48 protein-coding genes and 1 other RNA gene (2 of these 49 only partly in view) are annotated in these 57,671 nt (G+C 47.6%); 45 read left to right on the top strand and 4 right to left on the bottom strand.

Annotated features, from left to right (window positions below; all coding sequences use genetic code 11):
* The 3 genes from KAI37_RS17465 to KAI37_RS17455 form a co-directional block, all read left to right on the top strand.
* Positions 1 to 653 carry the 3' portion of a 16S rRNA (uracil(1498)-N(3))-methyltransferase gene (locus KAI37_RS17465; protein ID WP_103049600.1) on the top strand. Its footprint begins 112 nt before the window's first position, so only the last 653 of its 765 coding nucleotides appear in the window; its start codon lies beyond the left edge, outside the window; the stop codon is at positions 651 to 653.
* A 1-nt stretch (position 654) separates the two neighbouring features.
* Entirely contained in the window at positions 655 to 1,998 is a 1,344-nt protein-coding gene (gene mtaB / locus KAI37_RS17460) for a tRNA (N(6)-L-threonylcarbamoyladenosine(37)-C(2))-methylthiotransferase MtaB (RefSeq protein ID WP_053325795.1), read from the top strand.
* Between the two features lie 105 nt (positions 1,999 to 2,103).
* A complete protein-coding gene (locus KAI37_RS17455) occupies positions 2,104 to 2,538 on the top strand; it encodes an NUDIX hydrolase (protein ID WP_013311157.1) in 435 nt (144 codons plus the stop codon).
* Here the strand turns inward: KAI37_RS17455 and KAI37_RS17450 are convergent.
* Complete coding sequence (locus KAI37_RS17450) at positions 2,528 to 3,550, bottom strand: Na/Pi cotransporter family protein (RefSeq protein WP_220031497.1); 1,023 nt, start codon at positions 3,548 to 3,550, stop codon at positions 2,528 to 2,530. The genes KAI37_RS17455 and KAI37_RS17450 overlap by 11 nt on opposite strands.
* 288 nt (positions 3,551 to 3,838) lie before the next feature.
* On the opposite strand from KAI37_RS17450, the gene KAI37_RS17445 reads away from it, so the two are divergent.
* The 33 genes from KAI37_RS17445 to rnpB all read left to right on the top strand — a co-directional run bounded on the left by KAI37_RS17445 (position 3,839) and on the right by rnpB (position 45,718).
* Positions 3,839 to 5,218, top strand: coding sequence for a class I SAM-dependent rRNA methyltransferase (locus KAI37_RS17445; RefSeq protein WP_071641840.1), 1,380 nt, complete (start codon positions 3,839 to 3,841; stop codon positions 5,216 to 5,218).
* A 237-nt stretch (positions 5,219 to 5,455) separates the two neighbouring features.
* On the top strand, positions 5,456 to 9,022 hold the full coding sequence (gene addB, locus KAI37_RS17440; RefSeq protein ID WP_220029896.1) for a helicase-exonuclease AddAB subunit AddB: 3,567 nt from the start codon (positions 5,456 to 5,458) through the stop codon (positions 9,020 to 9,022).
* Positions 9,019 to 13,038 carry a helicase-exonuclease AddAB subunit AddA gene (addA, locus tag KAI37_RS17435; RefSeq protein ID WP_220029895.1) on the top strand — a complete coding sequence of 1,340 codons (4,020 nt, stop codon included), beginning with the start codon at positions 9,019 to 9,021 and terminating at the stop codon, positions 13,036 to 13,038. The genes addB and addA overlap by 4 nt, the downstream gene beginning before the upstream one ends.
* 28 nt (positions 13,039 to 13,066) lie before the next feature.
* Positions 13,067 to 14,251, top strand: a complete 1,185-nt coding sequence (locus tag KAI37_RS17430) for an exonuclease SbcCD subunit D (RefSeq protein WP_071641834.1) — start codon at positions 13,067 to 13,069, stop codon at positions 14,249 to 14,251.
* Entirely contained in the window at positions 14,248 to 17,643 is a 3,396-nt protein-coding gene (locus KAI37_RS17425; protein WP_220029894.1) for an AAA family ATPase, read from the top strand. The genes KAI37_RS17430 and KAI37_RS17425 overlap by 4 nt, the downstream gene beginning before the upstream one ends.
* Positions 17,644 to 17,904: 261 nt before the next feature.
* A complete protein-coding gene (locus KAI37_RS17420) occupies positions 17,905 to 18,315 on the top strand; it encodes a hypothetical protein (protein WP_025722133.1) in 411 nt (136 codons plus the stop codon).
* Positions 18,316 to 18,626: 311 nt separating this feature from the next.
* Positions 18,627 to 19,970 (top strand): aminotransferase-like domain-containing protein, encoded by a 1,344-nt coding sequence (locus KAI37_RS17415; RefSeq protein ID WP_220029893.1) that lies wholly within the window; start codon positions 18,627 to 18,629, stop codon positions 19,968 to 19,970.
* 162 nt (positions 19,971 to 20,132) lie between these two features.
* The gene (locus KAI37_RS17410; protein ID WP_025719801.1) at positions 20,133 to 20,492 is read left to right on the top strand and encodes a histidine triad nucleotide-binding protein; all 360 of its coding nucleotides are present in this window, start codon (positions 20,133 to 20,135) and stop codon (positions 20,490 to 20,492) included.
* 171 nt (positions 20,493 to 20,663) lie between these two features.
* Positions 20,664 to 20,837 (top strand): 30S ribosomal protein S21, encoded by a 174-nt coding sequence (gene rpsU, locus KAI37_RS17405; protein ID WP_005547957.1) that lies wholly within the window; start codon positions 20,664 to 20,666, stop codon positions 20,835 to 20,837.
* A gap of 16 nt (positions 20,838 to 20,853) precedes the next feature.
* Positions 20,854 to 21,297, top strand: a complete 444-nt coding sequence (locus KAI37_RS17400) for a GatB/YqeY domain-containing protein (RefSeq protein ID WP_013311146.1) — start codon at positions 20,854 to 20,856, stop codon at positions 21,295 to 21,297.
* A 279-nt stretch (positions 21,298 to 21,576) separates the two neighbouring features.
* Complete coding sequence (locus KAI37_RS17395) at positions 21,577 to 22,944, top strand: NfeD family protein (RefSeq protein WP_071641829.1); 1,368 nt, start codon at positions 21,577 to 21,579, stop codon at positions 22,942 to 22,944.
* A 43-nt stretch (positions 22,945 to 22,987) separates the two neighbouring features.
* Positions 22,988 to 23,989, top strand: a complete 1,002-nt coding sequence (gene floA / locus KAI37_RS17390; RefSeq protein ID WP_269467284.1) for a flotillin-like protein FloA — start codon at positions 22,988 to 22,990, stop codon at positions 23,987 to 23,989.
* Positions 23,990 to 24,033: 44 nt separating this feature from the next.
* Positions 24,034 to 24,612 (top strand): hypothetical protein, encoded by a 579-nt coding sequence (locus KAI37_RS17385; RefSeq protein ID WP_071641825.1) that lies wholly within the window; start codon positions 24,034 to 24,036, stop codon positions 24,610 to 24,612.
* A gap of 424 nt (positions 24,613 to 25,036) precedes the next feature.
* A complete protein-coding gene (gene bcaP, locus KAI37_RS17380) occupies positions 25,037 to 26,446 on the top strand; it encodes a branched-chain amino acid transporter BcaP (RefSeq protein WP_220029892.1) in 1,410 nt (469 codons plus the stop codon).
* A 379-nt stretch (positions 26,447 to 26,825) separates the two neighbouring features.
* Complete coding sequence (gene yqfC / locus KAI37_RS17375) at positions 26,826 to 27,119, top strand: sporulation protein YqfC (RefSeq protein WP_023989488.1); 294 nt, start codon at positions 26,826 to 26,828, stop codon at positions 27,117 to 27,119.
* Positions 27,116 to 28,309, top strand: coding sequence for a sporulation protein YqfD (gene yqfD, locus KAI37_RS17370; RefSeq protein WP_220029891.1), 1,194 nt, complete (start codon positions 27,116 to 27,118; stop codon positions 28,307 to 28,309). Before yqfC ends, yqfD begins: the two co-directional genes overlap by 4 nt.
* A gap of 6 nt (positions 28,310 to 28,315) precedes the next feature.
* Positions 28,316 to 29,287: a PhoH family protein gene (locus tag KAI37_RS17365; RefSeq protein WP_013311138.1), complete on the top strand. Its 972-nt coding sequence runs from the start codon at positions 28,316 to 28,318 to the stop codon at positions 29,285 to 29,287.
* 95 nt (positions 29,288 to 29,382) lie between these two features.
* Positions 29,383 to 31,629 carry an HD family phosphohydrolase gene (locus tag KAI37_RS17360; protein WP_220029890.1) on the top strand — a complete coding sequence of 749 codons (2,247 nt, stop codon included), beginning with the start codon at positions 29,383 to 29,385 and terminating at the stop codon, positions 31,627 to 31,629.
* 55 nt (positions 31,630 to 31,684) lie between these two features.
* The gene (ybeY, locus tag KAI37_RS17355; RefSeq protein WP_220029889.1) at positions 31,685 to 32,182 is read left to right on the top strand and encodes an rRNA maturation RNase YbeY; all 498 of its coding nucleotides are present in this window, start codon (positions 31,685 to 31,687) and stop codon (positions 32,180 to 32,182) included.
* Entirely contained in the window at positions 32,182 to 32,556 is a 375-nt protein-coding gene (locus tag KAI37_RS17350; protein WP_220029888.1) for a diacylglycerol kinase family protein, read from the top strand. Before ybeY ends, KAI37_RS17350 begins: the two co-directional genes overlap by 1 nt.
* Before the next feature lie 49 nt (positions 32,557 to 32,605).
* A complete protein-coding gene (era, locus tag KAI37_RS17345) occupies positions 32,606 to 33,508 on the top strand; it encodes a GTPase Era (RefSeq protein ID WP_071641807.1) in 903 nt (300 codons plus the stop codon).
* Positions 33,509 to 33,901: 393 nt separating this feature from the next.
* Positions 33,902 to 34,039 (top strand): YqzL family protein, encoded by a 138-nt coding sequence (locus tag KAI37_RS17340; protein ID WP_013372137.1) that lies wholly within the window; start codon positions 33,902 to 33,904, stop codon positions 34,037 to 34,039.
* A gap of 42 nt (positions 34,040 to 34,081) precedes the next feature.
* On the top strand, positions 34,082 to 34,834 hold the full coding sequence (gene recO / locus KAI37_RS17335; protein WP_025722121.1) for a DNA repair protein RecO: 753 nt from the start codon (positions 34,082 to 34,084) through the stop codon (positions 34,832 to 34,834).
* 403 nt (positions 34,835 to 35,237) lie between these two features.
* The gene (glyQ, locus tag KAI37_RS17330) at positions 35,238 to 36,125 is read left to right on the top strand and encodes a glycine--tRNA ligase subunit alpha (protein ID WP_023989480.1); all 888 of its coding nucleotides are present in this window, start codon (positions 35,238 to 35,240) and stop codon (positions 36,123 to 36,125) included.
* A complete protein-coding gene (gene glyS, locus KAI37_RS17325; protein ID WP_220029887.1) occupies positions 36,118 to 38,193 on the top strand; it encodes a glycine--tRNA ligase subunit beta in 2,076 nt (691 codons plus the stop codon). The genes glyQ and glyS overlap by 8 nt, the downstream gene beginning before the upstream one ends.
* 121 nt (positions 38,194 to 38,314) lie before the next feature.
* Positions 38,315 to 38,791, top strand: coding sequence for a YaiI/YqxD family protein (locus tag KAI37_RS17320; RefSeq protein WP_025722119.1), 477 nt, complete (start codon positions 38,315 to 38,317; stop codon positions 38,789 to 38,791).
* A complete protein-coding gene (dnaG, locus tag KAI37_RS17315; RefSeq protein WP_025722118.1) occupies positions 38,784 to 40,658 on the top strand; it encodes a DNA primase in 1,875 nt (624 codons plus the stop codon). The genes KAI37_RS17320 and dnaG overlap by 8 nt, the downstream gene beginning before the upstream one ends.
* A 43-nt stretch (positions 40,659 to 40,701) precedes the next feature.
* The gene (gene rpoD, locus KAI37_RS17310; RefSeq protein ID WP_007431230.1) at positions 40,702 to 41,835 is read left to right on the top strand and encodes an RNA polymerase sigma factor RpoD; all 1,134 of its coding nucleotides are present in this window, start codon (positions 40,702 to 40,704) and stop codon (positions 41,833 to 41,835) included.
* Positions 41,836 to 41,922: 87 nt separating this feature from the next.
* Positions 41,923 to 42,762, top strand: coding sequence for a hypothetical protein (locus KAI37_RS17305; protein WP_220029886.1), 840 nt, complete (start codon positions 41,923 to 41,925; stop codon positions 42,760 to 42,762).
* Positions 42,759 to 43,520, top strand: coding sequence for a tRNA (adenine(22)-N(1))-methyltransferase (locus KAI37_RS17300; RefSeq protein ID WP_071641801.1), 762 nt, complete (start codon positions 42,759 to 42,761; stop codon positions 43,518 to 43,520). Before KAI37_RS17305 ends, KAI37_RS17300 begins: the two co-directional genes overlap by 4 nt.
* Positions 43,496 to 44,611, top strand: a complete 1,116-nt coding sequence (locus KAI37_RS17295; RefSeq protein ID WP_076293506.1) for a Nif3-like dinuclear metal center hexameric protein — start codon at positions 43,496 to 43,498, stop codon at positions 44,609 to 44,611. The genes KAI37_RS17300 and KAI37_RS17295 overlap by 25 nt, the downstream gene beginning before the upstream one ends.
* A 62-nt stretch (positions 44,612 to 44,673) precedes the next feature.
* Positions 44,674 to 45,240, top strand: a complete 567-nt coding sequence (locus KAI37_RS17290; protein WP_220029885.1) for a flavin reductase family protein — start codon at positions 44,674 to 44,676, stop codon at positions 45,238 to 45,240.
* Positions 45,241 to 45,319: 79 nt separating this feature from the next.
* An RNA gene (gene rnpB / locus KAI37_RS17285) (RNase P RNA component class A) lies at positions 45,320 to 45,718 on the top strand.
* Between the two features lie 415 nt (positions 45,719 to 46,133).
* On the opposite strand, the gene KAI37_RS17280 is transcribed toward rnpB, so the two are convergent.
* Complete coding sequence (locus KAI37_RS17280) at positions 46,134 to 47,354, bottom strand: aminotransferase-like domain-containing protein (RefSeq protein ID WP_076293504.1); 1,221 nt, start codon at positions 47,352 to 47,354, stop codon at positions 46,134 to 46,136.
* 116 nt (positions 47,355 to 47,470) lie between these two features.
* On the opposite strand from KAI37_RS17280, the gene pdxR reads away from it, so the two are divergent.
* Positions 47,471 to 48,946, top strand: a complete 1,476-nt coding sequence (pdxR, locus tag KAI37_RS17275; protein ID WP_076293503.1) for a MocR-like pyridoxine biosynthesis transcription factor PdxR — start codon at positions 47,471 to 47,473, stop codon at positions 48,944 to 48,946.
* Between the two features lie 88 nt (positions 48,947 to 49,034).
* Entirely contained in the window at positions 49,035 to 49,265 is a 231-nt protein-coding gene (locus KAI37_RS17270; RefSeq protein WP_071558470.1) for a hypothetical protein, read from the top strand.
* Positions 49,266 to 49,322: 57 nt separating this feature from the next.
* On the opposite strand, the gene KAI37_RS17265 is transcribed toward KAI37_RS17270, so the two are convergent.
* Positions 49,323 to 51,203, bottom strand: a complete 1,881-nt coding sequence (locus KAI37_RS17265; protein WP_220029884.1) for a S8 family peptidase — start codon at positions 51,201 to 51,203, stop codon at positions 49,323 to 49,325.
* A gap of 186 nt (positions 51,204 to 51,389) precedes the next feature.
* On the opposite strand from KAI37_RS17265, the gene KAI37_RS17260 reads away from it, so the two are divergent.
* From KAI37_RS17260 to thiI, 6 genes are all read left to right on the top strand, one after another.
* Positions 51,390 to 51,896, top strand: a complete 507-nt coding sequence (locus KAI37_RS17260; protein ID WP_029517778.1) for a YpuI family protein — start codon at positions 51,390 to 51,392, stop codon at positions 51,894 to 51,896.
* A gap of 188 nt (positions 51,897 to 52,084) precedes the next feature.
* The gene (locus KAI37_RS17255) at positions 52,085 to 52,312 is read left to right on the top strand and encodes a DUF1540 domain-containing protein (protein ID WP_013311120.1); all 228 of its coding nucleotides are present in this window, start codon (positions 52,085 to 52,087) and stop codon (positions 52,310 to 52,312) included.
* Between the two features lie 44 nt (positions 52,313 to 52,356).
* Entirely contained in the window at positions 52,357 to 52,749 is a 393-nt protein-coding gene (locus KAI37_RS17250) for a hypothetical protein (protein ID WP_076293501.1), read from the top strand.
* Positions 52,750 to 52,971: 222 nt separating this feature from the next.
* Positions 52,972 to 53,664, top strand: a complete 693-nt coding sequence (locus tag KAI37_RS17245; protein WP_076293500.1) for a lytic transglycosylase domain-containing protein — start codon at positions 52,972 to 52,974, stop codon at positions 53,662 to 53,664.
* Positions 53,665 to 53,821: 157 nt separating this feature from the next.
* Entirely contained in the window at positions 53,822 to 54,970 is a 1,149-nt protein-coding gene (locus KAI37_RS17240) for a cysteine desulfurase family protein (RefSeq protein WP_071641788.1), read from the top strand.
* A gap of 1 nt (position 54,971) precedes the next feature.
* Positions 54,972 to 56,198 (top strand): tRNA uracil 4-sulfurtransferase ThiI, encoded by a 1,227-nt coding sequence (thiI, locus tag KAI37_RS17235; RefSeq protein ID WP_071641786.1) that lies wholly within the window; start codon positions 54,972 to 54,974, stop codon positions 56,196 to 56,198.
* A gap of 71 nt (positions 56,199 to 56,269) precedes the next feature.
* On the opposite strand, the gene KAI37_RS17230 is transcribed toward thiI, so the two are convergent.
* Positions 56,270 to 56,965, bottom strand: a complete 696-nt coding sequence (locus KAI37_RS17230; RefSeq protein WP_220029883.1) for a TerC family protein — start codon at positions 56,963 to 56,965, stop codon at positions 56,270 to 56,272.
* 217 nt (positions 56,966 to 57,182) lie between these two features.
* Here KAI37_RS17230 and KAI37_RS17225 point away from each other — a divergent pair, with 217 nt between their 5' ends.
* Positions 57,183 to 57,671: the 5' portion of a TerC family protein gene (locus KAI37_RS17225; protein WP_071641784.1), read on the top strand. 171 nt of this gene lie beyond the right edge of the window; the window shows 489 of its 660 coding nt (coding positions 1-489); the start codon lies at positions 57,183 to 57,185; its stop codon lies beyond the right edge, outside the window.

The raw sequence follows: 57,671 nt of genomic DNA, 5'->3' as shown, positions 1-57,671 counted from the left end.
TTATAGTTAGTGACGGGGTATCTAGGGAAGCGCTGGCTGCATTGGATACGATTGAGCAGGATCATGTTACGGCGACGATTATTGAGCCGCTGAAGATGACCTCTGAACCGCATGTGCAGGTCACCATCGCTCAGAGTCTTCCTAAAGGAGACAAGATGGAGACGGTGATGCAAAAATGTACAGAAATCGGAGCAACCGGTTTTGTACCGTTTTTGTCCGAGCGTACGGTCGTGCAGTATGATGCCAAAAAAGAAGGCAAGCGACTGGAGCGTTGGCGCAAGATTGTGAAGGAAGCGGCTGAACAAAGCCACCGTAACCGGATTCCAGAAATTAGCGCGCCCATGACGTGGAAAGAACTTCTGGCTTCTTTTGCTGGGTATGATTTGATATGTTATTGTTATGAAAAAGAGCAGGGTAAACAGCTACGGGATGTAATCCAGCCTTTGGCAGGACAATGGGCGTCGACGGACATGCCGCGTGTTCTGCTGGTGGTAGGCCCGGAAGGCGGCTTTACTGAAGCGGAAAGCCTGGAGGCCGAGCAGGCTGGGGCCCAGTCTACAGGACTGGGAAGACGTATTTTGCGTGCTGAGACCGCAGGAATGGCTGCATTGGCATGCATTTTATATGAGACAGGAGAAATGGGAGGGGTTTAATATGCCGTCAGTGGCATTTTACACATTGGGCTGTAAGGTAAACTTTTATGATACAGAAGCGATCTGGCAGCTGTTTAAAAATGAAGGTTATGAACAGGTGGACTTTGATGAGCAGACTGCTGATGTCTATCTTATTAATACATGTACCGTTACGAATACTGGTGATAAAAAGAGTCGTCAGATTATTCGCCGCGCGATTCGACGGAATCCAGATGCCATTGTGGCAGTGACGGGCTGCTACGCCCAAACTTCTCCTGCCGAAATTATGGATATTCCTGGCGTTGATCTCGTTATCGGGACTCAGGATCGGGACAAAATCATTCCGTTCGTACAGGAAATTCAAGAAACGCGTCAACCGGTGAACGCCGTGCGCAATATTATGAAGACGCGTGTATTTGAGGAAATGGATGTACCTGATTTTGCTAATCATACTCGGGCCTTTTTGAAAATTCAGGATGGTTGCAATAACTTCTGTACCTTCTGCATCATTCCGTGGTCGCGGGGTCTATCCCGTAGTCGTGATGCTGCGAGTATTATTGCACAGGCGCGTCAACTGGTTCACGCAGGCTACAAGGAAATTGTACTCACAGGCATCCACACTGGCGGTTATGGTGACGACATGGATAATTATGACCTATCTGATCTGTTGTGGGATCTGGAGAAGGTGGAAGGGCTGGAGCGTATCCGTATCAGTTCGATTGAAGCCAGCCAGATTGATGAAAAAATGCTTGATGTACTGAACCGTTCCACCAAGCTGGTTCGTCATTTTCATATACCGCTTCAGGCGGGGGACGACACCGTGTTGAAACGGATGCGTCGCAAGTACACCACAGAAGAGTTTTATAACAAAATGCTTATGATTCGCAAAGCAATGCCAGATGTAGCGATTACAACGGATGTGATTGTCGGCTTCCCTGGGGAGACGGATGAAATGTTCCGCAATGGCTATGAGCTGATGAAAAAAATCGGTTTTTCGGAAATGCACGTGTTCCCGTACTCCAAGCGCAGTGGAACTCCTGCGGCGCGTATGGAGGATCAGGTGGATGAGGACGTGAAAAATGCACGAGTGCATGAGCTGATACAACTGTCAGAGCAAATGCAACTGGCGTATGCTGAGAAGTTTGTAGGTCAGGTGCTGGAGGTCATTCCGGAAGTTGCCCCGAAAGGGACCGAAGATAGCGGCATACTTCATGGATATAGTGACAATTATATTCAACTGGCGTTTGAAGGTACTGAGGATCTGGTTGGCAAGGTATGCCGCGTGAAGCTGACGAAGGCAGGCATTAATGAAAGTGAGGGCCAATTGGTCCGCGTACTTGAGAATGGGCTGCAAACAGCTCTGTAAGAACAAAAAAAAGCCTGAACAGGCAATAGAGATGGCAAACAAGGATTTCGCCTTTCCTTACAGAGAGGACGGAATCCTTGTTGCGCAAGGAAGGGAGATTACAGGATGGCGGCAAAAAAGGAAATTTCCGCAGGCGGCGTTGTGTTTCGCAAACAGGGGGAGCAGCTTGAAATTCAGCTCATTACAGACCGATATGGCAAGGTATCCTTGGCTAAAGGGAAAATGGAGTTGGGAGAAACAATCGAACAGACGGCTTTACGTGAAATTCGTGAGGAAACAGGGTTGAACGGGCGAATTATCCAACATGTAGATATGATTGCCTATACGTATCAGCATCCGGAATTTGGGGAAGTGGATAAAGAAGTACACTATTATCTTGTAGAGGCACTGGATGGGGATTTACAGGCGCAGATCGAAGAAATTAAAGGAGTTGCGTGGCATACACCTGAGGAAGCATGGCGTCTTCAGCGCCAGGGTGGATATGACAATAATGATGTCATTTTAAGCAAGGCGCTGTCCATGCTAGGAATTAACGTTTGATTCTGTGTGGAGATATACGATCCTCTAAACGCGTCCACACAGGTAGATAGCAGAGAGGCAAGACCAGCAGAGAGCTAATAACGTTAAACAGGGTTTGGGCATGGGCTACCTTGGCTCCGGGCTCGGTAGATATCCAGGCGGCGGTCATTTCCAGCCCAGGGATCAACGGCATAAAGAGCAATGCTCCGCCTACGTTCAGCAGCACGTGGGACCAGGCCACAAATTTGCCGGACATGCTGCCGCCAACAGCGGCAATCAGAGCGGTTACGCAGGTGCCTACATTGGAGCCGATGACGATGGCGATCCCCACATCGGCTGGCAAGGCACCCGCAGCGGCAAGGCTGATCGCCATGCCAATGACGGCTGCACTACTGTGAACCAGTGCGGTCAGGCAGGCTCCAGCAGCGAAGGCCCACCACATGTTGGCCGCAGCGTGGTCAAGAAACCAGCGGAATAGTCCGGCCTGCTCAATCCAGGGGCCGACCGTTTGCATTACGCGGATACCTGCCAGAATTAGCGAAAATCCAGCAAAGACGAGGCTGATATATTGTACAGCCTGCGGACGGCTAAGCCCATTGGAGCCGGATGAAGCTCCGGCGGACGCATACTGGCGACCGGGGATAGCTTCACCCCACAGGACGGCAGTGCTCCAGCATAGCAGTGAGCCGCAGAGCAGCGGAACAGCCAGCATGCCAAGCTGGAGCCCCATCAGCTCGGTGGTCAGGCAGGTGCCGATATTGGTGCCGAGAATGATGCCGAGCGTGCGGCCGTAGGTCAACAGCCCAGCGTTGACCAGTCCGATCGTCAGCACCGTTACGGCGGTGCTGCTTTGCAGCAAGGCGGTAATGCCTGAGCTGAACAGCATGCCCCGCCAAGGGGAAACTGTGGCGCGGTTCAGCCAGCGGGTGAGGAAGGGACCGGCCAAATGCCGGAGAGCTGCTTCCATCAGCTTCATCCCGCCCAAAAAAATAAACAGCCCGCCGCACAGTGGGAGTATAACATGTATAAACACGGGCATAGCCCCCTTTTCTAGGTGAAAATACTTATGTAACAGCCTATGATCTGTCGGGGACAGCCATGACAAGCATGGCTGAGCTCTTTTTTACGGAACGATAATTTTGTAGTATCTTCACAAGCTTTAAAATTGTGACGTCGATATACAGGCGGGCAGTAGCGAAGCGGAGCATTTGAAATTGGAGAAGCAACAGCGATCGTAAGATTAAATGAATCGCGGAGCCGCGCCCCTATCGAACAAAACGTTTTAACACTTTGAGTAATCCAAGAATGGGAGTGAAGGATTTTGCCTTCAGTAATATTAGAACGCAGCCGTAAAAAAAGGTTGGAGCACGCACACCCTTGGGTGTTTAAAAACGAAATAGCCAAGATCGAAGGGGACCCAGAGGCAGGCGATTTGGTCAGTATCGTTAACCATCAGGGGCGTTATTTGGCGACAGGTTACTATAATCCAGCTTCACAAATTACAGTGCGTGTAATGTCCTACGAGCCGCTGGAAGCAATGGATCAAAACTTTTTTGCCCAACGCTTTCGCAAATGTCTGGAGCACCGCGAACGTTTTGTGACCGGGGGAGACGCTTATCGGTTGGTGTACGGCGAGGCTGATTTTTTGCCTGGACTGATAGTAGATCGATTTGGTGATGTGTTAGTCGTGCAGTTGTTAACGCTTGGCATGGATCGGCGCAGGGAAGAAATCAGGGATGCGCTCGTTGAAGTAGTGGGTCCTGTTGGTATATATGAGCGCAGTGATGTATCCATCCGTGAGCTGGAAGGATTGGAACAAACGAAGGGTCCTTTGTACGGTGATTGCCCGCGTCATGTGGTGGTGACGGAAAATGGCCTGCAAATCAAGGTTGATATCGTAGAGGGCCAGAAGACGGGGTATTTCTTTGACCAGCGTGAAAATCGTGCGGCTATAGCACCGTTGATGACAGGTTGGGGAGCACGTAGTGGAATTACGCTACAAGAAGTAGCTGCAGACTCAGGGGATGCGGGCACTACAGTCATGAAGCCAGTGAATAAAAGTGGTAAGGTTGTTGAATTTCCATTCTGGGACGGCGCAACCGTATTGGAATGTTTTTCACATACGGGAAGCTTTACGCTCAATGCCTGTAAACATGGTGCTAAAAAAGTAACTTGTCTTGATATTTCTGAGCATGCGATTGAAAGTGCGCGGGATAATGTCAAGCTGAACGGTTTTGAGGAACGCGTTGAGTTTGTCGTCGACGATGCTTTTCAATATTTGCGCAATCAAGTGAAGGGTGTAGAGGAACGCAATGCACGAGCTGGGGGCAAAGGAGATACATCCAAGCCGCTGACAGCAGGTGGCGGACGCACCTTTGACGTGGTCATTCTTGATCCGCCAGCCTTTGCCAAAACGAAGAACGCTGTCAAAGGAGCTACACGTGGATATAAAGATATCAACCTGCACGGGATGAAGCTGGTCAATGAGGGCGGCTATCTGGTGACAGCGAGCTGCTCGTTCCATATGCGGCCAGAGTTGTTTTTAGATACCATTAAGGAAGCGGCGGCAGATGCCGGCAAAATCCTTCGTCTGGTAGACTGGAGAGCGGCTGGTAAAGACCATCCTCAAATTTTGGGTGTGGAGGAAGGCCATTACTTGAAATTCGCCATCTTTGAGGTGCGCAGCCGGACACAGCTGTAGGTTTCATACAAGGTCAAAGTCAATCGCCTTTTTGGTGATTAAATAGGTAAAATAGACTCGTTTAGGTATAAATCAGTCCTGTAGAGAAGGCGTGCACCAAGCCAATCTGCGGGACTGATTTGTTTTTTTAGAGGGAGGAAGAATTGCTACAACATGGCAAACGTACGTTCTTTTCTCCCTTGCCTGATATGCTATACTGTTTAATAGAATGTTGTTCGTTGGAAAGGAGGCCGCATCATGTCGGTCCGCTTGTTGATTGGCCGCTCTGGGAGTGGTAAAAGTACGTTAATCCGCAATGAAATGACGTCTATGTTACGCGAGGAGCCGCTAGGTAAGCCTATGCTGTTACTTGTACCGGAGCAATCGTCATTTGCTTCTGAGCATGCGTTACTTACAGAAGCCGGAAACGGTATTCAGGGGTCGGTGCGCGCCCAAGTGATGGGATTTCATCGTCTTGCCTATTTAGTTATGCAGGAAACCGGGGGTTCAGCACTGGTGCCTGTAACGGAAGAAGGCAAGAAGATGCTTTTATATAAAATTATTCGTCGTCGCAAGGATGAACTGAGTTTGTTTAAGGATTCGGGAGACCAGCTCGGCTTTGTGGATCGGTTGAATACATTGTTTACGGAGCTAAAGCAGTATGGAAATGATACTCGGTCTGTACCGGAGCAACTGGAGCGAATGAACGCTGCTGGAGAGTCAACTCCGATTTTGCGCGGCAAGCTCAAAGATATCAGTCTAATCTATGAGGATTTTGAACGAGAGCTGACGCTTAAATATATTGACGGTGAAGATACGCTGCGCATGCTGGCAGAACAGATTGCTCAGTCTTCCCTTGTGCGTGGGGCAGATATTTGGATGGATGGCTACCGCAGGTTTACACCACATGAATACAAGGTGGTGGAGCAGCTTATGCTGCACGCTTCTTCGTTGACGGTGGCGCTGACTTGCAGCCGCAGCTACGAGAGCGGGCAGCTTCCGCATGAGCTGGATTTGTTTCATCCTTCAGCGGCTACGTATGTAAAGCTCAAAGGAATGACAGACGAGCTGATGATAGAGACGCAGACACAATTACTAAGCCCTGATCCGCTGCCGAGATTTAAGGAGCGTCCGGCGTTGGCATATTTGGAGGCTAACTTTGAACATCGTACAGGGCTACGGAATCAGGAACAACGGATGCGGCTGCAGCAGCTACGAGAGCAGTGGACAGAAGAACAGCCGGAGGGCATAAAACTGTACACTGCGGCTAATCGCCGTGCAGAGCTGGAAGGGGCTGTACGCGAAATGCGCCGTCTGGCCCGAGATGAAGGCGCGCGTTATCGGGAGATGGCTCTGTTTGTGCGTCATATTGAAGATTATGAGCCATGGGTGGAACCGATATTCAAACAATATGAGGTTCCAGTATTTCTGGATCAGCGGAGAAGTGTATTGCATCATCCCTTAGTGGAATTGATTCGGGCTTCACTGGATATCGTGCAGCGTCGTTGGCGATATGAGGATGTATTCCGTGCGGTCAAAACAGACCTTCTCCTGCCGCTGGATGGTCGGGTGAGCCGTGAGGAGATGGACCGTTTAGAAAACTATGTACTAGCCTGCGGAATACAAGGCAGCCGTTGGACAGACGGTCGCCCGTGGCAGGCTGTGCCCAGCTTGTCACTGGAGCTGGAGGAGCAGGAACGGAACCGTAGGCGGGATGAAACGTTGGATTTGATGGAACTGTGCCGGGATGTGATCGTGACGCCTTTACGTGCGTTTGAGAAACGTGTGGGCAAGGCACGAACTGCACTTGAGAAGTGTGAAGCGGTATATCTGTTACTGGAGGATGCAGAAATCGGCCACAAGCTGGACGCCTTCATTCATCAGGCAGAGGAATCAGGAAAACCTGAGCAGGCGAAAGAGCATCGTCAAGTATGGAATGCAGTGCTTGAACTACTGGATCAAATCGTCGAAATGATGGGTGACGAGAGGCTGGATACCTCTTTGTTTGCGGGTGTGCTGGAAACGGGATTGGCTGAGTTCCGTATGGGACTTGTTCCGCCAGCTCTGGATCAGGTTCTAGTCGGAAACACGGACCGTACACGTGTGTCCGGTATTCAACATGCTTTTGTGCTAGGTATGAACGAAGGTGTGATGCCGGCTGTGTTCCATGAGGACGGTGTGCTGAATGAGCAGGAGCGTACGGCATTAAACGAACGAGGCGTAGAGCTGGCGCCGGATATGACAAGACGTCTATTGGACGAACGTTTTCTCGCTTATACGGCCCTTACCTCAGCCGGTAAAAGCCTGTGGATGAGCTATGCAGTGACCGATGAAGAAGGGAAGTCGTTGTTGCCGTCTGAGTTAGTACGACATGTGCGGCACCTGTTTCCTAGTCTGGACGAACGTCTACTGGCTGGATACCCTTTGCCAGGGGATGCTTGGACGACGCAATGGGAGTATGCTTCTCATCCGTCCGAGGCTTTGCCGCAGCTCATTGCGCAATTACGACATTGGCGACGTGGCGGTGACATTTTATCTCCTTGGTGGGAGGTATATAACTGGTATGCAAGCCAGCAAGGGCGTGAGAAGGACAAGCTGCGTCAGCTGTTGACCTCACTTTTTTACGAGAACCATGCCGAAATGCAGAAGGAAACGAGCCGCCGTCTGTACGGCAGCAAGCTGCGTACCAGCGTATCTCGTATGGAACGTTTTGTGGCATGTCCATTTTCGCACTTTGCCTCTCACGGTCTTCGTTTGAAGGAACGTCAAATGTATCGCCTGAAAGCCCCGGATATCGGACAATTATTCCATGCCGCGCTTGGAGAGATGGCGATCAATTTGCGTAAACGCAATGTTAGCTGGGGCAGTCTCAGCACGGAGGAATGCCGCCAAGAAGCGGAAAGTACAGTGGAGCGTTTGGCACCTCGTCTGCAAGGCGAGATTTTAATGAGCTCCAAGCGGTATGGCTACATTTTGCGCAAATTGAAAGACATCGTGAGCCGTGCTTCGTTGATTTTAGGTGAACATGCGCGAAGAGGTAGTTTTGAGCCGATTGGGCTGGAGTTAGACTTTGGACCGGGTCAGCAGCTTCCTCCGTTAAGCTTCCGGTTAGATAACGGCGTTGTGATGGAAATTGTCGGACGGATTGACCGTGTAGATGTGGCAGAGGGAGAAAAGGGGTTACTTTTGCGTGTCATCGATTACAAATCTAGCCAAAAGGATCTCAAGCTGCATGAAGTGTACTATGGCCTGTCCTTGCAAATGCTCACCTACCTGGATGTGCTGCTGAATGCGGCGGAGGAATGGTTGGGCGAGACAGCTTATCCAGCGGGTACACTGTATTTTCACGTCCACAATCCGATGCTGCAGTCGCCTAACGGTCTTAGTGCAGAACAGGCCCGTCAGGAGCTTTTAAAACGTTTTAAGATGAAGGGATTATTGCTTGCGGATCGGGATGTAGTTGGGCAAATGGATACAGCATTGGACAAGGGATATTCCTCTATTTTACCTGTTGCGGTGAAAGCAGACGGCAGTTTTTATAGCAGTGCTTCGGTTGCTTCGCCGGAACAGTGGGACAGCCTGCTAGCTTCGGTACGTCATAATATTCGGACGATTGGTACACGGATGACAGAGGGCGATGTGGCCATTGAACCTTATCGTATCCAGCAAGAGACGGCATGTACCTTCTGCTCTTTTAAGCCTGTTTGTCAATTTGACGACAGTCTGGAGGGCAGTGGCTACAATCAATGGGGTAAACCAGGGAAAGATCAGATCTGGAATCTGCTGGGTCATACACAGGAAGGGAAAGGAGGAATGGACCAATGATAGGCACGTCAAATACTAAAGGCATGCCGAAGCCGGAAGGCAGTATGTGGAGCGATGACCAGTGGCGTGCCATTTCGGAATCTGGTAACAACATGCTGGTCGCGGCAGCGGCAGGGTCTGGTAAAACTGCGGTACTCGTAGAGCGTATTATTCGTAAAATCGTCGATCCCCAGCTCGGCTTCAGTGTGGATCGGTTACTGGTAGCGACCTTTACGAAGGCTGCAGCCGCCGAAATGCGTCAACGGATACGCGAAGCGTTGGAACGTGTACTGGAACAGGAACCGGAAAGTGAGCATGTACGCCGCCAGCTATCGTTGCTGAATAGGGCCTCGATTACGACGCTTCACTCATTTTGTATGGAGGTCATCCGCAGGCATTATCAGGCCATTCCCCTTGATCCCGGTTTTCGGATTATGAATGAGCATGAGACAGAATTGCTGCGTCAGGAGCTCCTAGAAGAACTGTTTGAGGAGAAATACGAGGCTCATGATGAAGGCAGTACATTCCGCAGACTGGTCGACTGGTTTAGTGGAGAACGCACCGATGATGCAATGTACGTGCTTGTTCAACGGCTGTATGATTTTTCTCAAAGTCATCCTTGGCCAGAACATTGGCTGTGGGAGACAGCGGCAGCATTTCGTGTACAGGATGTAGCCGCTTTGGGAGAGACTCCCTGGGTTCGCAGCATTTTGGCGGATGCTGCACTTTCATTGCGCGGCGCAGCGAGCTTGCTGGAACAGGCGCATGAAACAGCTATGCAGCCCGGCGGTCCTGCTCCTTATGCCGTGACGTTGCAAGAGGATGCGGCGATGGTGAAGGGATTGCTACAAGAGCTGGAGACACAGCCGTGGGCATCTCTATATGATCATTTTCAGACAGCTTCCTTCGGTAAGCTCAAGCCCGTCAAAAAAGATCAGACCGAGCCTGCATTGCAGGAACGGGTTAAAACGCTGCGCGAAGCAGCCAAAAAAATGATTACAGATATGAAGGCTTCCCTGTTTGGCAGGAGAGCAGAAGCCTATTGGGAGGAGCTGCACGCCGCGGCTCCGCTGATGGACGAATTGGTAGAAACCGTGATTGTATTCGGGGAACGATTTCAACAGCACAAGCAGTCAAAAGGGCTGGTGGACTTCGGGGATTTGGAACATTATTGTCTGAAAATATTACGACATCCCGATTCTACTCCGTACAAGCTACTACCTTCCGACGCTGCGCTTGAATACAAGGCGCAATTCGACGAGGTGCTGCTGGATGAGTATCAGGATACGAATACCGTACAGGAAGATATCGTCAGGCTGGTATCACGGGAGGAACCGGGTAACCGTTTTATGGTGGGCGACGTGAAACAGAGTATTTATCGGTTTCGGCTGGCGGAGCCGGGTCTGTTTTTGAATAAGTATCAACGGTACGGCATGCAGGAGCAGGAAGATGGCTTATTAATTGATCTGGCGCGCAATTTCCGCAGTCGGGAGGAAGTTGTCGATGCGGTCAATTTGGTGTTCCGCCAGATTATGAGTGTGGATGTGGCGGAAATTGAGTACGATGAACGAGCATGGCTGGTACACGGCGCATCCTATCCCGACCAGTCGGATCAAGACCCTGCATCTGTATATGCACCTGAGCTGCTGTTAGTTGATAAGGGTGGACATGGTCTTTCTGAGGCTTCGGAGCTGTCCGAAACGGGGGACGAATCTGCTTTACAGGAAAGTGAGCTGGCTGAGCTTGTGGAGTTAGAAACGGCACAGTTAGAGGCTCGTGCGATCGCGCAACGGATTAAAGAACTGACCGGAGATACTGGACAACCACTGTTGATTTACGACAGAGGATTAAAAGCGATGCGTCCGGCAGTCTACGGCGATATCGTCATTTTGCTTCGTTCGGCAAGCGTGTGGGCCCCCCTAATTGTGGAGGAACTGCGGCTTGAGGGCATTCCGGCCTCCGGGGAGCAGACGACAGGCTTTTTTAAAGCAACGGAAGTTGAGGTAATGTTGTCTCTACTGCATATTATTGATAATCCGCAGCAGGACATCCCCCTTGCATCAGTGCTTCGTTCGCCGATTGTCGGCTTGACCGAAGATGAACTGGCACAAATTCGGTTGGAGAAGCCGGATGGATTGTTTTATGGCGCATTGCTGGCGGCGGCTGAGGCTGACCCACTGGAAGAAAGCGAAAAAGGGATTTCAGCTGACATCATGGAGTTGGATCTTTTCCCAGAGGACTCTTTATCTTCATCTGACTTTGGTAATAGAAATGACGGGAATACGTTGTCTGCCCGACTACGTTCATTTTTGCGTAATTTGGAAGCCTGGCGGCAGGAAGCCAGACAAGGCAGCTTAAGTGCATTGATTTGGAATGTGCTGGAGGAAACAGGATATCTGGATTGGGTCGGTGGACTGCCTGGCGGCTCACAGCGTCAAAGCAATTTGCGGGCGCTATATGCCCGAGCGAGACAGTATGAGACTTCTACGTCCAACCGAGGATTGTTCCGATTTCTGACCTTCATTTCCCGTCTACGGGAGCGAGGCGGTGATTTAGGATCAATTAGCGGAGGGACTGAACCTGATCAGGCTGTCCGCATTATGACCATTCATAAGAGTAAAGGACTTGAATTCCCTATCGTGTTTATTGCCGGGACAGCAAAAATGTTCAATCAACAGGATCTCAATGCGCCGTTTCTTATGCACAAGGAGTTGGGGTTTGGTCCTAAATATGTGGAGGAACAAAATCGTGTCAGCTACCCTACGCTGCCTAATTTAGCGATCCGCCGACGCTCACAGCTGGAGCTATTGGCTGAGGAAATGCGGGTGTTATACGTGGCGCTTACACGTCCGCGCGAAAAGCTGATTATGACCGGAACTGTGAAGGATCTCGCTTCGCGCGCAGCGGGTTGGGCACGTGCCAAAGAACATACGGAAATTGTCTTACCAGACTATATGCTGGCGGCAGGCCGCAGCTATCTGGACTGGGTAGGTCCCGCTTTGATTCGGCATCCTTCTGCCACTTTGTTGAGGGAAGCGGCAGGTGATCAGGATGGGGACTATCACAGGCTGGAACATATGCCGGGAACAGACTGGTTATTTAAAATCGTGGCCTCGGAAACACTTTCCGGCTCTCGTGTGAACTCGGATCATGAGGAGGAGGTGTCGGGTGAAGAGCGCCAAAAGAAGACAGAAGCACTGAGAAATGCAGAGCTAGTCGACTTGAACGAAGAGAGTGAAACGGATATTGAAGCTGCTCTTTCCTGGACCTATCCGTATGAGCGGGCTGGCAAGACGGCAGCCAATACATCGGTTACTGAGATGAAAAGATGGCTGGAAATGCAGGAGATGGGTTCGGACAATTGGCTGAATCTATCTACCTCCCTACTAGCAGAGTTACCGGAGGATCGGGAGGATTCTCACACTGGGGGAAGTCAACTACACTTGCGCAGACCTAAGTTTATGGGGAATCAGCGACTGACTCCAACGGAACGAGGAACAGTCTATCATACGTTGATGCTGCATTTGCCACTAGATGGGGGGATGAGCGCCGAAGTTATTGAGGAAACCAAGGCTCGTTTGCTCAATCAGCGTATGTTACTGGAGGTTCATGCAAAGGCGCTAGATACGGATAAAATATTACGCTTTTTCACTAGTGAGCTGGGTAGCAGAATGCTGGGGGCATCCCATGTTCAAAGAGAGCTTCCATTTACTTATACCATGCGGGCAGCCGATTACTGGAACCACAGCTTACCATCGATGTCACCAGGACAAGAAACAGATTCGGAAGGTGGACAGGACGGAGATAAAGTGCTGATGAATGGGATTATTGACTGTCTGTTTGAAACTCCTGAAGGACTCGTACTGGTAGATTATAAAACAGATCGGATATCTGAATACCGTACACTGTCCCATTTAACAGACCAATATCGATTTCAATTGGAGCTGTATGCCCGTGTGATCGAAGAGATTACAGGCAAAAAGGTTGCTGAGAAGTGGTTGTATTTTTTAGAAGCTGGAGAGAGTGTACGGCTGTAGTTATATAGATAGGGAGAGGAGGAATAGCATGCGGATTTTGCATACAGGTGATTGGCATTTGGGCCGCACGTTGGAAGGACGCAGCCGTTTGAAGGAGCAGGAGGCGTTTTTGGAAGAATTGGCGAAAATGGCTGACGATCAGCAGGCCGATTTGATTATGATGGCTGGAGACGTATACGACTCAGTCAATCCTTCGGCCGCAGCCGAGCAATTGTTTTATGAAACGTCTGCCCGTCTTACGGCTGGAGGAAGACCACTAGTCGTCATTGCGGGCAATCATGATCAGCCGGAAAGGGTATCCTCGGTCACACCGCTGGTGAGCGGGCGCGGAATTACATTGCTGGGACTGCCCCATGGGGAAGCGGTACGCGTTCATACACCGCGAACGGGTGAAATGGCATGCATTGCAGCTTTGCCATATCCCTCCGAGTCTCGTCTGAACGAGCTATTGTCTGAAGACGGAGATGAAACAGTATTGCGCGAGGCATACAGCCGCCGTGTGGGCTTGCTGATGTCACAGCTGGGTACAGCATTTCGGCCTGACACCGTTAATTTGTCGATGAGCCATATTTATGTGCTCGGCGGGCTGGAGTCGGACTCGGAACGCCCGATTCAGGTCGGGGGGGCGTATACCGTAGATCCGTCTGCTTTGAGCATTGGGGCACAGTATACGGCTCTAGGACATTTGCATCGTCCCCAATATGTGAAGGGGGACGGGCTGATGCGTTACAGTGGCTCTCCGCTGGCTTATAGCTTTTCTGAAGCCGGACAAGCCAAATCGGTTACGTTAATTGACGTGGTTGCTGGCAAGCCTGCTCAGGTCGAGGAACTGTATATTACCAGTGGACGCCCATTAGTGAGGTGGCGCGCACGGGGAGGTCTAGAGGAAGTATATCGCTGGCTGGACGAAGGACTGGATGCCGATGCCTTTATTGATCTGGAAATTACGCTGGATGAAGCGATGTCGATGGGAGATATTCAGCGGCTGCGCAAAAGCCGTGAAGGCATCATTCATATTCGCCCAATGTATCCAGAAATGGCTGCCGCACAGCTGGAGCACCAACGATCAGAACTGCCAGTGCATGAGTTGTTCCGGGCATTCTATCAGCGGCAGACAGGTGGAGCGCAGCCGGATGACGGATTAGTGCAGTTGTTTCTGGAACTGGTGGAACAGGATGATGCAAGAGACCACGCTGAGGAGGATGACGCATGAAACCAATCCTTCTAAAACTGGCGGGGTTGCAAAGCTACCGGGAGTCGCAGGAAATTCGTTTTGACGATTTGACCGAAACTGGACTGTTCGGGATATTTGGCCCAACGGGTAGTGGAAAATCAACGCTGCTGGATGCCATTACGTTGGCTATGTACGGTAAAGTGGAGCGGGCAGTGAATGGTACACAAGGCATTATGAACCATGCTGAGGATACGTTGTCTGTTGCATTTACGTTTGAATTAATGTCAGCTCAAGGGCCTCGTCGTTACCGTGTAGAACGACGTTTCAAACGTGCTGGAGGCGTATCGGTTAATAATACGCTTAGCCGTTTTATTGCGTTAACAGAGGATGGCGAAGAAGTGCTTGCCGATAAGGTGCAGGATGTGACGCGCTGTGTGGAGGAGTATATCGGCCTAAAAATGGACGATTTTACACGAGCTGTTGTATTGCCGCAGGGAAAGTTTGCGGAATTCTTGTCCTTAAAGGGCAGTGAACGTAGACAGATGCTACAGCGTTTGTTCCATCTGGAGAAGTACGGAGATCAACTTGCACAGAAGCTAAGCCGTCGTGTGAAAGATAACGATAGCGCACTGAAAGCGTTAGAGGCGGAGCAGCAAGGGCTGGGGGATGCGAGTGCTGAAGCGCTTGAACATGTAGAGTTGCGTCTCAAAGAGGCGATTGCCAATGCAGAAGCTTCGCGTCACGAGCTAGAGCGTGTCTCACGTGAATCGGAGGTGCTAAACAAAACCCGTGAGCTGGTCATCGAGCTCAGCCAAAGATCGAACGAGCTGGAGCAGTTGGCAGCACAGGAGCCGGGCATTACTTTGCTGGAGCGCAAGCTTCGACAAGCAACTGCAGCCGAGGCATTGCTGCCTGCGCTGACGGATTGGAAGGAAGCCATTGCTGAAGTGGAAAAACGGCAAAAGGCTGCCGAAGAAATGGAAGTCCTGGCCGCTACCGCGCAGGAGGCTGCGCTTGTGTCTTCGCAAGCAGATGAACAGGCCCGGCAAGCACTCAGTGCCGAAGAACCGAAGCTATTGCTTCGGATCGACCAACTAGAGCAGGCGCTTCAACTGGAGCGTGATACGGAAGCGTTGCGGACCGAACGGGAACGTCTGGCGGCCGAGCTTGTGCAAAGCGAACAAACCCTTGCTGAACATGCAGAAGGACTCGCAAAGGAACAAGAGCTACAGACGCGAGGCTTGAAGCGACAGCAGGAGCTTCAACAAGAGCTAAAGCAAAATGAAGTGCGGGCAGATGAGCGGCGTATGCTGCAAGAGGCCGTGCAACGGTTGCAACAGCTGGAAATCGCGAATGAGCAATTGCGTGAAGCTGAACTGGAGTACGCCACTCAGGAGAAACGGCTTGCGCAAGCTGACGAACGTCTGAAGCTGACGGACCAGGAGACACGGGAGACGGAGGCACGGCGTTCAGCCCTTGCTGCACAGGCAGCTGATGGCATTGAGGCATTGCTGACGCTGGAGGCAGAAATCACCGCCGATATGTCGTCACTGGCCTCCGAGGAAGAGCAACTGCGCCACGAGCTCCGTGCCGAGGAGCTGGGCCGTCTCGCTCAGCATCTCGCTGCCGAGTTGCGCGAAGGCGAGCCGTGCGCAGTGTGCGGCTCGCTGCATCACCCCGCGCCTGCCGTCGTCGCGGCGCATAGCGCGGATGCCGCTGCGCCAGATGAGCTGCACCGCCTGCGGCTCGGTTTGCAGGAGCTGCGCCTCACACTGCGCCAGCAGTTGCACGAGCAGCGCAGCTTGCTGGCGCAGCCTGCCAACGCAGGCAGCGGCGCAGCTGCCACGGGCGAGCCTTTCACGCCTGCGGCAGCGCCAGCAGAACCGCGCGGTGCCGCCGCTTGGGCGGAGCGCTGCACGGCGCTGGAGCGTGCTGCGGCAGAGATAGCCGCACGTGCGCATACGCTGCCTGCCGAGGCACAGGCGCTGCGCGAGGCAGACGCCGCTGGACAGCAGCGGCGTATCCGTGCTGCCGCCGAGCAGGAGGCAGCAGCTGCAGCGCTGACGCAGGCACGCAGCAAGCGCGAGGCATGTACCACGCGTAGCGAGGGACTGCGCGCCGAATGGGCGGCGCAGCTAACGGATGTCGCTCCAAGCGAAGCTGCGGAGCGTTACCGCGCCATGCAGGAGCACGACGGGCGTGCGGAAGAGCTGCGGTCCCGGCTGGAGACGAGTGTGACCTTCCTCGAAGGAAAGGCGGAGCGTGTTCAACAGATACAGCAGAGTATCATCGAGGAGGACAAAATCATTATTGCCCGCCGTACAGGGCTCCAAAGCAAAGATGATTCGCTTCGTGAAAAGTTAGCACAGCTCCGAAAGTGGGTTGGAGATGGCCAAGCGGCTTCATTGCTGGAAGAAGCGACCTCGCGACTGTTGGGACTGAAAAACGGAGCCGAAGCCGCGGCACGCCGCCGTACCGAAGCGGAAGAACGCAAGCAGCAAGCCGTTCATGCTTCACTGATTGCTCGGCAGGCCTCCGACTCGGCAGAAGAAAGACGGCAGATGGCAGAGTCCCGTTGGGGCAGCCGTCTGGAAGCCTCCTCCTTCGCTACGGAAGCAGAGGTCATGGAATGCTGCCTGGGACCGGAAGAAGCCGCACGCTATGAGCGTGAAGTGAGTTTGCATCGAGAACGGGAAAAAGAGCTGTCTTCCCGCTTAAAACATGTCGAAGAGCAGCTGAATGGAGCAACGGTAACAGAGGAACAGTGGGAAACGGCCACTGCACAGCTACGTGATTGCCGTGCACGCGACGAAGAGGCGCTTCAGAATCGCGCCAAGGCTGAGCGTGATTTAGAGGACTTGCAGCATCGGCACGTCCGCTGGATGAAGCTGGAGTCCAATCGTGTACATTTGCGTAGCGAAGCGGAAAAAATGTCCAAGCTCCAGTCTGTTTTTCGCGGCAATGCCTTCGTTGAATATATTGCCGAGGAGCAGCTCATGCAGGTCAGTCAGTCGGCTTCACGCCGCCTGCGTTTTCTGACCAAGCAACGTTACGCTCTAGAGGTAGATTCCAGCGGTGGATTTGTCATTAGTGACGATGCCAACGGTGGGGTCAAACGTCCGGTATCGACCTTGTCCGGTGGAGAAACGTTCCTGACCTCCTTGTCGCTTGCGCTTGCGCTGTCGGCTCAAATTCAATTGCGGGGCCAATACCCTCTGCAATTTTTCTTTCTGGATGAAGGCTTTGGAACGTTGGACCCTGAGCTGCTTGACACAGTGATCACCTCACTGGAAAAGCTGCACCATGATCAATTGTCTGTTGGTGTGATTAGTCATGTGCCTGAACTACGGGCCCGTCTTCCGCGCAAGCTAGTTGTTCTGCCAGCAGAGCAGGCTGGAGGCGGCTCACGTGTGGTTATGGAAACTTTTTGAAGTAATGTGATACAGGTCACAGATACAGTTTCAAACTATTGTTATAATACAGCCAAGCCGACAAGTTAATCATACAGCACCCCGGCGGACGTATGCTGCGGAAGAAATCTTCCCATCATACGTCCGTTCAGAGGGGCTCTGCCAAGAGCTCCCGGGGTGCTTCTTTTTTTTGCAAGCCGGAATTCGCCCAATTTGATGTAGCAAATAGCCCGTTTTTGAATAACATACGGTATACATGCAAGAGCCTAGGAGGAAACAACCATGGAAAAAAGCATGACAACCGAAAAAGTTACAGCACCAGAACAGACGGATGCTAAAACACTATGTCAAAAGCATATGCATCGTTATGTATGCGTATGGGTGAAGGACGGGACAATGTATGACGGCATTGTAGAGCATGTGGATGATGAAAAGATATACTTAGCCGTTCCTATGGGTGGAGACGAGATGGAGAATGTCAATGTTAATCTCCCATATCCGCCTAATAATTGTGGCTGCGGCTCCCGTGCTTATGGTGGCTATGCGTCTTATCCTCCGTATCCGTATCCGTACCCATACCCGTATCCAGTACCTGCTTATGCATATGGGTTCCCATACGGACGCCGTCGCTTTAATCGTTTGATTCTGCCACTTGCAGCGTTGACAGCGATTAGCTTGCTGCCTTATTACTAATCCTATTTCCTTAATCGCCAGACATAGTGAATTCTCTGCTCTCTCCCGCCTACAGTTCTTGTGCAGTACAAGTGACTTTAAGGCGCATCCATACATTATCACCATGCAAGGCTGCTTCTTCCATTATGAAGAAACAGCCTCTTTTTCACGTAAAACATTCTGAATATGATCCAATAATTGAAACTGTATCAGTACAGTTCAAAAATGAGGTATCCTGTTTATCCATAAACCATGATAACATCTAGCGTGTAAAGAAACATAAGACGGAATAAGCATGTAATGAGTATGTAAAGAGCAGGTGGGAGGATATTGTGAAAAAATACGTTTCAATTTTATTGGATATAGAACTTAAAATTCGCGAGGGACAATATAAATCAGGTTACAAGCTGCCGTCGGTCCGTGAGGCTTCTGAATTATACAGGTGCAGCAAAAGCACGATTCTGCGGGCATATGCTGAACTTGAGAAGAAACACGCCATCTATTCCATACCGCAAAGTGGATACTACGTAGTGGAAAATTCGGGCGATTTACACCATAGCCACATTCAAGACTCCGTTGATTTTGCTTCGGCCTCCCCGGATTTGAATGTATTCCCTTATCTGGATTTCCAACATTGTTTGAATCAGGCTATTGACACCTACAAATATCATCTGTTCACTTATGGCGATTCGCAAGGACTGGAAACACTGCGTCATACGTTGGTTTCCCATTTGGCTGATACTCAGGTGTTTGCAAAAATGGATCGGATTATCGTTACTTCGGGTGTTCAGCAGACATTGGAGATGCTCGCTAAAATGCCGTTTCCCAATGGCAAAGAAAAGGTTTTGGTCGAGCAGCCAAGTTACGATATATATTTGCGTTTTCTGGAGGAAGAGAACATACCCGTCAGTACCATCGTCCGGACAGCGGAAGGTATGGATTTTCACGAATTGGAGAATCAATTTAAGAACGAGAGCATCAAGTTTTTTTATACCATGTCAAGATATCATAATCCATTAGGCGTCTCTTACAACACAGAGGAGCGAAAAGCGATAGCTGCCTTAGCTGCCAAATATGATGTGTACATCGTAGAAGATGACTATATGGCAGATTTGGGAACCGATCATCTTTTTGATCCCATTTATGCATACGACCAGACGGACCATGTTATTTATTTGAAAAGCTTCTCGAAAATCATTTTCCCCGGCTTACGATTAGGAGTTGCGGTATTGCCAGAAGTCTTATTGAAGACGTTTAACACTTATAAAAGATATGTCGACACATCTATTTTGTCTCAGGCGGCGCTTGATATTTATATTAAAAATGGAATGTATGAACGCCACAAGCACACGATATGTAAACTGTATTCGGAGCGCGTTCGCGCTCTTAACAAGGCTGTGGAACGATACAATCAGGCCGGATACGTTCAGACTTCAGCTGTAACCTCAGGAGTTTATATACAGTTTAAACTGCCTCGGACGGTGAATTTGGAACGCTTGGTACAGTGTCTTTCCGCGAGGAACATTCAGGTTGTAGCTGGCAAAGGCTTTTATTTATCAGGCTATAGGGAACAAGAGAAATTTTTGCGCATAAGTATTTCGCGCGCACAGTTGGATCAAATTGATGCAGGGGTGAAAGCCATTATAGAGGAAGTTAGTAAGGGGAACTGGTATTAAGACCCTTTTTCCGTTATGATACATAAAGAAACATAAGTATAACCAAACATGGCTGTATATGTTTCTATTCAGTGTGGGAAATACATAACTTTGAATGCCGAGAGCAAGGGCTGCTTGTGTCTATTTGCTTATGATCGGCTCACTGCCAAAGGAGGGGTTTGAATGGACGATCTGTTTTTGAAAATTGTGGATGGAACCATCCCCAGCAAGAAGGTGTTGGAAACCGACAATGTGCTCGCATTTCATGACATCCAGCCTGCGGCGCCAGTACACGTGCTCATTATTCCAAAAAAATATATTCCTTCGATGAACGCTGTGACAGAGGAGGATCTTCCTCTTATTGCGGAGATTCATCGTGTTGCGGTTGAGGTTGCGAAAAAGTTAGGAATTGCCGAGTCTGGCTATCGGTTGATTAACAACTGTGGCCCGGATAGTGGACAAGCGGTGGGGCATCTGCATTATCACTTACTGGGCGGCGCCAAATTGGGTGCTTTGACAAGTATTTCGGACTCACATTCTTAAAAAATGACAGAGCTTGTCTTTTCAGTAATACGGATGTGAATGGAGAAAAATGGCCCTTTATGTATTCATTTTTTCTTATAGGTTGACACCTGGTTTCCGTTTCACCTATAATAAAATTTGATGAACCGTGTTATTGCTCTTGGACGGTCTGGTCGGAGGGAGGGAAAACTGGTGTCTGAAACTAAAGTTCGCAAAAACGAGACAATTGATGCTGCACTTCGTCGCTTTAAACGTTCCATTGCTAAGGATGGCGTATTGGCTGAGGTGAAGAAACGCAAGCATTATGAAAAGCCAAGCGTAAAGCGCAAGAAAAAGTCCGAGGCTGCTCGTAAGAGAAAGTTCTAGGAGGATCTAAGCAATCATGAATTTGAGCGAACGATTGAACGAAGATATGAAGCAAGCAATGAAGAGTAAGGACAAGTTCAAACTCTCCACCATTCGAATGGTTCGTTCTACGATTAAAAATCTTGAAATAGATTTGAAACGGGATTTGGACGACAACGAAGTGCTTGATATTCTGAGTCGTGAGATCAAACAGCGAAAAGATGCCCTCCATGAATTTGAAAAAGCCGGTCGTGATGAACTTGCGACAAGCACTAAAGCAGAAATAGAGATCATCGCTCAGTACCTTCCCGAACAACTTTCTGAGGAAGAAATTAAAGTTATTGTACAGCAGACCATCCAGGAAACCGGTGCTTCTTCGAAAGCCGAGATGGGGAAAGTAATGACGGCCTTGATGCCTAAGGTAAAAGGCCGCGCTGACGGTAAGCTCGTGAACCAAGCGGTTCAGCAATTTCTGCAATAAACCTGCGACAAACAGGAAAACACAACACCCTCTGTTTACAGAGGGTGTTATTTCTATATATGCGATGCCTACCATAGAATGTAATGGTGAGAAGATTCCTTTATGTAAGCGCTATTATTAATTGTGTGAAACGTGATGTCCGTTGAGTGCGTAAAGTATCTGACAGCCGTCAGGATTAGCAATATACCCAATAATTTCACATTAAATCCTGAAAACTGTATAGTTTGTCTAACAAAGTTTGGTATGCTGTAACATAGAAAGATCGAAAGGGGGAGAGAAATGCATAGAGAACATCACCACTCCAGTCGCAAATTGATCTTTTTAACGTTGTGGATTATGGTATCCGTTTTGCTGTTACCCTTAGTTCATACCGAATCAGCGGCGGCCCAAACTAAAAGTGGAGCTGTGTTTGTTATACCAGTTGATCAGGAAATTGAGCAAGGTCTGGGCAAATTTATGGAACGTGGATTTGCAGAAGCAGCAGATTCCAAAGCAGGTCTGATTTTACTGGATATTAACACTCCCGGTGGACGGGTAGATACAGCGGAGAAGCTGGGCAAACTGATTAAAGACAGTCCGATTCCGACCGTAGCCTATATAAGGGGCGAAGCGGCCTCAGCGGGTAGCTATATTGCGTTGAGCGCAAACAAGATTGTTATGAAACCGGGGAGTATTATCGGAGCAGCAGCGTTAGTAGACGGTAGGGGGCAGGCTATCACAGATCCAAAATCGGTAGCTTGGTGGAAGAGTAGCATGGCATCTGCCGCAGAAGCTGGCGGACGTAATCCAGATATTGCCAGAGGTATGGTTGACTCCAAAACAACCGTATCTATTCCGGAGATGAACTTTAATAAGGAAAATGGTCAGATCATTTCTTTAACCAGTGAGGAAGCACTGAAGTTGGGTTATGCGGATCACATCGCGTCTTCCGAACAAGAAGTTATCCAGTGGATGGGTTACAGCACGGCTGATGTAATTCATGTGGAGCGAACATGGGCTGAAAAAGCAGCCGAGATATTGACCAACCCAATTGTGCAGACGTTGCTTTTATTTATCGGTATCGCGGGTGTCGTTATTGAGCTGCTCGTACCCGGTTTTGGTGTGCCGGGAATTTTGGGCATACTCGGATTTGGTTTGTATTTTTTCGGCAATTATATCGCTGGTTTTGCAGGTTCAGAGACGTGGCTGTTGTTTATTATCGGTCTGGCTCTGCTTATACTTGAAATGTTCATCCCAAGCTTTGGTATTTTGGGCATTTTGGGTTCAGTCAGCCTTGTCGCCGGAGTTGTTCGGGCAGCATACAACATGCAGCATGCGTTTATATCTTTGGGCATTGCCTTTGCAGCTGCGGTTGCTGTTGTGGCGATTATCGCGGTTGTATTCAAGGACCGAGGGATATGGAACCGTTTTATACTTAAAGAAAGTTTAACGGCTGAACAAGGCTTTTCTTCAGTTGTGAACCGGGAAATGCTATTAGGTCAACGGGGTGTCAGTCTGACACCACTTCGTCCAGCCGGAACGGTGCTGATCGCTGATGAGCGAGTCGATGTTGTAACGAACGGCGAGTTTATTGCTACAGATATGCCGATTATAGTATCCAAAGTAGAAGGTGGGCGAATTGTGGTCAAGGCTGACACTAGCGTCTAAACAAGTAAATAACAAAGAATTAGATTAATGGAGGATGATGCGAGTGTTCGAATCGGGTATTGTCAGCGTTTTGCTGATTGCCGTTGTAGTGATTATTGTATTGAGCGTATTTTTCAGTTTCTTCCCGGTGATGCTGTGGATTTCAGCATTGGCTTCGGGTGTGCGTATTGGCATCATTACGCTGGTAGCTATGCGGTTACGGCGCGTCACGCCAAGCCGAATTGTCAATCCGCTCATTAAGGCAACCAAGGCGGGTCTGGGATTGAACATCAACCAGCTGGAAAGCCATTTTCTCGCAGGCGGGAATGTAGACCGAGTGATCAATGCGTTGATTGCTGCCCAGCGTGCTAACATTCCGCTTGAATTTGAACGTGCGGCTGCGATTGACCTTGCGGGACGGGATGTTCTGCAAGCGGTCCAAATGAGTGTTAATCCGCGTGTTATTGAGACACCTACTGTTGCAGCGGTCGCCAAGGATGGTATCGAAGTGAAGGTTAAAGCTCGTGTTACCGTGCGTGCCAACATTGATCGACTCGTCGGGGGTGCCGGAGAAGAAACGATTATTGCACGGGTCGGTGAAGGTATCGTTACAACTGTAGGTTCCAGTAATTCGCATAAGGACGTGCTGGAGAATCCGGATTCAATTTCGAGAACTGTATTGTCCAAAGGTTTGGATGCCGGGACAGCATTTGAAATCCTGTCCATTGATATTGCGGACGTTGATGTAGGTAAAAACATCGGTGCTTTTCTGCAAACAGAGCAGGCGGAAGCCGACAAACGTATTGCGCAGGCAAAAGCAGAAGAGCGGCGTGCGATGGCTGTAGCGCAGGAGCAGGAAATGAAGGCACGTGTCGTAGAAATGAGAGCACGCGTGGTGGAATCCGAATCTGAAGTGCCGCTGGCAATGGCTGAAGCATTGCGTGGCGGGAAACTTGGCGTCATGGACTATATGAATTTGAAAAATATTGAGGCGGATACGCAAATGCGTGGCTCCTTAGGCAAACCGAATGATAACTCGGGGAATGATAACAAGAACCGGGATTAATAACGGGACATAGCCGATGAATTACGGCAGCTAGGTGGTGAGTAATGAACTTTATCAGCTGGATCTTTGAGCATTTGTATATCCTGATCGTGATTGGCTTTGCTTTGGTGTCCTTTTTGGGGAAAAGCATCCAAGGTACAGGGCGGAAATCACCGCCGCGAAAAGGTATGCCTACCTTTGGGGGTGATCATGGTTCTCGCGGGCCCTCGACGTCATCCAGACCCTTCACAACGGAACATGGGCAAGAGCAACGCCAGCAGGATGTTGCTGGTGAGTTGCAACGTCAATTTCCTAATGAACGACGGGCGGTTATGGAAGCTCGTCGTATAGAAGAAGTGGGCGATCGGTCGGAAACAGAAGGACGGATGGACCGGGATTCATTAGATAACGGTTCGACTCTAGAGGATCGGATCCGTGCTATGGAAGAAGAACGCAGGTTGGTTTTAGCCCGTCTCGATCGTATATCCAACGCGAGGGAGTCAGGGGAAATTACAGATGCGCCAGAGATAGCCTCGCAAGATCGTAATACGGTGGATACGGCTGATCTGCGCAGAGGTGTGATTTGGGCAGAAATATTGGGTCCTCCGCGTTCCAAGCGCTATATGGGTGGAGGAAGACGTTAAAATGATAGGGGATCCGTCACAGCTTTGGCTGTGGCGGATCTTTTTTTTTGTGAGCTTTAGGAATAATACATAAGCATGCTCAGAATAAAAAATGAATTAACGACAAATGCTCTAATTACCTGACAACGAATGTGATAATCCCTTGTGCGCCCTAGGTTTCTCACATTTGTTGTCATCTAAAATGGTGGCATTTTGTCTAATTTAGAGTCTCATTTATGAAAATATATTCGTGAAAAATGATCAAATGTAACAATATGAATGGAGCTTTCCGAAAGCAGTTTTCATTTTTTCTTTTTTATATATAATGTTCTCAATGATAGATACTTATGAAATTTACTCCAAATTTAGCTAAAATTTGATTTATATCGAGGTGATAAAACAAGATTATAAAAATGGAAAAATAATTTTTAGGAGGATGGGATGGATGGGAAATAGCTTGTTCAGAAAGAAGAGCATTGATCAGTTGATTGCCGCTACGCGGGGGGAAAAAGCACTCAAAAGGGAACTGGGTGCGTTTGATTTAACGATGCTTGGGATTGGAGCCATTATCGGAACGGGGATTTTTGTGTTGACAGGTACGGGAGCAGTTACGGCTGGTCCAAGCTTGGTACTTTCTTTTGTGATTGCGGGACTCGCCTGTTTATTCGCAGCATTGGCTTATGCGGAGTTTGCATCCACCGTTCCAGTATCCGGTTCTGTTTACACTTTTACATATGCTACGATGGGGGAACTATTGGCCTTTATTATTGGATGGGATTTAATTTTGGAATACATGCTGGCAGCCAGCGCTGTTTCCGCAGGTTGGTCGGGTTACTTTGTATCATTTTTGAATGGAATTGGCCTTCACATTCCGCTTGAATTCACTGCTGCACCGGGGACTTTAAAAGACCAAACTACTTATTTTAATCTCCCAGCTTTTTTAATTTTGATGGGTATCACGTTCTTGCTTTATTTTGGGATAAAAGAATCAAAACGGATAAACAACTTCATGGTAATTGTAAAGATTATTGTTATTTTATTATTTATCATCGTTGCTTTTAAATATGTGAAGCCAGATAATTGGACACCATTTATGCCGTTTGGGTTCAGTGGGGTATTTGGAGCCGCAGCTCTTGTGTTTTTTGCTTTTATTGGTTTTGATGCTGTTTCATCAGCGGCTGAAGAAACCAAAAATCCCGCTCGTGATTTACCACGAGGGATCATTTTCTCACTCGTTATTTGTACGTTTTTGTATGTCATTGTTAGCGCGATTATGACTGGTATAGTACCGTTTATGCAATTTGAAGGTATCTCTCATCCAGTTTCATTGGTATTGCAGGTTGCGGGCCAGAACTGGGTTGCGGGTATTGTAGATATAGGAGCTATCTTAGGGATGACAACGGTCATGTTGGTAATGCTCTATGGTCAAACTCGCATTATGTTTGCTATGTCACGTGACGGTTTAGTCCCCAAGGTATTATCCAAGGTTCATTCAAAATATAAAACGCCCTACATTAACACGTTGTTTTTTGGTACTTTATCTGCATTAATGGGTGGGCTGATCCCGCTAGATGAGTTAGCTAGTTTGGTGAACATTGGAACCTTGTCAGCATTTATTCTGATTTCGGTCGCCGTCATCGTTATGAGAAAAACACAACCTGACTTGCCAAGGGCCTTCCGATGTCCTGGAGTTCCGTATATTCCGATCCTGGCTATCGTTTCATGTGGGGTGCTCATTCTTAATTTGAATGGTCAGACATTTATTCGCTTTATTATTTGGCTTGTCATTGGTATGGCTGTTTACTTCTTATATTCTAGAAAAAATTCTCTTTTGAATCGAGATACCGAAAAATAACCGTGTCATCTAATGAAAATCAAAAAAAGACAACCTTGTTTTCGATATAAAAACGAGGCTGTCTTTTTTGTTTGAATTTTAAAAGGACACATCTTCTTCCTCTGCAATATAGCAGCTGCTGCGAATTGTAAGTTTAGCCTCATAAATGCGGGGACTGGATCATAAAATGTACAGTACAGATATCTGTGGCGCTGGTGTAATGGCGTTCACTGATAATAAGAATATAAGATGAAAAGCCAGCAGCGTAGCTGCCATGAAACATCTATGGGTACCGAATGGCAATAACAGAAGATGAAAAAATAGCAGCGTGCTGTCATCAAAACAACGATTAGCCGTTGGATAACAGATGTTTTGATGACAGGAAAGGAGATTTCGCCGTATGAGCCGGATGAGCCGCAAACTGCGAAAGTGGGCCAGCGAGACGCTGGAGCTTCCGCAGGACATTCTATTTGACCTGCCGCGGTTAACCCTCATCGGCAGCCGCCAGCTTTATGTGGAGAATCACCGGGGCGTGGTGGATTTCACACCGAATCAGCTCGTACTTGCACTTGAGAAAGGCAGGCTGCGGGTGTCCGGCCATGATTTAGTCATTACGTCTATTCTGCCAGAGCAGGTAAGTGTGGAGGGACATATAACAGATATCCAAATGGAAGGAACGGAGGAAGGCTCGTGAAACATCCTGCTTTAGCAATACTGCGTGGCACGGTTACCCTTGCTGTCAAGGGCGAAAGTGTGGAAGCTTTCATTAATTTACTCACCGATCACCATATACCTGTTTGGAACGTGCGGCCGATGGGTACTAGACATGCAGAAATGAACCTTCTGCTGCCGCACGTCTTCCTCCTACGCCCGCTTTTGAGAAGGACAGGCTGTAAAATGCATGTTCTGAAGCGGCAAGGGCTTCCCTTTACTGTTATACGACTTGCCAAACGTAAATTTTTTATGGCTGGATTGGCTTTGTTCTGGATAGGTCTCCTGCTGATGTCTTCGCTTATCTGGGACATTGAAGTGAAGGGGAATGATAAGCTCCCGACGGAATCCGTTCTCAAAGCCGCCCGACAGGAGGGGCTGTATCCGTTTCAATGGAGCTTTCGTCTTTCCAGTCAAGACAAGCTTTCCCGTGCGCTCATGCAGAAGCTTCCAGAGGCATCCTGGATCGGTGTGGAAAAACAGGGTACTTTGGTAACGATTCAGGTTGTTGAAGCTTCACAGCCTACCCCTGCGCCGCTCTACAGCCCACGTCATATCATCAGTAAGGCAGATGCGGTAGTCACTGAAATTTTTGCCGAGCAGGGTCGTCCTGTCGTGCATAAAAATACGCGTGTCAAAAAAGGAGCCATTCTCATCTCGGGAACGCTTGGAGATGAGGAGAATCAGCAGCAGGTCGTAGCCAAAGGAGAGGTTAAGGGTCTTGTATGGCATGAATACGAAATTAGCAGTCCCACGATGCAACGCAGCAGCACGTATACAGGCACCAGTCACGACCGCTTGTATCTGGTGTTAGGAAACCGTGCGATACAATTGTGGGGATATGGGAAAATACCTTATTCTACACATAAAACAACAGTTGAACATGATCCGCTAACATGGCGTTCCTACAAACTTCCGATGGGTTGGATGACCGAAAGTGTGAGGGAGACAAAGATACAAGAGCAGAAGCTTACGGAAGCAGAAGCGAAAATGTCAGGAATAGAAGGCGCGCGAGCTGATATTTTAGCTAAATACGGCAAAGGAACGAAAATAATGAGCCAAAAAATTTTGCATGAGAAGAGAGAGAATGGTAAAGTTTATATGAAAGTGCTTTTTGAAGTGGAGCAGGATATTGCGGAAGAACTTCCGTTAGTTCATAACCAAGGAGAATGAGGCTATTTGGCAGAACAACAACGCAGCATACAAATTGCATTGAACAATGCGGGAGAAGGACAGGCGTTATTTGGCCCGCAGGATTCCTTTTTAAAATTAATTGAAGCCGCTATTCCAGCAAAAATAGCATCTCGTGAGGCAGAAGTTAATGTTTTTGGTAATGCTCACGAGGTGGAAGTGCTCGAACAATTGTTCGATGTATTACTCCAGTTAATTCGCAATGGGTATATACTGACCGAAAGGGACGTCCATTATGCGATTGAATTGGCAAAAGATTTGCGCGCTGATCAGCTGCTGGATTTGTTCAAGGGTGAAATTACGACGACGTTCCGGGGGAAGCCGATTCGCGTCAAAACGATTGGACAAAAGCACTATGTAACCACGATTAAGAAACGCGATATTGTATTTGGAATTGGCCCGGCGGGTACGGGTAAAACCTATCTGGCTGTAGTGCTGGCCGTAGCTGCCCTGAAGGAAGGTTCAGTCAAGCGCATTGTACTGACTCGTCCTGCGGTCGAAGCAGGGGAGAATTTAGGTTTTTTACCAGGGGATTTGCAGGAAAAGGTTGATCCGTATTTACGCCCATTGTATGATGCCCTATACGATGTGATGGGCCCAGAGCAGACTGCAAAGGCACTGGAGCGCGGGTTAATAGAAATTGCTCCTTTGGCTTATATGCGGGGACGTACGCTGGATGATTCATTTATTATTTTGGACGAAGCGCAAAACACCACACCCGAGCAAATGAAAATGTTTTTGACTCGACTTGGTTTCGGCTCCAAAATGGTCATTACCGGCGATGTTACGCAAATTGATTTGCCTCGTGGCAAAAAATCCGGTCTGATTGAAGCGAATGCGATTTTACAAGGGATTGAAGAAATAGGCTTTGTCCAGTTTGCAGAAGAGGATGTTGTCCGTCATTCCCTAGTTCAAAAAATCATTGTTGCTTATGACCGTATTGCTGAAAATCATGGATAGACATTCAATCACGAGTATGGTGTGTACGATCAGAAAAAGTATAAAATGAGCAGTGTAGCTGCCTTGAAAAAGATGATGGAGAGGGATTGTTTTAGATGACCTCGAAGGAATTATCTAAAGGGAAAACGTTCCAGCATAGAATGAATGGATGGAAGTATAGCGTGGCGACACGCTATCTTCTGTTTTTATTTTTGGTGGTTCTTTTTTATGTAGGCTTTGCGTCCAAGCTGCTTCCCGAGCGTTATGACATTCGGGTAAATCAACCGAGTGAAAAGGAAATTGTCGCCCCGATGCAGCTTCCTAACAGTAAGGCGACTTTGAAGGCTCAAGAGGAATCAGCTGAACGTGTGCAGCCCATGTATACCATTGTGCCAGTCCGCAACGATAACCTGATTACTGGTATTTTGGATCGAATTGAACGGCTCAATCAGGATGATCAGGTTTCCAGAGCAGATAAGATTTCGATTTATAAGGATGAGATTCCGCAACGTGCACGGGAATTTGTGCAAAATTTTGTGAATAACAGCCGTAATGCGGATGCCTACCCAGATAAGTTGCTGGATGAAGTGCTGGAAAAAACGAAAGAGCAAACGTACCGAATTCCAGAGGAGACATTCATTAAAATTCCGCGCCTTACATCTGAGGATATTGCTGAAATGCGGCCTGTCGCCCGTGAGATTGTGACAGGGTTGATGAATGATCAAATTACGGATGCCCAGACAGCCCGAGCGAAGGTAGCAGAGCGGGTTAGTACAAGCTTGCTTACTAAGCGTACTTCACGGGAGGTTGTTCAGGAACTTGCAAGGCTTGTGATTACCGCCAACAAGTTTTATGATGATACAGCTACGAAGGACGCCAAGGTACAGGCTCGTGAAGATACACCGACAGTTTACATTAAACAGGGTGAAGTACTCGTCAAGAAGGGTGAGATTATTACCCAGGAAATCTACACACTGCTTGATGAAAATGAATTGCTCAAGGATAAAATCAATTATTGGCCACAATTTGGACTACTGATGTTGTCTATGATGCTGGCATTGGGCTTGTTTATGTATATTCGTCAATTCCAATCACGAACACGAAACTTCAAGTATAATAATGCACAGTTGCTCATGCTAGTATTAATCTTTGTGATTACAGTGGGAGCAATGATGTTAATTTCCATACTGCAGAACAGTGAACGTTCCTATCTCGGCTATCTGGCGCCTATCGCGCTTGGAGCTATGCTTGTAACGCTGTTGCTTGATATGTCGTTGGCTTTCGTATGTGCCGTTATATTCAGTATATTGGCAAGTGTTATTTTGAATGTCCGTCAGGGACAAATTTTTGACTTTAATTTTGGGTTTTTTGCTCTTGTGGTCTGTCTGGCAGCGATTTTCTCTACCCATCGAGCCAGCCAGCGTTCAACACTGTTCAAAGGGGCGATCATGGTATGCCTGTTCGGGGCCCTGTCTGTTTTTTCTCTGGCACTGATTGACCAAGGGAATTGGACTCAAACGACGACGCTCTATGGGGTAGCTTTTGCTTTTGCAGGCGGTCTGATAACAGCAATACTTGTTATTGGGCTAATGCCATTTTTTGAGTCTACCTTTGGTATCTTGTCGGCATTGAAGCTTGTTGAGCTGTCGAATCCCAACCATCCATTGCTCCGCAAGCTGCTTACGGAGACGCCGGGAACGTATCATCATAGTGTAATGGTGGGTAATCTGTCAGAGGCCGCAGCGGAGGCTATAGGAGCAAACGGCTTGTTGTGCCGGGTTGGTTCGTATTATCATGATATTGGTAAAACCAAGAGGCCTTCGTACTTCATTGAAAATCAAAATGGGTTGGAAAATCCACATGATACAATAGAGCCCAAGCTGAGCAAATCCATCATTATCGCCCATGCTCGTGACGGGGTGGAATTGCAATTGGATTACAAGCTACCCAAGCCAATTCGCGATATTGCCGAGCAGCACCACGGAACGACATTCTTACACTATTTTTATCACAAGGCGTTGCGTGAGGCTGAAGAGCGGGGGGTTGAGCCTGACTTCACGGAGGATGATTTCCGTTATCCGGGACCGAAGGCTCAGTCTAAAGAGTCTGCTGTAGTGGGAATTGCTGATAGCGTGGAGGCAGCAGTTCGTTCCTTACGGAAGCCGACGGTGGAACAGGTAGAATCCATGATTGAGAAAATTATTAAGAGCCGTCTTGATGATCACCAATTTAACGACTGCGAGCTGACCATGCGGGAGCTTGATATCGTGGCTCAAACCCTCAAGGAAACAGTAATGGGGATTTTCCATTCCCGTATTGAGTATCCAGAGGAAAGGCCCAAGTCTGAAAACGGAAAAGCTTAATATAACTTGTGCACGAAGCACGGTTAGAGCACTAGAATTAAAAGGAGCGGTTGGCATGGGCCTTCAATTAGCTTGGAATAATGAACAAAACGATATGGTAATTAACGAATCCTTGATTACGCTGCTGAACACCTTATTAGAGGGGGCAGGCAAAGTGGAAGGAGTCACAGACGGTGAGGTAGCCCTTACCTTCGTTAATGATGAGCAAATTCATGAGTTGAACAGGGACTATCGGGGAATTGATCGTCCCACCGACGTGTTGTCTTTTGCTATGAAGGAGACACTGGATGAAGAGCTTGAAATTATTTACGAACCGAATGAAGAAAATTCATTGAATGATGTACCGGATGTTCTGGGGGATATTATAATCTCTGTACAGACAGCGCAAGCTCAGAGTGAAGAATACGGACATTCGATTGAGCGTGAAATCGGTTTTTTGTTTGTTCACGGCTTTCTGCATCTGTTAGGCTATGATCATCAGGATGATGCGAGTGAAGCTGAAATGATGGGTAAACAGGAAGCTGTACTGGCTCAAGCGGGGTTGACAAGGTAATGAGACGTCAGCCTTGGAGAATGACCTTTCGCTATGCGGCAGAAGGCGTGATGTATGCTCTGCGTACGCAAATAAATATGCGGATACATGTGGCCGTGGCGCTCCTTGTCATTGTAGCAGGCTTAACTCTGCACATCTCCCGGCTCGACTGGTTATTCGTCTGCGTGGCTATCGCTATAGTCATTGTAGCCGAACTGTTCAACACCGCTGTTGAAGCAACGGTGGATCTCATCTCACCTGATATTCATCCGCTGGCCAAAGCGGCTAAAGACACCGCCGCCGGAGCCGTGCTCCTGGCAGCGGTTTTTGCTGTAATTATTGGTATATTTGTGTTTTATAGGCCTATGTTGACGTTAATTGGCTCGCTGTTTTAATGGAAAAACCAAAATAAAATAGGTGCTTAATCGCGCTGGAGGAAATGAAATGGCTAAGAAACACTTTAAATCAGGCTTTGTCGCAATTGTTGGCAGACCCAATGTCGGAAAATCAACACTGATGAACCACGTCATTGGGCAGAAGATCGCCATTATGTCAGACAAGCCACAAACTACACGCAACAAAATTCACGGCGTATTTACTACAGAGGACACACAAATTGTATTTTTGGATACACCCGGGATTCATAAGCGCCAGTCAAAATTAGGCGATTACATGAATCAGACTGCTTTTAATACGTTGGGTGAAGTAGAAGCGGTACTTTTTCTTATTGACGCTGCTGAAGGTCTAGGCGGTGGCGACCGTTTTATTGCGGAACAGCTTAAACAAGTAAAAACGCCAGTTATCTTGGTGCTGAATAAAATTGATCGCATTGAGCCGGAAGCGTTGTTGCCCCTGATTGAGCAGTATCGCAAGTTGTACGACTTTGCAGAAATCATACCGATCTCGGCCAAAATGGGCAACAATGTAAACACCCTGCTGGAGCAGGTGCAAAAATACTTGCCAGAAGGTCCGCAATATTATCCGGACGATCAAATTACCGATCATCCAGAACAGTTTGTCATCTCCGAACTAGTTCGGGAAAAAATTCTGCATATGACACGTGAGGAAGTACCCCATTCTATTGCGGTTATGATTGAAGACATGAAAGTGCAGGATAATGGGGTAGTGCATATTATGGCTGTTATTTTTGTAGAGCGTGACTCCCAGAAGGGGATCATTATCGGCAAACAGGGAGCCATGCTCAAAGAAGTGGGCAAACAGGCTCGCCAGGATATCCAAAACCTGCTAGGCTCCAAGATTTTTCTGGAACTTTGGGTTAAGGTCAAAAAAGACTGGCGCAACCAGGAACGCGTCCTTCGTGACCTTGGCTTCCATCGCGACGTCTAAAAGCACGGCAGGACTCTATAGCCACTTTAGTTTAAAGGGCTTTATTAAGGCTTAAGTCGTTTTTTATTAGATACGTATGTTTTTTTATGAACATTATAAAAAGCCGTACCGATCCTCCGACAAAAGACGTAAAAGTAACAGTTTTTTGGTCATTCAAAGCGCTGCACATATGCGGCGCTTAACTCTTGCTCTTTTTACCCTTTTCTTCCAGTGATGAAATAATGAGTGTGTTTAAAAAAAGGTTAACTGTATGCACTAGCGTAGCGGTGTTACAAACCTCATACAGTAGCCTTTTTCAACGTAATCCATTAATTTCATCGCATACTTCTCCCCTCTTCGCATCATCCTATTTTTGAGATGCAAACGTCATTTCCGAAGAAAGGATGAATACGATTGCGAGATTTTTCGTGGAAGTATTTTGCGATGACTGGAGATGTCGGTGCGTATCTGTTATATCGGGAGAGCGCCGTGACAAGGGAGCAAGACACGGATGAGGGAGAGTCGGACGAGCATGAAGAAGCCCGTGAATAGTACAAGCCACTGGCTTCTTCGCGAATGTTTGGGGGAAGAGGCATGCTTTACAGGGTGGAAGGAATCGTCATCCGCAGCATGGATTACGGTGAGGGGAACAAAATTATTACGCTTTGCACCGAAAGCGGAGGTAAAGCAGGCGTGCTGGTCAGAGGTGCAAAAAAGTCCAAAAGCCGTCACGCTGCTTTAACGCAGCCGTTTACGTACGGTGAATTCGTTTTTTTTCGAAACACAGGCTTAGGCACGTTGAATGCCGGTGAAATCATCCAATCCCACCATACATTACGCGAGGATATTACTAAAGCTGCTTACGCTTCTTATGCTTGTGAATTACTCGATCGGGTGTTACAGGATGAGGAAACAGGCGCGTTCTGGTTTAAGCAGCTTAAAGCATGTTTGGAGGCGCTGGAGAGTGGCAAAGATCCGCTGATCGTCATGAGTATTTATGAATTTAAAATATTGCAGGCGGCCGGATATGCTCCTCAGCTTGATGCATGTATTTCAAGTGGTCAACAATGTGCTGATGAAGATATGTTTGTCAGTCCGAGGCTGGGCGGAGTTTTGTGTCGGAGCTACAAGCATTATGATCCAGCTGCATTGAGCGTGACTCCACGTACATTGAAGTTGCTGCGCTTGTTCGCCAGAATGGATTTGAATCGGCTCGGCAACATTGACGTAAAGGAATCCACAAAGCTGGAGATCAAACATGTCATGCGTCAGTTCATGGATATGCAGTTGGAGGTCAAGCTGAAATCCCGAAATTTCTTGGATCAGCTCGACAAGTACGATATGTGAAACGCCTTATTCTCTTGACTGTATTGCTGAAAACGTGTAATATCCTACTATATATCTCCTTCGGGAGCAGATGCATTGAACGAGAAAGTAGCGGGATGTATTCTCTGTAATTAGCGAGTTGGGGACGGTGTAAGCCCAACGGGAATTCTTCGTGAACAAGGCACTCGGGAGCGTCTGAATGGACACGGAAAAGAGGATTACGATCTGATTGGTGATGTAGGATCGCAATCAAGTAGGGTGGAACCGCGGGAGTCAGCTCTCGTCCCTACGTCTGTACAGGCGTAGAGGCGGGGGCTTTTTGCTGTCTCTAGCAAGGCTTTTGGGATAAAATAGCCCTGTACATACGAGCTTAATGAGAAGAAATCACCAACATTTGAGGGAATTGGAAAGGGAGCGTGTACCAATGAATTTTCAGCAGATGATTTTAACGCTGCAACAATTTTGGGCTGAACACAACTGTATTATTGTACAGCCGTATGACACGGAAAAAGGGGCAGGCACGATGAACCCGATGACGTATTTACGTTCGATCGGACCTGAGCCTTGGAATGTAGCTTATGTTGAGCCTTCTCGTCGTCCGTCAGACGGACGTTATGGTGAGAACCCGAATCGCCTGTATCAGCATCATCAGTTTCAAGTAGTTTTGAAGCCTTCACCGGATAACATTCAGGAATTGTATTTAGAGAGTTTGAGCCGTTTAGGCATTAACCCTCTGGAGCATGATATTCGTTTCGTTGAAGACAACTGGGAAGCACCAACGCTGGGAGCGTGGGGCTTAGGTTGGGAAGTATGGCTGGACGGTATGGAAATTACCCAATTCACGTATTTCCAGCAAGTGGGCGGTATTGATGCCAGTCCGGTTGCCGTAGAAATCACGTACGGTATGGAGCGTCTTGCTTCCTACATCCAGGACAAGGAGAATGTGTTCGATTTGGAGTGGGTCAATGGAATCACATACGGCGATGTCTTCCACCAGCCTGAATTTGAGCATTCCAAGTATACGTTTGAAGTATCTGACGTCAAAATGCTCTTTACTCTTTTTAATATGTACGAAGAAGAGGCAAATAAAGCGATGGCGCAGCATCTTGTATTTCCAGCCTATGATTATGTGCTGAAATGTTCTCATGCGTTCAACTTGCTGGACGCTCGCGGAGCGATCAGTGTGACGGAACGGACTGGGTTTATTATACGAGTGCGTAATTTGGCACGTCAGGTGGCTGCGACCTATCTGGAGGAGCGCGAGAAGCTGGGCTTCCCGCTGTTGAAGAAAGGAGGTGCGGCAAATGTCTAAGGATTTATTGTTTGAGATCGGGTTGGAAGAAGTCCCTGCACGTTTTATCCCGAATGCAATTCAGCAGTTGAAGCAGCGTATGACGGCGTGGCTTGACAGTTCACGTATTGCTTATGGTGCTGTAGAGGCTTATGCTACACCTCGCCGTTTGGCGGTACTTGTCAAGGAAGTAGCGGAGAAGCAAGAAGATATTAACGAAGAAGTTAAAGGTCCTTCCCGCAAAATCGCACTCGACGAGGCTGGTAACTGGAGCAAGGCTGCACTAGGCTTTGCTCGCAGCCAAGGTGTTGATCCTGAACAGTTCACATTCAAGGAGCTTGGAGGCGTGGAATATATTTACGCAACTAAGAGCAGCATAGGTGTACCAACAGCGGATGTACTGTCCGAAGGTTTATTGCACATTTTACATGCCATGACATTCCCTAAATTCATGCGCTGGGCAAGTTATGACTTTAAATTTGTTCGTCCGATCCGCTGGTTGATTGCCTTGTTTGGTAGCGATATTGTTAATTTGGAGATTGCCGGCGTGCAGTCAGGAAATGTGACAAGAGGGCATCGTTTCTTGGGACAGGATGCCGTAGTAGAAAGTCCAGCTGACTATGTTGAAGTGCTTCGCAAGCAGCATGTCATTGTGGACATTGAGGAACGTCAATCGCTTATTGTAAAGCAGATTGAAGCGCTGGCTGCCGAAAAAGATTGGACGATTGCGGTCAAGGATGATTTGCTGGAAGAAGTGCTGTATTTGGTGGAAACCCCAACAGTACTGTTCGGAGGTTTTGATCCTGCGTTCCTGAACATTCCGAAGGATGTGCTCATTACTTCCATGCGCGAACATCAACGCTATTTCCCAGTGCTGGATCGCACAGGAGAGCTATTGCCATACTTTGTTACGGTACGTAACGGAGGAAGTCAATCACTGGAAGTCATTGCTAAAGGGAATGAAAAAGTATTGCGTGCGCGGTTGTCTGATGCCAAATTCTTTTATGAGGAAGATCAGAAGCTGGAAATTAAGGATGCACTCTCCAAATTGGAAAGTATCGTTTTCCACGAAGAGCTGGGAACGGTTGGAGACAAAGTACGCCGTATTCGCCGTATTGCTGATGCTCTGGCAGAGAAGCTTCGCGTTTCCCCAGATACACAGGAATCGGTTAGCCGAGCAGCGGATATTTGTAAATTTGACCTGGTAACACAAATGGTATATGAGTTCCCGGAACTGCAAGGTGTGATGGGTGAGGATTATGCTCGTAAGGCTGGAGAGAAGGAAGAAGTGGCAAGAGCGGTGTTTGAGCATTACCAGCCGCGTTTTGCAGGAGAAACGGTTCCTTCAACGAATGCTGGAGCAATTGTAAGTATCGCAGACAAGATAGATACCATTACAGGCTGCTTCTCCATCGGTATTATTCCAACAGGTTCACAGGACCCTTACGCGCTGCGTCGCCAGGCAGCAGGTATTGTGCAGATATTGTTGGATCGCAAGCTTTCGGCTACGTTGTCTGATGTGTTCAATATCGCGCTCGAGGTGCACGGCAACCTTGGAAATATGAAACGTTCCGCGGATGAAATACGTAAAGAATTACATGAGTTTTTCGGATTACGCGTGAAGAAACTATTGTCCGAGACACTTCGTTATGACGTTGTGGATGCAGTGCTTGCAGCTGGATATGACGATGTTGCTTCCGTGGTTAAACGCGGAACTGCGTTAATGACTGCCGTACAAACAGGTGAGGTATTCAAAGCAACAGTTGAGTCCTTTAATCGTGTAGGTAATCTGGCTGCTAAAGCAGTTCATAAGTCAGTTAATACCGGTGAGTTTACGGAGCAAGGCGAAAAAACGCTTTACGAAGCATGGTATAGCGCTTATGAATCTTATAGCGTAGCTTTACAGGAAGGTGATGCGACACGGGCGTTAGCGCTTGCTTCATCCATTACCCCTGCGGTGACGGCGTTCTTTGATTCCGTTATGGTTATGGCTGAGGATGATGCTGTTCGTAATAATCGTTTGGCATTGCTGGCTGCTATTGACTCAGAACTGAAGCGTTTTGCCGATTTTTCCAAGCTTGTAGTTTAAACGTCAGTTGTGGTAGTATGAACAACTTGAAAAAATGGGTATAAATATACGGAACGGTGTAAGAGTAATCTTGCAGCCGTTCCGTATTTTACTCGAATGCGGATGGAGATGGGGGATGCTCATGGAGGGAACCGGAACTTTACTGGATGTGCGGATCGTTGTTGACGGGGACGCTTGTCCTGTTAAAAGTGAAATTGCGGAGATAGCTTCCCGTTTTCATATTGAGGTTATTATGGTATCTTCATATGATCATCTCATTCAGGGCAGCAAAGGCGTAAGCGTCGTTAAAGTAGACCGAAGCGACCAAAGTGCCGATCTCTATATTGCCAATCATATCCGCCGCGGCGATATTGTAACCACCAATGATTATGGTCTTGCTGCACTTGCCTTGGCAAAAGGTTGTGAAGTGATGTCTTTTCGCGGAGCTATGTATCGAAACGATTCGATAGATTTCATGCTTGACCGACGCCATACTTCTGCCAAAGAACGGAAAAAAGGACGTTATGGAAAAGGTCCTAAACCGTTTACATTAGAGGATCGTGAAGTTTTTCAACATAAACTGACAAAACTTTTACTTCGCTTGCAGGAGAATGAGTAACGGTATCGAATTATATTTACGTGCTAAAGAGATGAAGGTGGTTAATATGAGTGCCGGACAAGGTAACATACCGGACGATATCATTGAGTCGGTTTTACAACATCATGATATTGTAGATACGGTAAGCAAGTACGTGCATTTGACCAAGCAGGGGAAGTATATGAAAGGCCTCTGTCCTTTTCATTCCGAAAAAACCCCTTCATTCACCGTGACACCGGATCGTCAGATTTTTTACTGCTACGGCTGCGGCGCGGGAGGCAATGCCATCAAGTTTATGATGGAAATCGAAGGACTATCCTTTCCCGAAGCTGTCAGGACAATGGCAGAAGAAAGTCATATCCCGCTCGGCGAATGGCAGGGACGTGATTCATCGCATCAGCATCCTGAGTTGGACAGGCTGTTGCAAGCGTATGAGTTAACTTCTAAGATGTACCATTTTTTGCTTAAAAATACGGAGCACGGCAAACCAGCGATGGAATACTTGCGTTCACGGGGATTCAGTGACAAGATCATTGATCAATTTCAAATTGGCTATGCACCCAACCGATGGGATACGATCGTTCAGTTTCTGGAGAAGCGTTCTTTTGATCCCGTGGAGATGGAAAAGGGAGGGCTTATTTCTCCCCGGCATGAGGGTGATGGATATGTGGATCGATTCAGAGATCGTATCATGTTTCCCATTTGGAATCGCAACGGAAAAGTTATTGCCTTTGCAGGCCGTATACTTGGTGAGGGACAGCCGAAGTATTTGAATTCACCGGAGACCAAGCTATTCAACAAGAGCCGAACGCTGTACAATCTTCATCATGCTAAAACCTCAATTCGCAAGCTCCGCCAGAGTGTTCTTTTTGAAGGCTACGGTGATGTCATCTCGGCATGGGAAGCTGGCGTACAAAATGGGGTGGCCGCCATGGGCACTGCTCTAACGGAGCACCATGCTACGATGTTAAAAGGACTGTGCGACGAGGTCATTATTTGTTATGATGGTGACCGGGCAGGACAAGCTGCTGCGCTTAAAAATTTTCCGCTGTTGGAAAATGCGGGACTTCACGTGAAAGTAGCGCTGGTCAGTGACGGTATGGACCCGGATGATTTTATCCGGCAATACGGCGGCGAACGATTCCAGCGCCAAATTATCGAAAGTGCTGTTTCAACGGTGAAATTTAAGCTTATATATCTGAAAAAAAACCATATACTGCAAGAGGAAGAAGGAAGAATCGCGTATTCCCGCGAAGCATTAAATGTCATTGCACCTCTGTCATCCCCGACCGAGCGGGAAGTGTATCTGCGCGAAGTATCAGCCGAAGTCAAGGTGGATTTTGAAACCTTGAAGCAAGAATGCAATTTACTCCGTCAATCCCTGCAAAAAAAACAGAACTTTGGGGATAATAACGAAAATGGGTGGAATAATGGTAGGCATAAAAAAGGGCAGGTCTCCACACCTAATTTGTTGCCAGCTTACCATGTGGCTGAGCGCAGGCTGCTTCACTGGATGATGCAGGATTTAGAAGCTGCAGAGTATGTAGAAAAGCATCTGGGCGACGCCTTTAATATTGAGGATCATGCAGCAATTGCTGCTTATCTATATGCCTATTACGCGCAAGGGAAGTTACCGGATACAAGCCGTTTTATTTCATCTTTGCAAGACGACCGGCTGGAGAAGAACGTAAGTTCGATCATGATGATGGATGCTCCAGGCGTATGGGCACCGCACATTTTGGATGATTATATTCATCAGGTGCGAAAATTTCCATTGCAGGAGCAACTGGATTTGAAAAGGGAAGAAATGAGAGCCGCTGAGCGCTTAGGTGACTTTTTGCGCGCAGCACAAATTGCAAGTGAGATTATAGCCCTAGAGAGACAATGAACACACAGAGGTCGGATGTTTCTAGGGAGGAGGGAGTCGAAAGATGGCGAATGATCAGCATACTGAACTGGAGACGGAACTAACACTGGATCAGGTCAAAGATCAACTGATTGAGTTGGGTAAAAAAAGTTCTTCTCTGAACTACAAAGATATCATGGAAAAACTGTCGCCGTTTGATCAGGACCCCGAGCAAATGGATGAGTTTTATGAGCAACTGGGTGACTTGGGGATTGAGGTTGTGAATGACAACGACGAAGAAGTTACCAGATTGCGTCAAAATGACGACCCGGAAAACAATGATGGGGATGATTTTAATTTCGATGACGATCTGAGCCTGCCTCCCGGTATTAAAATTAATGACCCGGTCCGGATGTACTTGAAGGAAATCGGTCGTGTACCGTTGCTTTCTGCTGATGATGAGGTGGAGCTTGCCAAACGGATCAATAACGGCGATGAAGAAGCCAAGCGTCGGTTGGCAGAAGCGAACTTGCGTCTGGTTGTAAGTATTGCCAAACGTTATGTTGGTCGCGGAATGCTTTTCCTGGATCTGATTCAGGAAGGTAATATGGGTTTGATTAAGGCAGTAGAAAAATTTGATTACGAAAAAGGCTTTAAATTCAGTACGTATGCAACCTGGTGGATTCGTCAGGCCATTACGCGCGCAATAGCCGATCAGGCGAGAACGATCCGTATTCCGGTGCATATGGTGGAAACGATCAACAAGCTGATTCGTGTATCGCGTCAACTGTTGCAAGAGCTGGGGCGCGAACCTACGCCGGAAGAAGTAGCTGCCGAGATGGAGCTGAGCGTAGAAAAAGTACGGGAAATTATGAAAATTGCCCAAGAACCGGTTTCATTGGAAACACCAATTGGTGAAGAGGATGACTCACATCTGGGGGATTTCATTGAGGATCAAGAAGCATTGGCGCCTGCAGATGCGGCTGCCTATGAACTTCTGAAGGAACAGCTCGAGGATGTACTGGATACGTTAACCGAACGGGAAGAGAATGTTTTGCGTCTCCGCTTTGGTTTGGACGACGGAAGAACCAGAACCCTTGAAGAAGTGGGTAAAGTGTTCGGTGTTACACGTGAACGTATTCGTCAGATTGAGGCCAAAGCGCTGCGTAAGTTGCGCCATCCAAGCCGCAGTAAGCGACTGAAGGATTTCCTCGAATAGAAGCGTAACATTGCGGACCTTCTGCGGCTTGAAGCGCGCAGGAGGTCTTTTTTTATCTCATGGCAGCCTTGGTGGAGGGGAAGAAGCTTGGACCAGGAGAAAAAACGGGCAATACTGTTACATGAAATTGAGCATTGGCGGCGAAGTCGGCTGCTCCCTGAGCAATATTGCGATTTTTTGTCTAACCTGTATCGGGAGGACGAAGATCCGTCGCAGAGCCAGAACCGTAACAACACCGGGCTGCTTACATATCTTAGACACGGGCATGGGATCGCCTGGCTTCTTGGTTTTGTCATTATTTCCTGCATTTGTTTGATCGGTTTTTATTTTACCGCTTTTCCGTTGGCAATGCAAATATTCTCGGCAAGTGCAGTTACTGCGATTTGCTATGGAGTGGCCGCATTTTGGCGGTCTTCCGAAAAGAGTATGAGTGTGATGTTGAGCACTTTAGGCAGTGCGATTATGCTGGGTTCGGGTGTGTGGATCATTCAGCTCCATCAAGGTGAAGCTAAGGTTTGGTTTCTTTTGCTCGTAGGCCTATGCGGTGTGGTTTGGTGTCTTGTGGGATTAACTTTGCGGATCAACTTACTTCATTACTGTGGTCTTGCTGGGCTGCTTTTAGTGTACGCGGTCCTTATAGGCCGCTCCTGGCCTACAGCAACTTTAGTGATGCTTGAGGCATTTTGGATTTTGCACGCAGTATTGTTGATCTGGCTAAGCTGGTGGGTACATCGCCGCTTTCCGCGTCTCGCTTTGGTTTATTTCGCTATAGGCATGACACTAGCATTCATGGCTGAAGCAGACACGATTATCCTGCGCCATCAAGCGGCGGATGATGTGGTGTTTTACAGCATACTGAAGTTGGCATTTGTTGTAGGGATTTTATTTTGGACTCGAAAAAAATGGATTACGTGGGTGACGTCATGAAACTTTCTCAACGATTACAATATATTATGGAACAAATTCCTGCCGGGAGCAGACTTGCGGATATTGGCTCGGATCATGGACTACTCCCTGTGGCTGCAGTGCGTAGTGGCAGAGTACCGCAAGCCGTGGCGGGTGAGGTCAACGATGGTCCGTTGCGTGCGGCTCAAAAGCAGGTGGCCGAAGCAGGTCTTACTGATCGCATTGCGGTTAGAAAGGGAGATGGATTGGCTGTAATTAAGGCCAATGAGGTTGATGTTATTACGATAGCTGGCATGGGTGGTGCCTTGATCGCCTCCATTTTAGAGCAAGGGAAAGACAAGCTTGTTTCAGTGAAACAACTTGTTCTACAGCCTAACGTAGGCGAGGATATCTTACGCCGTTGGCTCATCGAACATCAATGGGTACTTACAAGTGAACATATTATGGAAGAAGACGGGAAAATATATGAGATTCTGACGGCCGTACCTGATTCGGTAAGCCCACTGAAACAGGATGCGCTGTATCAACCATGGAAACTTCCCGACAGTTCGCTGATACTGACACAGGATTTGTTAATGCAACTCGGACCGCTATTGGTCAAAGCACCGAATAAAATCTTTTTTTATAAATGGAAATTGGAGATTCGCAAGCTTGAGGATGTGCTGGCACAAGTGGCACGATCAGATCAGGAGTCCGCACAGCATAAGCGGGAACAATTGCGCAAGCAAATTGAACAGCTAGAGGAGGTACTTGCATGTTTGCCAAAGGACAGACAGTAATTAGCTATATGGAGCAGCTGGCTCCGAAATACTTGGCAGTTCCGGACGATAGAATCGGGCTTCAGCTGGGTAGTCTGCAAAAGGAAATCAAAAACATATTAGTAGCCCTGGATGTTAATGATGAGGTTGTCGAAGAGGCAATCCGCATAAAAGCTGACCTCATTATTGCGCATCATGCGATTATATTCCGCCCACTTAAAGCTTTGAATACGGATCAGCCTGCTGGCAGATTGTATGAAAAGCTGATCAAGAATGATATTGCTGTCTACATCAGTCATACGAATCTGGATACGGCTGAGGACGGCATGAATGACTGGATGGCGGAAGCTCTGGGTATTCAAAGTGAAGGTACGCTGGAGGATGTTCACACCGAGCAATTATTCAAGCTTGTCGTTTTCGTACCCAAAACACATCATCAACGGGTACTGGATGCCGTATTGGGGGCGGGAGCTGGACATATCGGCAATTACAGTCATTGCAGCTTTAACATTGATGGCTACGGAACTTTTGTACCGGGTGAAGGCACACAGCCGTTTTTGGGTGAGCAGGGTAAAATGGAACGTAGTGAGGAGGTTCGTATTGAGACCATTGTACCGCAGGGGGTACGCAATAAAGTTGTTCAAGCGATGCTGAAGGCTCATCCTTATGAAGAGGTGGCCTATGACCTGTACCATATGGATTTGCAAGGCCGTAGCTTTGGTTTGGGGCGGGTCGGCAAGCTCAAGGAGACCTGCACGTTACGGGAGTTTGTAGATGTTGTAAAAAACGGTCTCAACGTCGAGCATGTACGTGTGGTGGGCGACTTAGATCGTACGATCAAAAAGGCAGCAGTGCTTGGGGGCTCTGGCAGCCGTTATGTGAACAAGTCGCTCTTTAAGGGAGCTGACGTATTAGTCACGGGGGATATTGACTATCACACGGCTCAGGATGCCCTTATGGCGGGGATTGCTATTATTGACCCTGGACATAATGCTGAAAAGATTATGAAGCCTAAAACCGTAGAATGGATACGCAAACGCTTGGCAGAAGGTCGGTATTCAACGGAAGTACATGTATCTCAGGTAGAAACCGAGCCTTTTCAATTTTTGTAAAATCTCAACATCTATGAGAAAATGAAGATGCTCTATTATTTTTTTTCGTAGGGAGAGGTTCTATGCGGACGCTGATAGCTGATTCTGCAATTCATGCCTATCCAGGCATGGTCGCTGTTGTTACTTCCCGCTATGAGGGGGAAAATAATGTAATGGCCTCAGGCTGGCATACCTATATCGGATCATCACCGGGCATGTATGGCATTTCACTGAGGAAGGAAACATATTCTCACGGTCTGATCGAGAAAAGCGGAGGCTTTGGTATTCAGTTTCTGCCTGCACACAGATCGGAATGGATTCAGGCTGTAGGTACCTTTAGTGGTAAAGATGTAGATAAGTTTCAGCAGTTTGGCATTGCATATGAGGATGGAATTTCAGTCAATGTGCCTATATTGCTGGAGGCTTATCTTGCTTATGAGTGTAAAGTCGTGGATATTCATACCTATGGAGATCATGATTGGATCGTCGGTGAAATACAGCAGACCTACCGAGATGATGAACTGTTCCTAGATGAGGACGTTCCTAATTTTAGTAAGCTTTCTATCCCGCTATACGTTGGAAGGTCTGCTTATTATGTGGCGGATGATTCATTGCAGAGAAAGGTGCATCCGTTTTATTTGAGCAAGTAAACAGAGATCTATACGTTTTACAATATTTTCAGGGTTGTATCATGCGCGCGTTCCCTGTATACTATGTAATGTTGTTCGGAAAGTTTGACAGACAATCGCTGGTGGCGTGTGCCACGAGAGGAAAGTCCGGGCTCCATAGGGCAGGATGCTGGATAACGTCCAGTCAGCGCGAGTTGAAGGATAGTGCCACAGAAATGGACCGCCGATGGCCGCTTGCGGCACAGGCAAGGATGGAACCGAGGTGTAAGAGACCCCGAGGAACGCTGGTGACTTCGTTCCTGGTAAACCCCATCTGGAGCAAGACCTAATGGGACACAGCTTCTTCGCGAAGCAGCCTTAGCCCGAGGCGTGTCTAGGTTGGTCGCTGGAGCTGGATAGCAATGTTCGGCCTAGATAGATGATTGTCGCTTGTAGTGGGAGGGTAGTTCCCGTCTGTACCACGAATAGCACAGAACCCGGCTTACGGAAAACTTTCCCCACTGCAACACCTTAAAATGTATAAATTTAACTTTTGTAAATGACCTGTTTGCGTGAAAGCTTTTAATCCAAATGTATTTATTGAATTAAAAAGGGTGTGTCATATTCCAACGGGAATCATGGCACACCCTTTTTAACATACCGTATTTACGCAGAAATAGTGCCTTCTTGGAATGAAGCCCCCAGCATAATTACTGGGGGCTTTCATTTTAATTTTTACTTCCTCTACCGTAAAACCGTTCGAGGATGAGGCACGTAGTTAGCGTATCAACGCATTTGAATCTGTAGAAGCGAGCCTGCACCTTTGTCCCAGATTCCACCATACTATTCAAATTCCAAACGAATCAGGGGGTAACAGCGATCGTAAAATCAAATGATTCGTGAAGCGGCCTTACGTACATATCCTGCCAACTCCATCATCGCACGCTTTTTACCACACTTTCCTCTGTGTACATCTTCAGTGCTCGATCCAATCGGTCAACCGCTTTAGGAAGCAGGGAAGGATCCGTATGCGTGAAGTTGATCCGCATGTGGTTGCTGCCACTTAGGTCAGCATAGAAGACTTGTCCGGGGACAAATGCGACTCCTTCCTGAATTGCGAGTTGCAGCAACCGATCAGAACGGAAGCCCTCGGGTAGGGTAACCCACATAAACATACCGCCAAGTGCATCATTCCAGGTGATTCCTTCCCATTGACGTTCTTTCATCAGCGACGTGAGACGTAGCATACGAGAATGGTACTCAGCGGACACGGTACGAATATGTCCGTCCAAGTCAAAAAAGTCCAATAACTCATTCAAAGCACGTTGATCAATACTGCTGGAGTGCAGATCGGCAGATTGTTTGGCATTGGCGACTTTAACGACAATTGCTTGATTAGCTACCAGCCATCCAGAGCGAACACCAGGAGCAACGGTTTTTGAGAATGTAGAAGTGTACATCACATGACCGTCTCCACCTAGTTGTTGATCAATTGAGAAAAGGGATGGAAAGTTAAGGTTTTCGTCAAATTTAAGACGTCCGTAAGGATCATCTTCAAAAATCAAAGTGCCGTATTTACGGCATAGTTCAACAACGCCTGTTCTGCGTTCCATACTCCAAACACTTCCTGCCGGGTTGGAGAAGGTGGGGATGACATACACGAATTTAGGCTGATGTTTTTTGATCTTGGCTTCAAGATCTTCTAATTGCATACCGTTAGAGTCTGTATCTACACTTACAATGTTGGCACCATAGGAATTAAATACCTGAAGAGCTGCCAAATAAGTAGGGGACTCCACCAATACAGTATCCTGCGGATCGAGCAACACACGCGAAACCAGATCAATGGTCTGCTGTGAGCCCGTCGTCATGATGATATTATCTCTGGTGACGGAGATGCCTTGGGATGACATGATTGCTGCAAGACGTTCCCGTAGAGGAATGTAGCCCTCGGTTAGGCCGTATTGAAGAGCGGTAGTACCGCCAAGACGAAATACCCGCTCATAGGCTTTAGCAACAGCTTCGATGGGGAAAAAGGCATCGGCCGGAAGGCCACCTGCCAGAGATAACACATCTGTTCCCTGTGTCAGCTTTAAAATGTCCCTTACCATGGACGAGCCCTGAGTACGAGCCATACCCGAAAATTTGTGTTCCAATCCAATCATCTCCTGTGTTCTATACTGTACTATGAAATTTGTTGTATTATATCGATAATGAAGTATAACAGTAAACGTCTAAATGTAACAGTTGATTTTTGGAGGGGACGGTTCCGATGCATATTGATCTCAGCCGCAATAGCAGTGTCAAATTATATTTACAGATTGCTAAAACATTAGCAGATCGCATCCAGTCTGGATTGCTGCCTCAGGGTACAAAGCTTCCTTCTGTCCGTCATCTGTCCAGTCTGCTTGCGGTAAGTCCCGTAACTGTAAGCAAGGCGTATGCTGAGTTGGAGTCTATTCATTTGGTTACCTGTACACAGGGAAAAGGTTGCTATGTAGCGGAGCCTTCGGTAGCTGTTCAACGTGAGGGAGCACAGGATTTGTCATGGCAAATGTCGCTGATCGATTATTTGCCGCGCGCACAGTTATGGAGAAACTTTAACCATAGCAGACAGTTTCCTTATTCTTTTCATATAGCAGCAATTCAACCGGAGCTTCTTCCTACACGCGAAATCATCGCTGATACTCAACGTCTATCCTCTGGAAATCCCGATGCAATGGCAGCATACGGGACTTTTGAAGGTGATTTAGCGCTGAGGGAAGTGTTTACAGATCACCTGAACGAACGCGGTATATGCACAGTGGCAGAACAGCTGCTCGTAACCAGTGGTGCCCAACAGGGCATTGACTTGGTGGCACGGACCTTTGTTGGTTCTGGTGATGTTGTCTACATGGAGGCTCCTACATATACGGGGGCCATTGATGTGTTTACCAGTCGTGGTGCCAAAGTAATTATGATTCCGATGGATGAGCAGGGCATGAGGATCGATATCCTCACGCGTCTCTGTGACACTCATCCCCCAAAACTGATCTACACGATACCCACCTTTCATAATCCTACCGGAGTAACTTTAACGATGGCCAGACGCACACAATTACTGGATCTAGCTCAAAGTTATCATTGCCTCATTGTTGAGGATGATCCATTTTCCGACCTATATTATAAAACAAAGCCGCCACTCTCTATCAAGGCGCATGATCAGTCCGGTCATGTGATATATATCAAAAGCTTTAGCAAAACCGTTGCTCCCGGCTGTCGTATAGCTTGTGTAGCGGCCACTGGCAGTGTAATGGATCGTTTGGTGGCTGCCAAGTCTACTACGGATTTGGGGAGCCCTCTATTAACGCAAAAAGCGCTACTGCCCTTTATCAGGAATCAACTGGATCAGCATCTTGTTTGGTTGCGGGAACAAATGCGGGATCGGTTGACAGTCGCATTGCATACGCTCCAGCGCTATGCTCCGCCAGAGGTCAGCTGGTATGCTCCCGAAGGCGGCTTAAATGTGTGGATTAAGCTTCCACCTAATGTTGATATTCCAGAATTGGAGCGGCTGGCTGACCGAGAAGGAGTTTCCTTTTTACCTGGTGCAGTATGCTATGCAGGTGGTATGGACAGTAACCATATCCGTATTTCTTTTTCGTATGCGGACAAGGAAACACTTAAAACAGGTCTTCACAAACTGTGCCGTTTGTTGGGCGAACTGCTTGATCATTCGGTCATTGTTGAACGGAAGCCTATTTTATAAGGGATATTTGTATTAGGGGGTAAACATCCAAGCACAGCACCCGCCTTCTTAATATGCTGTACTAATTCACCGAAAGGAGTTGCACATTATGAGTCATTGCCCTTACGACCCGATCGTGTGCCCGCCGATCCAATTTGTAAATCATCAATTTTTCCCACAAGTCGTGCCTGTGGTTCATCCGATTGAAATTGTTAATCAGACGCACATTGTACCTGTACCTCATCACGTATTTCCGGTGAGTATAAAGGACCCTGGAGAACCTTGCTGTCATACTCGCAGCCATGGCAAGCGTCCTGTTCGCAGTAGTTCCAAGCGTTAATAAAGCCCAAAAAAGCAGCCATGGAGCAACATGGCTGCTTTTTTCCAATAAGGAATCTTACGTTTCCAGTTTCTTTAATATTGATTTTAACTTGTCACTTAAATGCTGTGGATAGAATTGCAAAGGAACATATGGACGTTGTGCTGCTTTCAACGCTTTATACACGTCAATTTGACCATATCCGAAATATTTGTCATGCCCGGGTGTGCCCAAGTCAATTACGCTGCTTCTCATTAAATCCATAACCTCTTTGTTGGTCAGATCGGGGTTAATGGATCGAATCAGGGCAGCAAGCGCTGATACATGGGGACTGGCCATTGAAGTACCCGACAGTGCAGCATATTGGTTCCCTGGGTACGTACTGGCAATACTTGCACCTGGAGCCATGACGTCTACATAATCTCCATAGTTAGAAAAGGATGCACGGTGCATAGAAGAATCTGTAGCGGAAACGGCAAATACTTCAGGATACGCTGCTGGATAGCCAGGTCGTTCCGTATTATCATTACCTGTAGCTGCAACTAATACGACATCTTTATCATAGGCGTATTTGATCGCATCATGTAAAAATTCAGCTTGTGCGTAATTGCCCAGACTCAAATTGATGACCTTGGCCCCATGATCAGCTGCCCATATAATACCTTCTGCAACCGAGTAAGTCGTACCGGAGCCGGATTGGTCAAGAACCTTAATCGGCATGACTTTGTTGTACCATGTCATGCCAGCGACCCCCTCACCATTATTCACGAGGGCAGAAATGATGCCAGCGACGTGCGTTCCGTGACCGACGTCATCATAAGGCTTTTCAGACGGGTTTACCACGTTATGACCTGAAAGGATTTGACCTTTTAGGTCGGGGTGATCCAAATCTACTCCCGTATCTACGACAGCGACAATTACGTCCTTGCTGCCTTTGCTTAATTTCCAACCCCGGTTGGTTTCAGTAGCCGGCAGATTCCATTGATAGCGGGAAAAGAGCAAATCATTGGGGATAGAGCTGTCCGCTTTGATAGGTGTTTTCTCATTGGTTAGATACATGTAGTGAGGCTCAGTATAAAGCGGGTTCCACTTTCTTGAAAAATACTGTTTTAGTTCCTTGAAGTTCATCTTATCCGAATGAAATACATAGGTATAACCAAGCTTGCGGCCTGGCGCACAGTGTAAATCTGCTGCAATTTCCTGCAGTTGTCGTGAATCAGGATTGTGACGGAAGCGAACGACAATTTCGTTTTCGAAATAATGGCTTGCATTTTCGTTGTCGTGGCCCGTCTTGACAGTAATATCGTGCAATGTGTCGGGATGTACGGATTCGATTTTGTAGCTGCCTTCTTTTGGATAGGGAATCAAACGCAAATTCTTCCGCTGATGCTTCTCCACGTCACGCAATACTTGCTGACTGACCAGGGCAGCAACGCCGCATGTTCCGTCAGCCGATGGTTCTGCCATGACAAAAAATTTACCGCCTTCAGCCTGAAATGCAGCAGATTCGTAGGATTTATTTTGCATGACAGAACGGCGAGCCGCAGCCAAGCTGCTTTTGATTTGAGGATGACTGAGCAGACGAGTTTGTACTTTGCTGCCCGTATAGGTGCTCGTGTTCCCGTCGGGTGTGTGAATCCACAGTAACGTATGAAGATGACTGTGCGATTGCTGTAGCCTGCGGGTAAACTGTCTTTTCTGATCAGCAGTTTTACCATCAAGCTCCCGCATCACGTATTGAATATCCTGCCTTGCATCCATGCGTGTGAGGGTATCCGTAGCGGACAGGTCCAAAGCCAACATTCCTTTTTTGAGCTGCTTCTCTTGCTGTGGCACCATCTTGGCCGTATATTCGGGCTGTGGTGTATGGCGGTGATCACGGGAAGGCAGCATCAGTGTGATGAGAAGTACCCCGGCAGCTGCTCCGAGCAGGGGTTTTAACCATTTTCGCCGAGACATGGGACCGTCCTCCTTGAGTATTCATAAATTTATGGTTTAGCGTGAGGAGGTTGGCATGTTTTTATACCTTTCAATGCTCATTTGTGGTAGGATAAATACTGAAAATTACAGCTCTTTCGGTTAGAAGGGACTATTTTCGGGTAACCAAATTGATGAACAAGCAACAAATAAGGGGGAGCTGCCTTGATGTCAGCAGTCAACGTACAAAAATTATGTGAGTCGGCGCAGGAGAGACTGAAAACTGCCGTGAAACGGGTGGAAACATTCCTCAATGAGCATGCTCTGCCGCAACTGGCTGCAGATGGCAATGAGGAGTCCGTACTTTTTTACAAAGGCTTTTTGTCGGATCTCCGTCATGTCCTTGTTTTTTCCGAAGTATCTTATGAAAAGCTGGGTGTGGCTTTACGCCGTGCCAATTTTGACGTCGATTTTGCGGAAAAGGCATTGTATAACGTTTACCATGACTGCGTGAACAGCTTTTTTTATCCCAAAAATGAATCTTACGCAGAGGATGGACGCTATGCGTATACGGGACAAGATGCTATCCGCTTCCGTAAAACGCCAGTGCCAGCCGCTCGCGAAGTGATCATGGACATCACGAAAAATTTTGAAGAATTGCGTGATGATCTGACTTATTATGAAAGTGACTATTTGACTCAGCGCCGGATGCAGACTCGACGTACTCATGCCTAAAGCATTCAAACGGGGAAGATCATTTCTAATCAAAAACTAAAACAAGACAAGCAAGCCGTTTTCTACTTGCTTCCTGCCATTTTGGAGGAGGTGAAGGAAGCGGCTTTTTTCGTATGTCACCAACTGCCATATACCATGAACGCATAGGTGCAGGGTAGCGGGGGGACAATGAATCCGAGGTGATGATCATGAGCCAAGAGGCCAAGCCAATCGTTAAGTGTAGCGTAGCCAATTGCCATTATTGGGGAGAAAACAACTTGTGCAAGGCAGATTTGATCATGATTGAAGTTGATGGTCATGCCGGAAAGAAATTTAAAGAAGAATATGCGGGAGAAAGCTTCAGTTCAGAAGAACGTGATAAGGCTGCCACGTCAGCCGCAACCTGTTGCCACACTTTTAAGCCGAAGTCCGTGTGAATTTTATTACGCGATTCATTTCGCATTTGGAGGTGCAGTTTATTATGGAAGATCATGAAAACGACAAGCATCAGAATGAAGAGCATGTTAGCCGCAAACGTGTAGATTACCCCCGTCACATTCATGAACGATCTGCCAAGCGCCGTAATGATCGTGAAGAATATGCAGCAGAGGTTGCTCCCGGCTCAGCTGTGACTCGACATGAGGTCAAGGGTGAAGAGCAGGTTATAAACAATAGTGGCCGTATTTCTGGCTATATTGGTCTGGCTGCAGGAATTGCCTCATTGTTTATGTGGTCCATTGTGCTGGGACCTATTGCTGCAGTTTTAGGTTTTTTTGCTTATGTGAATGGCAGCAAAACGACCGGCATTTGGTCGATTGGTCTTGGGGCGCTGGCGACATTGAGTTATTTTGCTTTTATCCCGTTCGTTCGTTGACCCTACTGGAGGAACAAGCTCAGTTTTCTTTTGTATATCCGAGAAAATTCATCTTAGTGATATAATTACATTAAAGCTGATCTATAAAGCTCCGCTGTCTTTTCGACAGAAACGGAGCTTTTTTTCATTAAAAGGTATGGAAGTACATAGTAAAAAGTTGTATCATAGCAGTAATGACAAGCTATTTGGGATATAACAACTATAGAAAGTTGGGAACACCACATGCAAATTGATCCGCGCGTGTCCAAGTCCATGTTAGACATGCAGCTGTTAAATAATATGAGTGCTACAACCCAGACGGGTACAACTGACGCTTTTTCCGGATTACTGGAACAAGTAGGTCAGTTGGAAACAGATGGTGCTGTGACACGAGAAAATTCAAGTGATGTTACCAGAGACGAAAACGGTTTGCTATGGCTTCAATTGGGACCTTCGAGGGGGACGGCTTCGTCATTGTACCCCGCTCCTTCCAGCACAGCAACAGACGGACCCACAACACCTACAGCATATGATGATTTAATTAACGAGGCTAGCCAGAAATACGGCGTTCCAGTAGCGTTGATTAAAGCAGTTATAGATACGGAATCTTCATTTAATCCGTCGGTCACTTCTTCGGCAGGAGCCAAAGGGCTTATGCAGCTTATGGATGCTACGGCTCAAGGTCTGGGAGTCAGTGACCCATATGACCCTGTTCAAAATATTGATGCAGGTGTTCGTTATTTGTCTTACCAGATTAAACGGTTTAACGGACAAGAAAATATGGCGCTGGCTGCATATAATGCAGGTCCCGGACGGGTGCAGCGGCTTGGTGTAAATAGTGATGAACAGTTAATGGCTGTACTGGACAAGCTTCCGCTGGAAACGCAAAGATATATTACCAAAATTCAAAATGCACGTGAAAAATATACGATCTAAGCCCTATAGCTTATAACGAAAAAAAGTGCGTAATTTCAATTAGATTAGGTCCGCAGATAGGATCAATATGGGGAAAGGGTGTCGCTATAATGTAGCGGCCTTTCCCTGTTTTGGTCTTTTTTTGTTGTAGCAGTTATAGGACAGAAAGGGGAGTGCAATGAGATATTTTGATTATGCGGCGACAACTCCACCTTTTGAAGAGGTGATTACAACAGTTGCCGAGGTCATGAGACGCCACTATGGGAATCCATCTTCGATGCATCGGTATGGAGAGGACGCGGATAAGTTGCTTAAGCGTTCGCGCGAAGTATGTGCTGCGGCTTTGGGAGTGTATCCATCAGAGATTGTCTTCACATCTGGAGCAACGGAAAGCAACAATCTTGCTATTAAGGGAGCAGCTTTGCAGTATCAGACCAGAGGTAAGCATATTGTTACTGTATCGACAGAGCACCCGTCTGTGTACGAAGCTTGCAGACAACTGACAAATCTGGGCTTTGAGGTTACATTTTTACCTGTCGATGCGGAAGGGCATGTGAGCGCCGAACAGGTTTGTGCCGCTGTCCGTAAAGATACGATTTTAGTCAGTATTATGCATGTCAATAATGAGACGGGAAGGGTGCAACCGTTGCATGATATCGGAGCTGCGCTCAAGAAACAGTTCCCCCGTGTGCTATTTCATATTGACGGTGTACAGGGGTTTGGAAAGCTACCGGTTGATATTCGGGGCTGGCAGGCTGATCTGTACAGCCTCTCTGCGCATAAGCTGCGTGGACCCAAAGGTGCTGGACTACTATTCGTTCGGGAAGGTGTGGAGCTTTTCCCACTGCATAGTGGCGGCTCTCAGGAGCAGGGTTTTCGTGCAGGTACGGAAAATGTACCGCTGTTAGTCGGTATGTCTAAGGCGGTAAGGTTGGCGGGCGAACGGCAAGTAGAGACAGCACGCCGTATGACCGAGTGGAGAGAACGGGTGGTCGCAGAAGTGAAGACAATCCGTCAACTGCGGCTGAACAGCGGGGAAGAAGCGCCGCATATTGTCCACTTTTCGTATCCGGGCATGAAGGCCGAGGTATTGCTGCATACGCTGGAGCAATTGGGTGTGGTAGTATCCACCAAATCGGCGTGCTCTTCGAAATTGGCTGAACCCAGTCGGGTGCTGCTGGCGATGGGATGCAATGAGGCGGAAGCGTCTGGCGGCATTCGTATCAGCTTCGGTGATGAACATACGGAACAGGATATCGATGAGCTTATACTTGCACTGCGACAGGCTGTAGCCAAGCTGGAATCCCTTGAAAGGTGGAAACGTTAAAATGCACTATGATATGCTGTTACTTCGCTTTGGTGAATTTACATTAAAAGGGAAGAATCGGACTCGTTTTGAAAAGGCAGTACTGAATCACGTGAAGCTGCTGCTCAAACCGTTTCCCGGTGCTTCATTGCGGAAGGAATTTGGACGGATTTATGTGGTTCTCGGAGGAGAGCCTTATGAACAGATCATACAAGTGTTACAAAAAGTGTTTGGCATCACGACAATAAGTCCTGTCAAAATGGCTCCTGTCGAGCTGGGTGCTATAATTGAGACCGCTGTAGCTTTGATGCGTGAGCTGAATGTGGCCGAGGGAACGACTTTCAAGGTAAATGCCCGCAGAGTGTGGAAGGAATTTGCTCATTCTTCACAAGAGATGAACCATTTAATTGGTTCTCCTATTTTGCGAGAGTTTCAAGCTTTGAAGGTCGATGTGCATCAACCAGATATTGAGTTGCGTGTGGAGGTTAGAGAGCAGGCGGCCTATATATTCAGCGATGTTATTATGGCTGTAGGGGGCTTTCCGTTAGGAACGAACGGTAAAGCTATGCTGCTGCTGTCTGGTGGAATTGACAGCCCGGTAGCGGGGTGGTCTTCCATGCGTAGAGGATTGGAAATTGAATGTGTGCATTTTTATAGCTATCCGTTTACAAGTGAGCGTGCGAAAGAAAAGGTCATTGAATTGGCAAGGGTCTTAGCAGGCTATGCGGGTCGGATTAAAATCCACCTTGTGCCGTTTACAGAGGTGCAGACGGCCTTTACGCGCACTGGACAGGATAATCTGATTATTACGCTAATGAGACGGTCTATGTTACGAATTGCGACGATGCTGGCTGAGCGTGAAGGAGCACTGGCACTCGTGACGGGCGACAGTCTGGGGCAAGTCGCTAGTCAAACGTTATCCAGCATGAATGTGATTGGCCGTTCGACAGAATTACCATTGCTGCGACCTCTCGTAATGATGGATAAGCAGGAGATCACGGAAATCGCAAAGCAAATTGGCACCTACGATCTATCCATCCTTCCATATGAGGATTGCTGCACATTGTTTGTTCCCAAATCCCCAACCACCAATCCGAATTTGTGGGTTGTTCAAAAGATTGAAGCCTCTATTCGGGATTTAAATGCCTTGATTGAACAGGCTGTGGCTGCAACGGAGACGCTTGTCCTGGAGGCAGGTGGAGCTATAGAGGGGCGTAAAGAGGAAGTTATACAGGAAGATTGGTTTTAAAATAAAAAGGCAGACCCACCAGCTAATTGGGTCTGCCTTTTTATTTTAGTTAAAACAGTTTTTGAATCATTTTAGACGGCTTTTTCTCGACTGGATACTGCTCTGCGATTTTGAAGATATCCTGTGAGCAAAATACCAGCCATAACTGCGGCAATAAACAAGATACGCAGCGCAGGGTGCTCGGTAAAATAGGGTTCCAGCTTACGTTCTTCAGTAATCATATTAGAGGCTGTATAACCAAGCACAGCCGATCCCAAATATATAATCCAGGGGAATTTATTGATCAGTTTGATAAAAAGAGTGCTACCCCATACAACGATCGGTACGCTAATTAACAGGCCAAGCACTACAAGTAGCAAATGCTGCTGGGCCGCGCCAGCAACCGCGATCACGTTGTCCAGACCCATAGCCGCATCGGCTACAACAATCGTGCGAATAGCACCCCATAACGTTGTTCCCGCTTTGACTTCGGTATGGTCCTCCTGGTCTACGAGTAACTTGTACGCGATCCAGACTAACATGACACCCCCGATGAGTAACAACCACGGTACTTGAAGCAACCAGAGCACCACAATGGTGGCTGCTATGCGAATAAGCAGGGCACCACCGGTACCATACAGTATCGCTTTTTTTTGCGTGGTAGGAGGCAGCTTTCTGGCGGCAAGTCCAATTACAATCGCATTATCTCCTGCGAGCAGAAGGTCAATAAATATCACATTAAGCAGCAGCCAAAAGAACTGAAGTCCGGACATATCAATCGTTCTCATCTCCCTGATTAAACATCCTAAAATCATTGTATGTTGTTTATTTTAATACCCGTTTTTCGGAAATACGATTCATTATATTGCTGTTTGTTATTGATTTCAAGGTCTTTACTCAATAAATTTGACATCAATTTTTAATAAATGATGACTTATTTGACAAGGCTTATAAGCATAGCCTCGTCCTATTTCGCATACAAGTAGGATGGGGGTGTTTGTACACATGGAGCATATCATTTTGCTGTTGAAAATATTAATGATTAATTTGGTATTAAGCGGTGATAATGCGGTTGTTATAGCCATGGCGAGCAAAAACTTGCCTGCAAGGCAGCGGAGTCAAGCTATATGGTGGGGGGCAGTCGGTGCAGTCCTCCTGCGCTGTGTTTTGACTTTTGTAGCTGTCATTTTGCTGGGCATACCCTTTATTCAGGCGGCAGGCGGTCTACTTCTGTTATGGATTGCGTTTAAGCTGCTTTATGAGAATGAGGATCATGTGGGAGTCAGAGCAGAAACAACCATATGGAAGGCTATACAGGTTATTCTGGTAGCGGACTTTGTGATGAGTCTAGATAACGTATTAGCCATTGCAGCCCTAGCAGATGGGGATATCGCTATTATCGTCATTGGTATTGCAATTAGCATTCCGATTGTCGTCTGGGGCAGCAACGTGATTGCGATCTGGCTTCACCGGTTCCCTGTACTTGTTTTGCTT

It is taken from the genome of Paenibacillus sp. S25 (assembly GCF_019454085.1).
Classification (GTDB): Bacteria; Bacillota; Bacilli; order Paenibacillales; family Paenibacillaceae; genus Paenibacillus; species Paenibacillus polymyxa_B.
The sequence above is the reverse complement of the archived record's forward strand: the minus strand, read 5'-3'. Positions and strand labels throughout refer to the sequence as shown.

Coding starts and splice junctions, on each gene's coding strand:
- KAI37_RS17385 (WP_071641825.1), top strand. CDS start 24,034: ATGAACTTTATCAGCTGGATCTTTGAGCATTTGTATATCCTGATCGTG.
- addB (WP_220029896.1), top strand. CDS start 5,456: ATGTCGGTCCGCTTGTTGATTGGCCGCTCTGGGAGTGGTAAAAGTACG.
- KAI37_RS17290 (WP_220029885.1), top strand. CDS start 44,674: ATGCGGACGCTGATAGCTGATTCTGCAATTCATGCCTATCCAGGCATG.
- thiI (WP_071641786.1), top strand. CDS start 54,972: ATGCACTATGATATGCTGTTACTTCGCTTTGGTGAATTTACATTAAAA.
- yqfC (WP_023989488.1), top strand. CDS start 26,826: ATGAGCCGGATGAGCCGCAAACTGCGAAAGTGGGCCAGCGAGACGCTG.
- KAI37_RS17250 (WP_076293501.1), top strand. CDS start 52,357: ATGGAAGATCATGAAAACGACAAGCATCAGAATGAAGAGCATGTTAGC.
- KAI37_RS17240 (WP_071641788.1), top strand. CDS start 53,822: ATGAGATATTTTGATTATGCGGCGACAACTCCACCTTTTGAAGAGGTG.
- era (WP_071641807.1), top strand. CDS start 32,606: ATGGCTAAGAAACACTTTAAATCAGGCTTTGTCGCAATTGTTGGCAGA.
- KAI37_RS17300 (WP_071641801.1), top strand. CDS start 42,759: ATGAAACTTTCTCAACGATTACAATATATTATGGAACAAATTCCTGCC.
- KAI37_RS17350 (WP_220029888.1), top strand. CDS start 32,182: ATGAGACGTCAGCCTTGGAGAATGACCTTTCGCTATGCGGCAGAAGGC.
- KAI37_RS17455 (WP_013311157.1), top strand. CDS start 2,104: ATGGCGGCAAAAAAGGAAATTTCCGCAGGCGGCGTTGTGTTTCGCAAA.
- recO (WP_025722121.1), top strand. CDS start 34,082: ATGCTTTACAGGGTGGAAGGAATCGTCATCCGCAGCATGGATTACGGT.
- KAI37_RS17430 (WP_071641834.1), top strand. CDS start 13,067: ATGCGGATTTTGCATACAGGTGATTGGCATTTGGGCCGCACGTTGGAA.
- KAI37_RS17395 (WP_071641829.1), top strand. CDS start 21,577: ATGCATAGAGAACATCACCACTCCAGTCGCAAATTGATCTTTTTAACG.
- KAI37_RS17265 (WP_220029884.1), bottom strand. CDS start 51,203: ATGTCTCGGCGAAAATGGTTAAAACCCCTGCTCGGAGCAGCTGCCGGG.
- pdxR (WP_076293503.1), top strand. CDS start 47,471: ATGCATATTGATCTCAGCCGCAATAGCAGTGTCAAATTATATTTACAG.
- KAI37_RS17410 (WP_025719801.1), top strand. CDS start 20,133: ATGGACGATCTGTTTTTGAAAATTGTGGATGGAACCATCCCCAGCAAG.
- mtaB (WP_053325795.1), top strand. CDS start 655: ATGCCGTCAGTGGCATTTTACACATTGGGCTGTAAGGTAAACTTTTAT.
- glyS (WP_220029887.1), top strand. CDS start 36,118: ATGTCTAAGGATTTATTGTTTGAGATCGGGTTGGAAGAAGTCCCTGCA.
- KAI37_RS17270 (WP_071558470.1), top strand. CDS start 49,035: ATGAGTCATTGCCCTTACGACCCGATCGTGTGCCCGCCGATCCAATTT.
- KAI37_RS17255 (WP_013311120.1), top strand. CDS start 52,085: ATGAGCCAAGAGGCCAAGCCAATCGTTAAGTGTAGCGTAGCCAATTGC.
- KAI37_RS17360 (WP_220029890.1), top strand. CDS start 29,383: ATGACCTCGAAGGAATTATCTAAAGGGAAAACGTTCCAGCATAGAATG.
- KAI37_RS17420 (WP_025722133.1), top strand. CDS start 17,905: ATGGAAAAAAGCATGACAACCGAAAAAGTTACAGCACCAGAACAGACG.
- rpoD (WP_007431230.1), top strand. CDS start 40,702: ATGGCGAATGATCAGCATACTGAACTGGAGACGGAACTAACACTGGAT.
- KAI37_RS17320 (WP_025722119.1), top strand. CDS start 38,315: ATGGAGGGAACCGGAACTTTACTGGATGTGCGGATCGTTGTTGACGGG.
- KAI37_RS17425 (WP_220029894.1), top strand. CDS start 14,248: ATGAAACCAATCCTTCTAAAACTGGCGGGGTTGCAAAGCTACCGGGAG.
- glyQ (WP_023989480.1), top strand. CDS start 35,238: ATGAATTTTCAGCAGATGATTTTAACGCTGCAACAATTTTGGGCTGAA.
- KAI37_RS17400 (WP_013311146.1), top strand. CDS start 20,854: ATGAATTTGAGCGAACGATTGAACGAAGATATGAAGCAAGCAATGAAG.
- KAI37_RS17260 (WP_029517778.1), top strand. CDS start 51,390: ATGTCAGCAGTCAACGTACAAAAATTATGTGAGTCGGCGCAGGAGAGA.
- ybeY (WP_220029889.1), top strand. CDS start 31,685: ATGGGCCTTCAATTAGCTTGGAATAATGAACAAAACGATATGGTAATT.
- KAI37_RS17295 (WP_076293506.1), top strand. CDS start 43,496: ATGTTTGCCAAAGGACAGACAGTAATTAGCTATATGGAGCAGCTGGCT.
- KAI37_RS17245 (WP_076293500.1), top strand. CDS start 52,972: ATGCAAATTGATCCGCGCGTGTCCAAGTCCATGTTAGACATGCAGCTG.
- bcaP (WP_220029892.1), top strand. CDS start 25,037: ATGGGAAATAGCTTGTTCAGAAAGAAGAGCATTGATCAGTTGATTGCC.
- addA (WP_220029895.1), top strand. CDS start 9,019: ATGATAGGCACGTCAAATACTAAAGGCATGCCGAAGCCGGAAGGCAGT.
- KAI37_RS17230 (WP_220029883.1), bottom strand. CDS start 56,965: ATGAGAACGATTGATATGTCCGGACTTCAGTTCTTTTGGCTGCTGCTT.
- dnaG (WP_025722118.1), top strand. CDS start 38,784: ATGAGTAACGGTATCGAATTATATTTACGTGCTAAAGAGATGAAGGTG.